This window comes from Streptomyces sp. NPDC048637, assembly GCF_040650675.1.
GTDB lineage: Bacteria > Actinomycetota > Actinomycetes > Streptomycetales > Streptomycetaceae > Streptomyces.
The window spans coordinates 171,480-227,998 of record NZ_JBEZHQ010000002.1 but is presented as its reverse complement, the minus strand read 5'-3'; the positions used below and the strand labels follow the sequence as shown (position 1 = coordinate 227,998).

Below are 56,519 nucleotides of genomic sequence, written 5' to 3'. Positions count from 1 at the left end.
CGACCCCGACCCCGACCCCGACCAACGAGCCCACCACCGCCCATCCCCGGCCGCCCCCGTCCCCAGCCGCCCGCAGCCACCACCACCCCCACCGGCCCCACCCGCCGCGCCCCTAAGTCCACCGCTAAGTCCACCGCCCCCAGGCCACCGCTCCCCCGGCAACCAACTCCCCGGCAATCAACTCCCCCGCCCACCAACTCCCCTCAAGCCACCAGCCCGCCCCCACCCCCCGGCCCCCGGAACGTGCTCCGATACGCCCGCGGCGACACCCCCAACGCCGACTGCAGATGCTGCCGCAGCGAGGCCGCCGTCCCGAAGCCCGCCTCCGCCGCGATCCGGTCCACCGTCAGCTCCGTCTCCTCCAGCAACTGCCGGGCCCGCTCGATCCGTTGCTGCGTCAGCCACTGGAGCGGCGAAATGCCGACCTCCTCCCGGAACCGCCGGGTGAAGGTCCGTACGCTCATCGACTCCCGCGCCGCCAGCTCCCGCAGGCTCAGCGGCCGGTCCAGATGCTCCAGCGCCCAGGCCCGCGCCACCCCCGTGGACGAGATCTGCGGCTCCGGCATCGGCCGCCGGATGTACTGCGCCTGCCCGCCCTCCCGGTGTGGCGGCACGACCGTCCGCCGCGCCACATCGTTGGCCACCGCCGCCCCGTGGTCGCACCGGACCATGTGCAGACACAGATCGATCCCGGAGGCCACCCCGGCCGCCGTCAGCACATCGCCCTCGTCCGTGTACAGCACATCCGCATCCAGCTCGACGGCCGGGAACAGCCGGCGGAAGTCGTCCACCGACCGCCAGTGTGTGGTCGCCCGCCGCCCGTCCAGCAGCCCCGCCGCGGCCAGCACGAACGCCCCCGTGCAGATCGAGGCGATCCGGACCCCGGGCCGGATCCGCCCCAGCGCCTCGGCCATCGCCGGCCCCAGCCGCCCCGCGCTCCGCTCCTCCGCCCGCCCGTAGTCCGTCCCGGAGGCAGGTACGACCACGGTGTCAGCCTCCGCCAGCGCCTCCGGCCCGTGCGCGACGTTCACCGTGAAGTCCGTGTCCGTCCGCACCTCACCGGGCTCCAACGCACAGGTCACCAGCTCGTACAGCCCTTCCCCGTCCGCCGACCTGGCCTCCCCGAAGATCCGGTGCACGATGCCCACCTCGATCGGCAGCATCCCGTCCCGCACCAGCACCGCCACCCGATGCCGCCGCCCGCTCCCCGGTACGGCCCGCACCCACCCGGACCCACCACTGCCGCCGCCCCCGCTACCGTTGCCGCTCTCCACACCACTGCCCATGGCCCGATCCTTGCACACTATGACCATCGGGCCACTCGTCCTGCGCCCCGCTCCCGCGGAGAGTGGACCGTATGAAGGTCCTCTGGCTGTTCGCCCACCCCGACCAGCGCTCCCTGAGCGGCGCCCTCAAGACCGAGGGCCTGCGCGCCCTCGACGCCCAGGGCCACCAGCACCGCGTCTCCGACCTGTACGCCATGAAGTGGAACCCGGTGGTCGACGCCGCCGACTACGCCCACGATCCGGCCGACCGCCTCCTGGTGGGCGAGGCCTCGGAACGCGCCTACACGGACGGCCACTTGGCCCCCGACATCCGCGCCGAACAGCACAAGCTCGCCTGGGCCGACACCTTGATCGTCCAGTTCCCCCTCTGGTGGTACGGAATGCCGGCCATCCTCAAGGGCTGGTTCGACCGTGTCTTCGTCAAGGGCTTCGCCTTCGGCATCACCGACCCCGCCACCGGCCGCCCCCAGCGCTACGGCGACGGCAAACTCGCCGGCAAACGCGCCATGGTCATCACCACCGCCGGCGCCCGCGCCGCCACCCTCGGCCCGCGCGGCGTCAACGGAGACCTCAACGACCTCCTCTTCCCCCTCCAGCACGGCACCCTCTGGTACACCGGGATCTCCGTCGTCCCGCCCCTCCTGATCCCCGGCGCGGACCGCACCACCCCCACCGCCTACGCGACCACCGCGACCCGCCTGCGCGAGCGCCTGCGCACCCTCCCCACCACCGAGCCACTCCCGTTCCGCCACCAGAACAGCAGCGACTACGACGACGAGCTCCTCCTCCACCCCGACCTGGCCCAGCTGCCCCCGCCCCGCACCGGCCCCGCCGTCCACTACACGGCCCCGCCACCACCGGTCCACGGATGACCACACCCACAAAGACGGATGACCACACCCACAAAGACGGATGACCACACCCACAAAGACGGATGACCACACCCACAAAGACGGATGACCACACGCACAAAAAAGCCGCAGGCCCAGTGGAAGTGATTCCACTGGGCCTGCGGCGTCAGTAGCGGGGACAGGATTTGAACCTGCGACCTCTGGGTTATGAGCCCAGCGAGCTACCGAGCTGCTCCACCCCGCGTCGGTGAAATGAACACTACGCGACTCCCCCGCCAATGCCTAATCGTTTCTCTGACCACCACCCGGCCCCCAGCCAACTTTCCTTCTACGCCCCCCTGTTGGCCCGCCGCTTGCAAAACTGGCCCCATGACGCCGACACACCCCACAGACCCCACCCGCCCGGCACGCCCCACGGGCGGCGGCGCCTCCCATCTGATTGCGGTCGCCGGCAACAGCCCGGGAGTCGGCAAATCGACCCTCTGTCACTCCCTGGCCGACTGGATCAGGAACACCGGAGCCACCGTCGACCACTTCCAGGAGGCCGACATCCTCACCCGTCCCGCCTTCCGCCCTGTGGCCGAGGAGTTCGCCGCCGGCGCCCAGAGCGTGCGCCCCGAGACCCTGATCACCACCACCCGCGCCTACGTCACCGAGTCCCGCGCCGCCGGTATCGACGTCCTGGTCACCGATGCCCTGATCCCCTTCGTCCCGTCCCTGGTGGCCTGGGGCCATGACGAGCCCGCCATCGCCCGGGTCCTGGACGAGGTGTCCACCGCCGTCGAACCGACCCGGGTGACCGTGGTCTACCTGGAGGACGACCCCGCGACCGCACTCCGGCGCGCCATCGACCGCGAGGGCCCCGACTGGGAGAACTGGTATCTCACCAAGCTCGCCGCCTCCCCCGGCACCCGCTCCGTCCACGACCTCCCCTCGGCCGCCGCCCACGTGCGCCACGAAACCGCCCTGACCCACCGCCTGCTCGCCGCCACCCCCTGGAACGTCCTCACGGTGGACGTCGCCGGCCTCGACGCCCTCCGAACGGCCCAGCACGTCCGCCACCAGCTGGCCCCCCTCCTGAACGTCACCCCCTGACGACGCACGGACACCCCGGCCCTGCCGCGGCACACCACACCCCTCAGCCACCAGCCACCAGCCACCACCCACCAGCCAGACGTCGCGATCACAGCCGCAGCCGCAGTCGTGGTCGCGGCCGCGCAGCCACAACCACAACCAAGCGTCCCGCCGCGCTCAGGGGGTCGGGCCCGGCCGGCCGGGCGGTACCGGCGCTCAGCCCCGCTGGATTCCTTCGGTGTCGAGCAACAACCCGCGGCGGCCGTCCGCGGACTGTGCGAGGATCGCCGGTCCCCGCTGCTCGACGGCGAGGTACCAGGTCCCCGGCACCAGCTCCGCCACCGGCTCCAGGGAACCGTCCTCACGCACCATCTCGCGGGCCGCCGGCACGGCGAACCAGAACGGCTGGAAGCCCGGCTCCCCGGCTGCCCCGTAGTCCACGCAATACCCACGCTCGATCCCATCCGCGTCGAGCAGCAGTCCTCTGCGACCGTCCTCGGTCTGCACGACGAGGGCCTTGCCCCGCTGCTCGACGGCGAGGTACCAGATCCCCGGCACCAGTTCCCCCATCGGCTCCAGGGAACCGTCCTGCCCCATGAGCGGACGGGATACCCGCACGGCGAACCAGAACGGCTGGACATCCCGTTCCGGGGAGGCGGCCAGGGCGTTCGCCACTCTCCGCGCGGTCTCCACCGTCTGCAGGGCCCGGCGCTCCGCCTCCGCGCGCAGCACCTCGGTCTCCACGCGTAACTGCTCCGCGCGCCGTTCCATCTCCGCGAGCCGCTTCTCGGCTTCGCTCTGCCGGGAAGCCAGGCTCGCCGGGTAGGGCCCAGACGGCGGCACGGTCCCGTACGGTGCGGCACCGTCCGGAACGGCGCGGTTGCGGGCGATCGCGATACGGCCTCCGGTGTTGCGATTGCGCTGCTGGGGCACCGGCCGGGATCTGCTCACCAGCGTCCCGAGAAGATGCCGGTAAAGGGTGTCCATGTCGAGCGGATCGGGCCGGTCCGGAACACCCTCGGTCAGGGTCGTGATCAGCTCACCGGTGAACGCCGTGTAGGTCTCCCCGGGCGGGGACAGCGCGAGCCGGTTCTCGGCGCAGGCCGTCAGCAGGAAGGTCCCCTTGACGATGGCCTGGTCCGCGATGTGCTCGCTGGCGCTCATCTGCCCGAGCAGGGCACGTCCGCTGTAACAGCAGTCGAGGATCACCACGGTCCGCCGGGCACCCGCCTGCGGACCCAGCACCGCCCGGCGCAGATACTCGTACCGCAGCGAGGTGTACTCGCGTTTGCGGTCCGAATCGGGCAGGGCGAGATAGAGCTCGTCGGTGTGCGGGTCCGTGAGACCGTGCCCGGCGTAGTAGACGAGCAGAGTGTCCCGGGCCCTGCGTGCTCGCTCCCGCACCGTGTCGAGCACCTGCCCGGCACTGCCGGGTTGCAGGAGCACCGTGCACGCGTCGGGGTCCAGCCCCCACACCGCGGAGTCGGTCAGCGCCTCCTGCAGCCCCACCAGATTCCGGGCGACCGCGGGCAGATCCTCCAGGTGGGCGTAGTCATGCACGCCCACCAATACGGCCTCCGAGCGGGCCGGGTCCGACAAAACGGCCACGGCTACTCGCTGTCTCCGTCCGCCGGCGCCGGAGCGGGCGCACCGCTCTCGTTCCAGACCCGCAGAATCCGCTCGACCGTCTCGGGAGAGCCGTCCTGCACGGTCACCACCACACCGTCCCGCTCCAGCCGGATCTGCGGCGGGCGGGGGCGCGAGCCCCGCCAGGTGGCCACTGCGGTGATCAGACTGCCCAGAGCAATGCTGTTGGCGAGCACGACATTGACGAGGTCCAGCGCCCCGCCCATATGCCCCGGCTCCGGCTGCCCCGCCCCCAGGGAAACCTCCGCCTGACCACGCAGTTCGGGCTCGGCCACCAGCCAGCGATATAAGGACGCCGCCGACTCCGCGAGCCCGGCCCCCTCGGCATCCGCCACGCCCCCTCCGAACGACAGGTTGACCTCCACCCGCCGGCCCCTTCCGTCGCCACCACTCCCGGCCCACATCATAGAAGCGCACCCCCACGCCCACCGGGTTTTCCCCAGGCCCGGCCACCACCACCCCGAGCCTGGCAACGCCCCATCGCAGCTCCCCTCACCACACAAGAACTCGCCCCACGACACAACACTTGAGCACCAGTCACCTGAAAGCGGACCCTCAATTTTCACTCAGATCGCTCCGCACTCCCCCTGCGTTCCGTACGGTCGCAGTACCGAACGCTACGAACGGAGGACCGATGAAAACCCCCCTCAGCCGTCTGGCCTCCCGCACCGCATCATTCCTGCTGCACGGACGGCGGCCCCGGTTCGACCACGCTGAATCCCACCGAACCGCCCGCCCCAACCAACACGCAGGCCTGATCAACCACTACCAGCCCACTCCCCCCAAAGCGGGCTCAGGGCTGTAAGGGCCCCTGCCGACCACACACCCCGCAGTAGCTCCGGGCGCCACCCGCCTCCATGAGCCCCTCACCGCAGCCACGCTGCCGCCATGCCACCGGCATGACCTGGCATTCCCCGCTACCCCTGGACCGGGCACACAACGGGCACGCGAAGCCGAGGTGCTGGGTGGCCCCGGCTGCCCCGGTAACTGCACTCCGCTGCCACACGGCACGACAAAACCCCCGCCCGGATGACCCGGCGGGGGCTTTGATCTGCTGTGCGCTCGGCAGGATTCGAACCTGCAACCTTCTGATCCGTAGCTTTGGGCGGGGCTGCGCCGTGACGATGCCTGGTTGTCCGCCGTGTGTACCGCGCACCGTTGCTGTTAGCCCACGTGTGGCGTCGTTGCCATCAGAGTTGCCGTCACCACGCCCCGCTAGAAATGGCGACGATGATGCTGCCGTACTCGGACCATCAGCCACCGCAGCTGAAGATTGACGCACGCACCGGTTGACTTCGCACAGGTGCCCGAGAGGCAGAGACTCGTTGGCGAGGTCCCGGAACGTCACCACCCGCAGCCGGTCAACTGCAGGATGCTCGGGTTGCATGGCTGGGGCGAGCCGACACCTACTGACCTGGCCTGCACTTACCCTTGATCGCTGCTGCTTCGGCTTCCCCGAAGCATGGAGTCAGCGGCGGGAGTTGGACGCGAGCCTTGCCAAGCCCGACGCGCGGTGTGCCAAGAGTCGAAAATAGCTGGCAGTTGGTCAAGCAAGCCCTTGACGGCAAGCAGCGCCACGCTCACAACACCTGAGACGGCTAGGACCAAGAGTGTGATGGTCGAGTCCACCTGTTTCGTTTCCTCCTCAAGTCGGGTGATTTGCCCGTCGGTTGCTGACAACTCAAGCAAAGCCCTCGCATTGAGCTGTCCACCACCACCTCGGACATTGCCACTGGATCCCGGACACCCAGCCCGTACGAGTCCTATCCTGAACCTTCTGGCTCCGGACAGTCACGGACGCTGCCGGACAGTCCTGGACACATGATCAACCGGCTTATCAGGACAGGGGTGGGGCGGGTCAATGGGTGAAGCGTCTCTTGTGGAGCAGCTTGAACGTCTGCGCATGCTTTCCGGCAACCCGTCAGTACGGGAGCTGGAAAAGTTGACCAAGCGCCAGGGTCCCGATAGGCAAATGAGCAAGTCGACGATCCGCGACAAGTTCGCCGGAAACTCCGGCCTGAAGATTGTACAGGTATTGGCGCTGGTTCGAGCCTGCGGCGAGTATGCCGCTGCAATCGGAGTCACACTTCCGCCAGAAGAATACAGTGAACGCACTTGGCTAAAAAGGATTACCGCTCTAGACGCATCCATACCGCCCCATGCCGCGAACATGTCGACGGAAACAAAGGGCGCACCTCCCCTTGCCGCCGCCCCAAAAAGGAACCTAGCAGAGGAGAAGCACCTGGAACAGATGATCACCCCACTGCTGAATGCAGGGATGACGGATATTGCAAAATTAATTCGAGAGAGCAAAGACGAACCGCTAAACGAGTGGATGCCAGCCACACTCACAGCCATAAATAGAGCTGGCATGAATGACCTAGAATTTCAAAAGAAAGCTGCTCTCGCGCCACCAAGTCAGGCGGTGAAGATCCTCGTAGAAATTGAAGCACATGATGCCGAAGAGGTTGCTACCAGGTATTTCCGCTTTTGCCTGCTAACTCAGCCCCCCGAAGACATACCCAAACTTCTCGTAGCCCTCCGAAGGGACAATTCTGAAGCAGCGTACTACCACGCAGAACAAACGATCGATCTTCTTTCTGGAAAAGATAAATCCATGGGAAGTCGCCTGGACCTTGCCAAAGTAATCTATTCAATGCGCGCTGCGGGCCTAGAGAGGGATGCTGACAGATTATCGGAAGGTGTCGGCAGATACGCATTGCCCACCATGGCTCTTTCAACCGCCGGAAGCTTCCCTGAAGACTTCTACGGCGATCGAGAGAGGATCCTGCGTTCCGTAGTCGAGGAAGGCTCCCAGCGCCTCGTCAAGTTCATTCAGGCCATGAATGAAACTGCTGTGGGGCAAATAAATCCTGCTCGCGTACTCAATTCCCTACTCACAGCAATCAACAAGAAGATGGTCGATAGCATCTCCAATGACCTAAGGGAGGCTGGATTGCATGATGAGGCGACGAGGCTTTTGGAATTGAAAGGCAAGGCTTGACACCCTGACGACTTTTCGCGACTAGCCAAAGTCGAGTCTGTCCTTTGAGATGCGACAAAGAAGAGGTCAATACTGCGAATTCGCGAACCTACTGCAGCGATGATCCCACTCCGGATGACTACGCTCTAGAGCGTAGTAAATTGCGCACCGCATCGTTAAGTCGTTCACAGAAATGAGAGTAGTGGTGGAGATGGCGCGCCCCTTGAACGTGATCGGCCACTTGCCGTTCACCAACCGCATGCGGGATAAGTACGGTTCGACTGTCGAGCCCTGAACGGAACCAGGAGTCCAGCATGGCGCACGAGTTGGAAGAGCAAGAGGCCATTGGTCGTCGCATCAAGCGCCGTAGGCTCAGTCTCGGAATGCCACAGGCTGATCTAGGAGCGGCAGTAGGAAAGTCTCAAGGCTGGATGTCCAAGGTCGAGAAGGGGCACATCGAGCTTGACCGAGCTGTGCTGATCAACGGCATCGCTGCCGCTTTGCACTGCCACCCGAACGACTTGATCGACCGCCCCTACGTCGGGACCGCCCCAGACAACCAGTGGCAGCCCGCTGCGGCTTCCATCCTGCGTGAGCTGCGCCGCTACGACCTGACGCCGGTCTTTGACGGGACTCCCCGCCCCTCGGGCGCACTCTGGCAGGAGATGAAGCGTCTGCACCGGCTCCGGGATGCAGCGGCGAACATCGCGATTCTGCGGAGCCTCCCTGACCTGCTGCGCGAAGCTCACGCTCTGGCCGAAGTCTCGGCCGGCCACGAGCAGGAAGAAGCCTTCGGCGTCTACGCCGTGTGCTGCAAGTTCGCGCACACGGCTGCCCATGCGCTGGGCCATCCCGAGCTGATTGCCACCTCGTGCGAGCGCGCATCCTGGGCGGCCAGGTTGTCCGGCGACCCGGTGATGCCCGCCGTCGCGGACTGGATGCGGGTATGGGACATGTGGGCTACCGCCGACTGGGCCGACGCGTCCGCCCTCGCCGACAAGGCGCTGCTCGGCATCGAATCGCAGTACGAGGAGGGTGCGCCGCTCGCCGTACGGGCTTGGGGAAGTCTCCAGCTCCGTGCGGCTGTTTCCGCGGCACGGGCGAACAATCCCGCCGAAGCGGATCACCGCATCGGCCTTGCTCGGCAGGCCGCAGAACGCGGCGACGCCAGGAGCGGACCGCCGGTGGACGACCGCCATTCGCTCACGTTCTCCGCTGGCAATGTGGCCATCCATGGGATCAACGTCGCCCTGGAGATGAGCAACCAGACCGAGGCCCTGCGGCTGAACAACGAGGCTGACCCGGAGCAGTTGGCAGTACTACCCAACTCCCGACGAGGGCATCACCGCATGGATCTCGCCCGAGCGTGGCTCTGGGACGGGGACCGGCACAAGGCTCTCGGGGAGCTGCGAGAAGCCGAGAGGCTAGCGCCTCAGCTGATCCGCAATCACCCCATCGCACGGGCCACCCTCCGCAAGATCGTCTATGCCGAACGCGCCTCCACTCGCGAGCAGTTGCGGGGAATGTCGAGCCGTTTTCACCTGGATGACCAGGAGCTATTCCCCTGATTCATATTCGTGGGTAGTTGCGTCCTTACTGTCTGTTGCATGACGGAAGGACGACGCACCCCACAGAGCGTCCAGCGCCGCCGCGCGTTGGCCGATGCAGCTGCTGGATGGGCACCCGATCGCGGCGATCTCGCATACGACACCGAACGGCGGCGCCCCGGTGTCGTGGTCGCCTTACCTGAGGACACCGGGACCACCGTCTATCACCTGCGACCGGAAGGCGGCGGTGACGGCTGGACAGCTCCCCTCATTCGCCTGAAGGAGCACCCCGGGCCGACGGACAACGACCTCACTCTGGATGAGGCTGCCATGCCCCCGGGCGGCTTCCCTGCTGACCGAGGGGGCGCTTCGTGAGCAGGCAGACCCTCGGGCTCGGCCACTTGGACCACCCGTTGCTGGGTCGCCTGGTCATCGACCACGCCCACGGCGATCGACGCGGCATCCTCCGGGCACTCGCCCCGGACGTGAAGGAAAACAATCTCGCCCCTGTGCTCAGGGTTCCGGACACTCCGCCTGTGGCATGGCTCGCGCCAGAGGCCGGCGGCCTGGAGTGGACAACAGACCCCTCTGCAATCGAGGCGGTCAAATGAGCGGCTCGCATGCTAGGCCGCGCCCAGAGTCGTCGATTCGGTTGGCCGTTTTGGCGGCCCATCGCTGCCCTCGCTCGTCTCGGGGCAGGTGGCCCTGCTGTGGTCCTCGTCGGGGCCAGTGAGGCCCGTAGCGCGCCGGTACCGGCCAGCGCCCCGGACGTAGACCCCGACGCCTTCACGACGGCACATCATGCCCCCCAGCACCCCTGCCGTTGCGTTCCCCGCAGCAGCCCTTAGGCCCCCAGAGCTGCCTGCCGCAAGGAAAGACTCTCGCGCCGGATGCAGCGTCGACTTCTCGTCTACCGCGGGAGCGGTAGCCCCTTATGACTTCCGCCATCGGCGGGGACTTCCCGAGAGCGCCGGTACCCATCACGGCCGGTAGTCCACCGATGGCGGATGCCCGCCCCGCTGTGACGGACGGACATCTCCGGGTCCAACTGGGCCGGGACCAACAAGAGAGAGGAGACGGGCACGCCTGTCAGTACGGAGCCTGAGACGGAACAGTCCGATACGGAACAGCCTGAGACCGTCACGACCGACACCGAGATGCCCAACCCCGCCAGCACGGACGACGAAAGCGCCGATCAGGGCGAAGCGTTCGATCTGGTGGGCGCATTGGCTGCTGCGTAAGCCAACCGCCAGCATGCCCCACGGGGCGCCCTGCCACTAGGTACCCGTCCTGGTCGCTCCCAGCTCCCCGCTGCGACCAGGACGGACCCCGTACCGACCAGCCTGTACCTGCCTTCGACGGACCGTTCTGAGGCTGGCGCGCCTTTCGGTACCCGCTCGGGTCACTAGGCCCGATTGCCGCGAATCCCAAGGAGTGAGTGTCACGATGAGTGCGGCCCAAAAGCCGTTGAAGTTCGCGTGGTTGGAAGTGACGGGCTTCTGCAACGAGCACTGCGATCACTGCTACGCCGATTCGTCCCCGCAGGGAACCCACGGGACCATGACTGTTGATGACTGGAAGAGCGCCATCGACCAGTTAGCGGACATCGGCGCGCGCGATGTGCAGTTCATCGGTGGTGAGCCGACCCTGTACCCGTACCTGCACGAGCTGATCTCGTACGCCCACGGGGCGGGGTTGGCAATCGAAGTGTTCTCTAACCTCACGTACGTGCGTGAACATCTGTGGGACGTGTTCACCCGTTGCGGGGTCAAGCTCGCCACGTCCTACTACTCCGACAGCGCGCAGGATCACGACAAGGTGACCAACCTGCGGGGCTCCCACCGACGCACCAGGGCGAACATCAAGAAAGCGCTCAGCCTGGGCATCCCGCTTCGCGGCGGCGTCGTCGCGGTTCATACGCAACAGCGCGTGCACGAAGCGGCGGAGGACCTCACGACCCTTGGAGTGCAGCACGTCGGCGGGGACCGGACACGGGCGTTCGGACGAGCCAGCCGAGGGGCCAATTCAACGGTTGACGACCTGTGCGGGTATTGCGCCCTTGGGCAATGCGCCATCGGCCCGGACGGCAGCGTCTGGCCGTGCGTCCTGGGGCGCTTCATCACCCTTGGCAACATCCACGAGACCCCGCTCGCCGAGATCTGGAACAGCCCGCGCACGACGGAAGCACGCGCAGAGATCGCAGCTGCACAGGGCTTGAGGCCGGCGCAGGCTTGCACGCCCCCGCAGTTCCTTCCGAGTTGCCAGCCGTGCGGCCCCTGCGTCCCCTCGGTGGGGCACTGCGATCCGCAGGAAGCCTCGTCCGCCGAAGCTACGATCGGCGCACCCGCGTAAGCGCTGAGTGAATTCGTAGGAGTGTCCACATGGTTGATCACGGCGACGACTTCGGCAGGTGGCTGGAAGAGGGGCACCCCGAAGCTGTGCAGCGGACCGAGGAACAGTGGGCGCAGATCGCCCGGTACGTACGCCAGGTGGCGAATAAGATCGGTCCCGCGCTTCCGCACTGCCTTCCGGGCGAACCACAGGAATGCGGGCGCAGCGCTCAACAGCATGTGCTGGTCTGGTCGGCGGCTGTGAAGGCTGCCGCCCACCACCTCATCGAACAAGCTGCTCCCACTCCGGCGCGCGCGGCGCACGTCGCGGGTCCGCTCTACCAAAGGCGACTGGCCGAGTTGCGCACCCTCGACGCACCGGCCGCTGGCGCTTCCACCACACAGCATGAAGGCCCGCATCTGACCAGGTGAACATGGGCCGCGCAGGTCAGTCTGCGCGGTGAGAACAGAGCTCCGACCGGTATGACGCTGTAGCTGGTCGGAGCTCTACTGGTTCTCGGCGGTGCCTCCGTCGGCCTGGTGGTGCTGCTTCGGGCTGGTCGGGTTGCTTCCTGGGGTCCGACGGCACGCTTGCTGTCCTTGCGCGCTGAGCTGCCGTCTACCCCTTCGTAGGGCTCGACTCCCAGCGCTCCGCCTTCGACCGCGTGGGGACGTGCTGAGGGGTGACGGCAACTCGCCGGACGATGACAACGGCCCAGTCGGCGCCCCGGTAGCCATCTGATCGACCTCACACCGACTGTCTGAGACGGTTGCCGTCAACCACTGCCGTCAAGAGAAACACCAGAGGCCCCGTTCAATATCGAACGGGGCCTCTAGCCTGCTGTGCGCTCGGCAGGATTCGAACCTGCAACCTTCTGATCCGTAGTCAGATGCTCTATCCGTTAAGCTACGAGCGCTTGGCTTTCCGGCGGTTTTTCTTGCCGGTCGGCGTTGCGGGAACAACATTACATGACCTGCGCCGTGAGGCGAAATCCATTGCCCGCAGCGCCTCTGACCTGCAGAAACGATCTTATGGCGGGGGTTTCGGGGCCACTCGGGCCAGGGGGAGTCCTCGATGATCCGGACGAAGTTGGGGCGGGTGTAGTCCTCTTCGAAGCGGTCCAGGACATCGGCCTTCACATTGCCGAAGGTGGTCTGGGGGCGGTGGGCCAGGCCGGCGTGGAAGGCGCGAAGGATCCGGCGCTTGAAGTCGGGGCGCGGGTGGGCGGCGACGATGGCCTCGCGGGTTTCCGTGGGGAGGGTGTCGTAGCCGATGCCGAGGACGTCGAGCTCGACGCCGGCTGTGACGAGCGCCACTTCCGGGGCCATGTGGTGGGGGATTTCCGGGGTGGTGTGCAGGGCGATGCCTTCCCAGACGAGGCGGGCGCGGTCCTCGGGGATGCCGCGGGCGGTCAGGAAGGCGCGGGCCTCGTCGGCGCCGTCCAGCTCGAAGCGCTGCTGGGAGGTGCGGAACTTCTCGGTGAGGCCGAGGTCGTGGAAGAGGGCTCCCACGTAGAGCAGCTCCGGATCGAAGTCCAGGCCGTGGTGGCGGCCGTGGCAGGCGCCGAAGAGGTGGACGCGGCGGGAGTGGTGGTAGATCAGGTCGTCAGTGACGTCGCGGATCAGTTCGGTGGCTTCCCGGGCCAGTCTGCTGTCGGGGAGCGGGATGCCACCGATGGCGGCGGCGCCGGGGTCCGACGCGGGCGAGCGGTCTCGGGTGTCATGGGTTCAGCGTCGCGCGGTCCGGCGGACGGCGCCGTCCGGGCGACCGCCAGGCGTGGGTACGTCTTCGGCGTGCCCGGCGGATTCGGCGTGCCCGGCGGATTCCACGTGCCCAGAGGGTTCGACGCACCCAGAGGGTTCGACGCGCCCGGCAGATTCCATGTGCTCGGCGGAGGTGTCGTCGGTGTGATCGCGGAGGCGCCGTTCGGGCGGCCGGGGCTGAGGCCGGGGCGGGTGGGCGGCGTGAGGTGGCGTGAGGTGGGGTGGGGTGAGGTAGGTGGCGTGGGGTGAGATGCGGCAGGGCGTGGGGCCGGGTGGCACCGAGGACTGGGCCGGCCGTCGGGTCACCGGGCAGGCTGGACCGCCGCCCCCTTGCCGCCAGGTCACCGGTCAGCCCGGCCGACCGCCCCGCCGCCGGGCCACCTCGCCACCGGGCCACCGGGCCACCGGGCCACCGGGCCACCGGGCCCCGCACCACCGGCACACCGGCACACCGGCCCGCCGGACCACCGGCCCACCCAGTCCCCCGGCCACCGCCCACCAGCCGCCACCGCTGCCACCGCCGCCGCCCCAGAGAACGCCCAGCCAGCAGCCACCCTCCCGGTCGGGCCCAGCCTCAGCCCCTCACCCGCCCGGCACCCACACCCGCACCCGCGCCCCCCTCCCAGGGGCCACCACGCTCCCGATGCCGGACCGAGACGCCGTCGGCCGCCCCCGGAGAACCCCCGGAAAAGCGTTCAGGCCCCGGTCTGGGAGGACCGGGGCCTGAACGAAGAAGAGCGGAGGCGGAGGGATTTGAACCCTCGATGGGGGGTAAGCCCCAAACCGCATTAGCAGTGCGGCGCCATAGACCGGACTAGGCGACGCCTCCACACACCCCACGCGCGCATGCACGCTGTGGCGTGTCCAGATAATGGCACAGCCTCAAGGGCTGTCACCAATCGCCCCCTACGGTACTAGGCGCGCGGGCCACCCGGCAAAGACGTTCCTGCAGCGCAACGTCGGGGGCGGCGGCGCGTTAGAGGTGTCGGGGCCGTAGCGACACGCGTTGTCGTGCGCCCCCGGCGTGTACGTACCGCGTACCGCCCCGCACTCGCCTCTGGAGCCTGTGATGCCGTACCGCCGGACGTCGTCCCTCTTCGCCGCGGCCGCCACCGCCGCCACCGCCGCCACCACGGCCGTGGCCCGTCTCACCGCCGCCGCTGCCACCTCCGCCGCCGTGTCCGCCGTCTCCGCCGCCACCGCGCTGGCCCTGGCCGCGCCCGCCGCGTCGGCCGCACCGATCCCGCTGCCGCACGTCCGGTCCGGGGACGGCATCACCGGCGCCGGCCACCACACCCCCGCCGCTCAGCCCAACCCGGCAGGCCACCACGCCCCAGCCGCACAGCCCAACCCGGCAGGCCACCGCACCCCGGCCGCACACCACGCCCCGGCAGGTCACCACGCCCCCTCCGGTCACCACGCCCTCTCCGGTCACCACGCCCCCTCCGGTCACCACGCCCTCTCCGGTCACCACGCCCTCTCCGGTCACCACGCCCTCTCCGGTCACCACGCCCCGGCCGGTCAGCGCGGCCCCGTCGACCACCAACCGCTCGGCGGCCGGGACACGCCGGCTCCGTACCTCGCGTCCGTCGACCACCTCACCGTCACCGTCCACGGCTCCGGCTCGGCGGCCACCAATGGCACCTTCGAGCTGTACTGCCACCCCGCGCGCGGCAACCACCCCCACGCCAACCACCCCCACGCCAAGCAGGCCTGCAAGAAGCTGGACGGGATGACGAGGTGGGGCAGGGACCCGTTCGCGCCCGTGCCGCAGGGCGCGAACTGCACGATGATTTACGGCGGCCCGGCCACCGCCCATGTCACCGGAACCTGGGCGGGGCGCCCCGTCAACGCAGATTTCCGGCGCACCAATGGGTGTGAGATCAGCCGCTGGAGCAGCTTCGAACCCCTGCTCCCGTCGACCAGTTCATGACCCGGTTCATGCCGTAGTAGCGCGCCAGGTCAGGACGATGGGGCACATGTCGGGCGTGCGGCGAGTCGCACAGGGCCGTGGCATTACCTCCTCGTCATCCGCCTCCGCGTCCCGGGCAAGTGCCCGTAGACTCCATCCCAGCGATCCGCCACGGTGGATCGGCAAGGTGCGGTAACAGGGAGGAAGCGTCGTCGTGAGCAGCAGGCCATCCCGAGGCGCTGCTCGCCTCGCAGCCATACTCGACGCCCTCCCCGACGCGCTGTTGCTCGTCAACTGCAACGGCACGGTCGTCAACGCCAACACCATCGCGCTGGAGACCTTCGAGGCGCCGGGCACGGCCCTGGTGGGGCGCGGGCTGCTCGATCTGCTGCCGTCCTTCGACTCCAAGCGCATCCCAGGGTCCATGCGGCGCCGGGACGAGGAGATGGCAGAGGGCCGGACGAAGCCGACGCGCATGGTCGCGCGGCGTACGGACGGCACCGAGCTGCTGGTCGAGGTGACCAGTGCCAATCTCGAGGACGGCCGTACCCCGTACGAGTCCGCCTTCGAGGCCGCGTACGCCGATCACCGCAATGGCTATACGGGCAATGAGCTGCTGATGCTCGTCGTCCGTGATCTGACCGGGACGCTGGACACCGAGACCGAGCTGGCCCGCCAGCAGCGGCAGACCGAGATGATTCTGCGGGCCGCGGCCGAGGGTGTGGTCGGGGTCGATGCCGAGGGCAAGGTCGTGCTCGTCAATCCGTCCGCGGCGCAGATCCTGGGGTTCCGGGCGAGCGAGCTGGGCGGCAAGGAGCTGCATCCGCTGATCCACCACTCGCGGGCGGACGGCTCGCCGCTGCCGTGGGAGGACACCCCGCTGGCCGACACGCTCAAGTCGGGGCGCAAGCACCGGGTGCGCGGGCAGGCGCTGTGGGCGAAGGACGGACGGGCGGTGCCCGTCGATCTGACGACGGCGCCGGTGCGGGACGGCGATCAGCTCGTCGGCGCGGTGATGACCTTCACCGACCGCCGGCCCTTCGACGCGCTGGCGGCCCGGCACACCCAGCTGCTGGCGGTGCTCGACCAGGCGCTGCGCGGGCCGCTGGAGGAGCTGAAGGGCGAGCTGGGCACGCTCGCCTCCGACCCGGCGGGCCAGCTCTGGCCCGAGGCGAACCAGATCCTGCACCACCTCGCGGCCGGGCACGCCCGGATGACGACGCTGGTGGACAACGTGCTGAGCTATCAGCGGCTGGACTCCGGCAAGGAGAAGCTCAACCGCACGAAGGTTTCGCTGGACGGGGTCGTCGCGGCCGGTGTGGAGGGCGCGATCGAGCTGATCGGGCCGGGCCGGGCGCAGTTCGCGGTGCATGCGCCGCCGATAGAGGCGACGGTCGACGCGGAGCGGATCGCGCAGGCGCTGTCGCATCTGATCGCGGATGTCGCGGGGGTGGACTCGACGGGCCGGATGCCGTCCGGTGAGGCTGCCGCGGGCGGGCGTTCGGGGTCGATCCCCGGCGATTCGACGATCGTGGTGGCGGCGGCCAAGCGCGGTGATGTCGTACGGATCGAGGTGCGCGGCCCGTTCGATGGCGGCGACCCGGTTCATGAACCGATCGTCCGCGGCATCGTGCGGCAGCACGGCGGGCTGATGCAGACGCATGAGGTACCCGGCGGCGGGCCCGGCGCGGGCGGCAGTGCGTATGTGCTGGAGCTGCCGGTGGCGGCGGACGGTACGTCCCCGGACGGGGCGACGGCCGGGGCGGACGTGCCGACCGGCAATGAGACGACGGTGATGCCGGTACCGGCGGCCCGTGCGCGCGGCACCCAGGGCAACGCGGCGGACGCGGGCGCGGCCGGCGACGGCCAGGGGCCGGACGACGAGGGGCACGAGGGCGGCGAGGGGCCGTCCGGCGGTGACGGCGGGCCGGGCGGTACCGGTGGGTCCGGTGAGCCGCTCGGTGGCGGTGGTGGCGAGCACGGCGCGGCGGTGCCGGACCAGTCGGGCGGGGCCCAGCCGACCGGTCGTCGGCGGGCGCGGCACTCGGGTACGGAGCAGGGCGCGCATCCCGGCGGCCCGGAAGCCGGTGTGCCGCACGGTGCGGCCGGCGAGGGCGCGCCGGGTGCGGCGGGCCCGGGAGCGGGGGACGGCGGCCCGGGGGCGCACCCCCAGCACGGTGAGACCGCGCGCGGTGCCCAGGGCGGCCCGGCCACGGACGGCAGGGGGCTGCCGCCCGGTATGGCGGGGGCCGAGGCCGTACCGCCGACGGGACGGCGCCGGGCCCGGCAGGGGACCTCGGAGGGCGGCGGACTGCCCGCGCTCCCCTCCGGGACGAGCCGGGCGCCGGAGCAGCAGCCCGGCCCCGCCGCGGGGGCGCCGGGCCAAGGACCGGCGGCCGGTCCACAGGGGCCTGCGACGCCGCCGCCCAACGGGCCGGCACCCGTGCCGGCCTCCGCGTCGGCCCCCGCGCAGGCGAGCCCCCAGATTCCAGGTCAGAGCCCGGCTCCGGAGCAGACTCCGGCTCCGGGCCGGCCGCATGTTCCGGGACAGGCCGCCGGCCCCGGCCAGCCGGCCCCGGGGCCGCCGGGTCTCGGCCCCGTCCAGACGGGCGGCCGGCGGGCGCGCCGGGCGCTGGCCGAGGCGCCCGAGCGGACCGCCCCGGGTGAGCGGGACCGGGCGTCGGCGGCCTCCGGGGCGCAGCCGTCGGCCGGTGCGCGTACCGCTTTCGCGCTGCCGCCCGCCGCCGCGGACCGGACCCCGGAGTCGTCGGTGCCGGCGCTGTCCGCGACCGCCGACCAGGCGCCCGCGCAGTCGGCCGGTCCGCAGGAGGCCGCCGGGACGGGACGCCGCAGGGCGCGTCGGCCGGTGGCCGGTGGCCCGGAGGCGGCGATGCCCGCCGGGCAGCCGGGTCACGAGCTCGAAGCGGCCGTCAACTCCGGTGCGCCGCAAGGAGAGTGGGACGGCGAGCCGACCGGCAGACGGCGGGCCAGACGGGCCGCGGCCGAGGAGCGCGCGGCGGCCGCGATGGCCGATTCCGAGTCGTCCGGCACCTTTGTCGCGGGCCCGGAGGGGCTCGTGGCGCAGCCCACCGAACCGGCCGAGGCGACGGGCACGGCCGGTGGCACAGCGCCCGGGACCGCCCCCGCGCCGGACGCCGGTGCGCCTCAGGCGCCCGACGCGCCGCAGCCGTCGCCCGCTCCCGCCACACCTCAAGAGCCCCAGAGCCCCCAGGCCCCCACCGGCCGTCGGCGTGGCCGCCCCAGCCCCGCCGAAGAGGCCGCGGGCCCGCCGCCCGTGCCCCCGCAGGACCGGCCCGCCGCCGCTGCGCACCGTCAGCCGCTGCCGCCGGCCGCCGAGGACGACGGGTATGCCGCGGGGCACTCCCAGGGGCGGGCGTTCAGCGTGCGCACGCTCGGGCAGGGCGTGCCGTTCGCCCAGCAGATCGCCGATCAGCAGCGCCCGCCGACGCCTCCCGGCGGCACCCCGCCCGGCGGTACGTCCGCCGGTTCGGGCCGCCGCCGCAAGCTCGCCGCGCCTCCGCAGGAGGGGCAGCGCGCGACGGCCGCCGAGTCCGCGCCGGCCGAGGCGCGTCCGCACCCCGGTGCACCGCAGCCGCAACCGCAACCGCAGCCCAAACCGCAGGCCCCGGCCCCGCCACAGTCCCAGCCCCAGCCGCATCTGATGGATGCCAGCGAGGGCCGGGCCTTTGCGATCTCCGCGCCCGACGAGGGCAGCGAGGGCCCCGAGCCGCTGGACGGTCCGAACGGCGCCATAGAGGTGATGGACCGTCAGCCGATGCCGATGGACGACGAGCTGCCGCCGGAGCCGCTGGACAATCCGCGCCGGCTGCTGGTCTGGCCGGCGCCGGATGTCGCCACCCAGCAGGCGCTGAGCGACCGCGGGTACCGCCCGGTGATCGTCAACTCCCGCGAGGAGGTGGACGCCCAGATCGCCGCGTACCCGGCGGCGCTCTTCGTCGACCCGCTGACGGGGCCGATCACCCGCACCGCGCTGCAGTCGCTGCGCCAGGCGGCGGGCGCGGCCGAGGTCCCGGTGCTGGTGACCGCCGGCCTGGGGCAGGCCACCCGGGAGGCCGCGTACGGCGCCGACCCGGCCGTGCTGCTCAAGGCGCTGGCGCCGCGCGACAGTGACGTGCACCCGCCGCGGGTGCTGCTGATCGAGCAGAACGACGACATCGCGGGCGCCCTGACCGTGTCGCTGGAGCGGCGTGGGATGCAGGTCGCACGGGCCGGGGCGGACACCGAAGCGGTCACCCTCGCGACGCAGATGCGGCCGAATCTGGTCGTGATGGATCTGATGCAGGTGCGGCGCCGACGGGCCGGCATCGTCGACTGGCTGCGCGCCAACGGGCTGCTCGACCACACGCCGCTGGTCGTCTACACTTCCGCCGACCTGGACCCGGCGCAGCTGCCCCGGCTGGCGGCCGGCGAGACGGTGCTCTTCCTGGCGGAGCGCTCGACGAGCGCCGAGGTACAGGCCCGGATCGTCGACCTGCTCGCCAAGATCGGCACGAACTGACCCGTGGTGGGGTCCGGACCACTGGGCCCCACCACGGGATGTCCTACGCCAGCAGCGTCACGTCCAGCTCGCCCTCCGCGTACTGCTTGCGGAGCACCTTCTTGTCGAACTTGCCCACGCTCGTCTTGGGCACCGCCGGGATCACCGCCCACCGCTCCGGCAGCTGCCAGCGCGCGATCCGCTCGCCGAGGAACGCCTTCAGCTCCTCGTAGCCGATGGTCGCGCCGTCGTTGAGCACCACCGTCGCCAGCGGCCGCTCGCCCCACTTGTCGTCCGGTACGGCGACCACCGCGGCCTCCGCGACATGCGGGTGCGCCATCAGATGGTTCTCCAGCTCGACCGAGGAGATCCATTCGCCGCCGGACTTGATGACGTCCTTGGCGCGGTCGGTCAGCGTGAGATAGCCGTTCGGGGTGATGGTGCCGACATCGCCGGTGCGCAGCCAGCCGTCGGGGCTGAACTTGTCCTCGGGGCACAGCGGTTCGCCCTGCGCGCCGCCGTAGTAGGAGCCCGCGATCCACGGTCCGCGGACCTCCAGCTCGCCCGCGGCCCGGCCGTCCCAGGGAAGCTGCTCGCCGTCGGGGCCGATCAGCCGTGCCTCGACGGAGGCGGGGAAGCGGCCCTGGGTGGCGCGGTAGGTCCACTCCTCGTCGCCGCTGACGCCGGCCGGCGGGTGCGAGACGCTGCCGAGCGGGGAGGTCTCGGTCATGCCCCAGGCGTGCACGACGCGGATGCCATGCCGCTCCTCGAAGCCGCGCATCAGGGCGGGCGGGCAGGCGGAGCCGCCGATGACGACCGTGTGCAGACAGGCCACATCCCGCTGCCTGGCATCCAGTTCGGCGAGCAGGCCCTGCCAGATGGTGGGGACGGCGGCGCCGATGGTGGGCCGTAGCGTCTCGATCATTTCGGCGAGCGGCGCGGGCTGCAGAAAGCGGTCCGGCATCAGCAGCGAGGCACCGGCCATGAAGGCGGCGTGCGGCAGGCCCCAGGCGTTGACGTGGAACATCGGCACGACCGGCAGGGTGAGGTCGCGTGAGCTGAGCGCGAACGCCTCGGCGGTGTTGACCTGCATCGAGTGCAGGTAGAGCGAACGGTGGCTGTAGAGCACGCCCTTGGGTTCGCCGGTGGTTCCGGAGGTGTAGCAGAGCGCCGCGGCCTCCCGCTCGTCGATCTCCGGCCAGGCGTAGCTCTCCGGGCGTTCGGCGATCAGCGCTTCGTAGTCGTGCACCCGGGCCTGCGCGCCGCCGAGGACCGACAGGTCGCCGGGGCCCACGACGACGATGTGGCGGAGCTTGGGCAGCTGCGGGAGCAGCGGGGCGAGCAGCGGCAGCAGGGTGCCGTTGACGAGCACGACGCGGTCCTCGGCGTGGTTGATGATCCACACCAGTTGCTCGGCGGGCAGCCGCAGATTGAGTGTGTGCAGCACCGCCCCCATGGAGGGGATCGCGAGATAGGCCTCCATGTGCTCCGCGTTGTTCCACATGAGCGTGCCGACCCGTTCCTCGTCGGCCACGGACAGCTCGTCGCGCAGCGCATGGGCCAGCTGTGCGGCCCGGCGGCCGATCTCGGCGAAGGTGCGCCGGTGCGGGTTCCCCTCGGTCCAGGTGATGACCTGCGACTCACCGTGAACCGTCGACCCGTGGGTCAGGATTCGCGAGACGGTGAGCGGTACGTCCTGCATCGTGCTGAGCACCGGGTGCCTCCGCTTTATACGGGCGGGTAATGGTGCTGCGATTGTCAGCGCATACCAATCGGTATGTCACGCCCCCAGAGGTGTGTTCTTGCCCGCTCACGGCCGCATACGGCCATGAGCGGGACCGGGCCGAGGTCAGGGCGGGCCCGGGCTGCCGCCGGGCTATCCGCCCGTACGGTTGATCCGGAGCGCCAGCCCGTCGAGCACCCGCTGAAGGCCGTAGTCGAATTTGGCGTCGCGCGTCTCGCGGGGGTCCTTTTCCCGTAGTGCGGCGTACTGCTCCTGCAGCTGGGGGTGGCTCCGGGCGGCCTCCTCGGCGGCCGGCAGCAGGCGCTGCACCCAGTCCTGTTCGCTCTCGCCGCTGCGGGCGAGCAGCGTCAGCCAGGCGGCCTCGCTGACGGCCATGCCGATGACGTACGAGGTCAGGGTGCTCACGGCGGCATCGGCCTCGTCCGCGGGGAAGCCCGCCGCGCGGAACATGCCGATCATGCCCTCGGAGATCCGCATCATGTTCGGCCCGAGGTACGCCGCGCCCACGCCGCCGAGCACGGATGCCATCCACGGGTGGCGCAGCATCGCCGCCCGCAGGCTGTCGGCGCACCGGCCGACGGCGCTGCGCCAGTCGTCCCGGTCCTGGGCCTCCGGCACCGCGATCTCGCCGTAGACCTCGTCCACGACCAGTTCGATCAGCTCGTCCTTGTTGGCCACGTGCGAGTAGAACGACGTGGCTCCGGCGTTCAGACGGGTTCCGAGGCGGCGCAGGCTCAGGGCGTCGATGCCCTCCTCGTCGAGCAGCCGGACGGCCTCCGCCACGATCTGGCTCCGGCTCAGCGCGGGCTGCTCCCGCTTGCGGCGCTGCGGGCGCGTCCACACCGACGGAATCGGCTGCTTCTTGTCGACCGGCATCCGGCCTCCTCTCCTCGGCGGACACCCTAACTCCAGGTCGTACATCGTGCGTGCTTGCGAACAGTGCACGGAGGTCCGTACAGTGTTCGGTATAGCGCACAGCGTTCGAGCGTGCCTCGTCCGACACCATGGAGACACCCATGCCGAAGTACCTGAAGCAGGAAGCGGCGCAGGCCGGAAGTCCGCTGCACGGTGCGGGAGTTGATGCCCCGGCCTTCGACTCCGCCCGCTGGCAGGCGAGGCTCGGCGAGCTCCTGGCGGCGCATCATGTGCCGGGCGCCGCGCTGGCCGTGGTCACCGGCGGCGAGCTCCACGAACTCGCGAGCGGTGTGCTGCACACCGGGACCCGGGTGGCGGTGACCACGGACTCGGTGTTCCAGATCGGCTCGGTCAGCAAGGGCTACACCGCCACCCTCGTGGTGCTGCTCGCCCACGCCGGAAAGCTGGATCTGGACGCACCGGTCGCGGACGTCCTGCCGGACTTCGCCGTCGCCGACGCGGAGGCCACGAGGACGATCACGCCCCGGCAGTTGCTCAACCACACCAGCGGTATCGAGGGCGACTTCGTGAGCGACACCGGTCGCGGCGACGACTGCCTGGCCCGCTATGTGGAGGGCGTCAGGAACGTGGGCCTGACCAACCCGCCCGGCGCGACGATGTCGTACTCCAGCACCGCGTACAACATCCTCGGCCGGATCGTCGAGGTGGTGACGGGGCAGACCTGGGACGAGGCACTCAAGGAGATGCTCTGTGTCCCGCTCGGACTCCAGCACACGATGACGCTGCCCGAGGAAGTGCTGCGGTTCCGTGCGGCGATGGGACACATGGGCGAGCCGGGCGAGGACCCGGTCCCCACTCCGCTGTGGAACATGCTGCCCCGCTCGGCGGGTCCGTACGGCGGGATCTGTGCCACGGCGGCCGATGTGGCGCGGTTCGCCCGGCTCTTCGTCGACGGCGGCAGGGCACCGGACGGCACCCGGGTGCTCGCGGCCGAGGCCGTCGAGGCGATGCTCAGGCGCGAGGTGGAAATGCCCGACCGGTGGTCCCTCGGCGCCCACTGGGGCCTGGGCTGGGGCCTGTTCGAGTGGGACGGGGTGCGCGGATTCGGCCATGACGGCAGCACCTTCGGGCAGCTCGCCTATCTGCGTGCCCTCCCGGAGGCAGGGCTCGCCGTCGCGCTGCTGACCAACGGCGGGGCCGCCGCGCCGAAGGTCTTCGAGACGCTCTGCCGTGAACTGACCGCCGAGCTCGGCGGGGTGCGCATGCCGGAGTTCGGGCCGGCCGCGGAGGAGCCGGCCGTGGACCCGGCGCCGTTCACCGGCAGCTACCGCCGCGAGGGGTTCCTGATGACCGTCACCGACCGGCCCGCCGGCGAAGGGGTGCTGCGGGTGAAGTACGAGGGCGCCGACGGCCTGAAGGACTCCTTCGAGCCGCTCCACTGGAACCTCGTCCCGGTCTCGGACACCCCGTCGAAGACGGTGTTCGCCGGGCGCCGCAACGAGAAGGACGGCTGGATACCGGTGGTGTTCTACGCCCTGGCGAACGGCTCCCGGTATGTGCACTTCGGGGTGCGGGCCACGGCCAAGTCCGGGTGAGCACGAGCCGTTCCTTGTTCTCCCAGGTCAAAGCGCGAGCAGCTGCCGTTCACCCGGAGGGATGGCCCTTACGGCACGTTGCTTGTGCCGTATCCGGACGGAGCAGCACGCTGACGATCATCCGGTTTCTCGGTTTCCTCTCCTGACAGGAGCGTCATATGCGCCCCCACCTCGGTCGTTGCCTCGTCATTGCCGCCCTGGGCGGTATCAGCGTCCTTGCCTGCGGCACCGCTCAGGCGGCGACCACGGCCGCACCGGCCCCGCGGACCTCCGGCGACGGCCCCGCCCTCGGCCGCCCGCTGTTCGGCGGGCAGTTCGACCCCGTCGGCGGGCTGGGCGGCGGCGTGATCTCCGGTGGCGGGCGGCCGGTGGCCACCCAGTCCGGCGGCGGGATCTGATGCCGCGGCGCTGACCGCCGGACACCGGCGGCCCGGCCGGCTGCTCACGGGCGCCGATCGGCCACCGGGGTCACCGCCTGGAGGACCAGCACCGACAGATCGTCCTCGACCGGCCCGGTGCCGAAGTCGTGCGCGGCACGCCGTACGTGCTCCGCAAGGGCCTTGGCCCCCAGCCCCATACCGTCCCGCAGCACCTCGATCAGACCGTCGTTGTCGTCCAACTGCCAGTTCCCGCAGCGGCGTTCGGTGACCCCGTCGGTCACGCACAGCAGCGTCTCACCCGGCGCGAGGGTGAAGGAGCTGGCCTGGAATTCGGTGCCCTCGTCGATGCCGAGCAGCATCTGGGGTTCGGAGGCCGCCTCGACGGTGCCGTCGACGAACATGTGCAGCGGTGGCGGATGGCCGGCGGTGGCGACCGTGCAGCGGGCCCCGGGTGCGCCCGGATCGACCTCCAGCTCGCCGTACAGCAGGCTCAGGAAGCGGGAGCTGGCCTGTTCACCGCCCAGCTCCACCGCCTCCGCGCTCTCCTCGGCCATGGCGAGGTTCAGCCTGCCCAGCACCGACTCGACGCCATGGCCCTCGCGGGCCAGCAACCGCACCAGGTGGCGGGCCAGGCCGGTGACGGACATCGCCTCCGGGTCCTTGCCCTGGACGTCCCCGAGCAGGAAGCACCAGCGGCGGTCACCCATCGGGAAGACGTCGTAGAAGTCGCCGCCGACGGTCTGGCCCTCGCCGTGCGGCTCGTAGACGATCGCCGTGTCGACGCTGGGGATGCTGGCCAGCGTCGCGGGCAGCTGCCGCCGCTGGAGCGCCAGGCTGATCGTGGTCTGCCGGGTGTACTGCCGGGCGGTGAACACGGCCTGCGCGACCCGGCGCGCCACATCCTCGACCATCCGCACCACGGTGTCGGTCATCTGGAGGTGTCCCGCCCGGCCGAGCAGCAGCATCCCCTGGTCGGTGTCCCGGGCGACCAGGGGGAAGGCCAGCGCTGACCCGCCCGAGGAGGTCGCGCCGGCGCATTCCGGCCAGGGCCAGGGGGTACCGGCGGTGCGAATGAGGTCGGACGGCGGGTCCAGCTCCAGGTCGGCGCGGAGCGGAGCGATCCGCCGCTCATCGACATGCCAGACCCGGGACAGCTGCATCCCGCCGCCTTCGGTGGTCAGCCAGATCGCGCACCAGTCGGCGAGCCGGGGCACCAGCAGCTGGGCGGCGAGCGCGGTGACCATGTCCTGGTCGAGCTGCCCGGCCAGCAGTTCGCTGGTCTCGGCGAGGAAGGACGGGCCGCCGCGGTCGGCCCACTCGGCGGCGTAGCCGTGCGGGCGGCGGCGCTGGGCAACGGGGTGGTCCGGACGCAGCGGAGGCTCGGCGGCCCGTGCCTCGGGCCGGGGCGCGGAGGCGATCGTTCCGGGCTCGCCCTCGGCGGACTCCAGCCGGAACCACACGGTCTTCACCGACTTGCGGTAGGTCACGCCCCAGGACTCCGCCAGCGCGCTCACCAGCTGCAGGCCGTATCCCGGCTCTCCGGTGCGGGCGTCCACCCCACCGCGTACGCGCCGGGCGGGATGGCGGTCGGAGACCTCCATCACCAGGCCCAGTCTGGCCGGGCGGCGCTCCCCGTCGCCGTCGGCGGACGCCTGGTCGTGCTCCAGCCGGCAGGTCACATCGATCTCGGTACCCGCGTACATCACGGCATTGGTGACCAGCTCGCTGGTCAGCAGGACGGCGTCGTGGATGAGCTCCGCGTTGATCGCCGCCGCGCCGGGCCCTGCCGTGGCGGGTGGTGCGGCCGCCCGTTCGGTGAGCAGCGCGCGCACGAATTTCCGCGCGCCTGCGGCCGCGAGCTGGTTCGCGGGCAGACCTTTCCGGGACACGGATTCCGTCGTGTGCGGGGAGGACAGCGGTACCACTGCGCCCCCTGGATATGCCGGGAAAAAGTAATTACGAGCGCTTTATACTATGTCATATCTGCCCAAATGGATCACTCTGCCCGACTGGATTTCCCCACATCGATCACTGGGGGATGGTGTGCCATGGCGCTCGACCCGGCCCGGCCCGATTCTGCTTCTTCACCTCCGGAGCCTCCCGAGCCCGCTCAGCCCTCCAAGCCCTCCGCTCCGCCTGAGCCGTCCGGGCCGTCGCCCGAGCCGTCGTCCGAGCCGTCCGGGCCGTCGTCCGAGCCGTCCGGGCCCACCGCGTCCGTCCAGCCCGTTCGGCCCGCCGCACCCCCGCCCGACGGACAGTGGGTACGAACGAGTGAGCTGCGGCCGCTGCTCGCGGCGATGAACGCGGTGCGCGACGGAGATTTCACCGCGCGCGTGGAGAGCCTGCCGGACGGCGGCTCCACGGACGGGGTGCTGGCCGACATGGCCGGCGTCTTCAACCAGATCACCGCCCGCAACGCCCATCTCGCCTCCGAGCTGCAGCGCGTCCGCAGCGAGATCATCCGGCAGGGCCGGCTGGACGAGCGGATCTCCGCGAGCCCCGGTCAGGGCACCTGGACGTCGAACATCGAGGCGGCCAACACCGTGCTCGAAGCACTGGTGGTCCCGCTCGCCAAGGCCACCCGGGTGCTGGACGCGGTGGCCGACGGCGATCTGACCCAGCGGGTCGATCTGCACGACGGCAACCGCCAGCTCCGCGGCGATCTGCGCCGCCTGGGCAACGGCGTGAACCGCATGGTCGACCAGCTGTCGCTGTTCACCGGCGAGGTCACCCGGGTCGCCCGGGAGGTCGGCACCGAGGGCCGGCTGGGCGGCCGGGCCAAGGTCCAGGGGCTCTCCGGGGACTGGCTCCATGTGACCGAGGCGGTCAACACCATGGCGTCCCGGCTGACCGCGCAGGTGCGGGACATCGCCGTGGTCACCACCGCGGTGGCCACCGGCGATCTGACCCAGCAGGTGACGGTCGAGGCGACCGGCGAGCTGCTGGAGCTCAAGCTCACCGTCAACAAGATGGTGGATCAGCTGCGGGCGTTCGCCGACGAGGTCACCCGGGTCGCCCGCGAGGTCGGCACCGAAGGCCAGCTGGGCGGCCGGGCGCAGGTCAGAGGCGTCTCCGGGGTCTGGAAAGACCTCACCGACAACGTCAACTTCATGGCGTCCAACCTGACCTGGCAGGTCCGCAACATCGCCCAGGTGACCACGGCCGTGGCCAACGGCGACCTGAGCCAGAAGATCACCGTGGACGCCCGGGGCGAGATCCTCGAACTGAAGTCGACGATCAACACGATGGTCGACCAGCTCTCCGCCTTCGCCGACGAGGTCACCCGAGTGGCCCGGGAGGTCGGCACCGAGGGGCGGCTGGGCGGCCGGGCGCAGGTCAGGGGCGTCTCCGGGGTCTGGAAAGACCTCACCGAGAGCGTCAACTTCATGGCCGACAACCTGACGTCCCAGGTCCGCAACATCGCCCTGGTCGCCACCGCCGTCGCGGAGGGCGACCTCGGCAGGACGATCACCGTGGAAGCCAAGGGCGAGATCCTGGAGCTGAAGTCGACGATCAACACGATGGTCTACCAGCTCTCCGCCTTCGCCGACGAGGTCACCCGGGTCGCCCGCGAGGTCGGCACCGAAGGGAACCTGGGCGGCCAGGCGCAGGTCAGGGACGTCTCCGGGGTCTGGAAAGACCTCACCGACAACGTCAACTTCATGGCGCTGAACCTGACCTCCCAGGTCCGCAACATCGCCCAGGTGACCACGGCCGTGGCCAACGGTGACCTGTCCAAGAAGATCGACGTGGATGCCCGCGGCGAGATCCTGGAGCTGAAGGACACCGTCAACACGATGGTCCAGCAGCTGCGGGCGTTCGCCGACGAGGTCACCCGCGTCGCCCGCGAGGTCGGCACCGAGGGCCGGCTGGGCGGCCGGGCGCAGGTCCATGGCGTCTCCGGCGTCTGGAAGAACCTCACCGACAACGTCAACTCCATGGCGGACAACCTGACCTCCCAGGTCCGCAACATCGCCCAGGTCGCCACCGCCGTCGCCAAGGGCGATCTGTCCAAGAAGATCGACGTCGACGCCCGCGGCGAGATCCTGGAGCTGAAGACGACGATCAACACGATGGTCGACACCCTCTCCTCGTTCTCGTCCGAGGTGACCCGGGTGGCCCGTGAGGTCGGCAGCGAGGGGCAGCTCGGCGGCCAGGCCCGCGTCGAGGGCGTCTACGGCACCTGGAAGCGGCTGACCACCAGCGTCAACGAGCTGGCGCTGAACCTGACGACGCAGGTCCGGGCGATCGCCGAGGTGGCCAGCGCGGTCACCCAGGGCGATATGTCCGGCTCGATCACCGTGGACGCCCAGGGCGAGGTCGCCGCCCTGAAGAACAACATCAACCTGATGGTCGCCAACCTCCGCGAGACCACCCGCGCCAAGGACTGGCTGGAGTCCAACCTGGCCCGTATCGCCAGCCTGATGCAGGGCCACCGCGACCTGGTCGAGGTCGCGGATCTGATCCTGCGCGAGCTGACCCCGCTGGTGAACGCGCAGTTCGGCGCGTTCTTCCTGGCCGAGGCGGGCGCCCAGCCGGGTGAGGGCCTGGAGCTGATCGCCGGTTACGGCACCGGCCAGCCCGAGGGCCGCCGTTCCCTGCCGCGGCTGCGGCTGGGCACCCCCGGCTGGGGCCTGATCACCCAGGCCGCCATGGAGAAGAAGCGCATCGTCGTCGAGGCCGTCCCGCCGGACTACATCACCATCAGCTCCGGACTCGGCGCCGCGGCCCCGGCCAGCATCGTCATCCTGCCCATCCTCTTCGAGGACCAGGTGCTGGGCGTCATCGAGCTGGCCTCGTTCAGCCGCTTCAGCGACGTCCACCTCGCCTTCATCGACCAGTTCGTGAACACCATCGGCGTCTCGATCAACACCATCATCGCCAACTCCCGTACGGAATCCCTCCTTTCGGAATCCCAGCGGCTGACCGCCGAGCTCCGGCAGCGCTCCGACGAACTCCAGCTGACGAACGCCGAGTTGGAGGAGAAGGCGGCCCTGCTCGCGACCTCCTCCCAGTACAAGTCGGAATTCCTGGCGAACATGTCGCACGAACTGCGCACCCCGCTGAATTCCCTGCTGGTGCTCTCCCGGCTGCTCGCCGACAACCCCGACGGCCGGCTCTCCTCGCAGGAGGTGGAGTTCGCCGTCACCATCCACCGCGCGGGCTCCGACCTGCTCCAGCTCATCAACGACATCCTCGATCTGTCGAAGATCGAGGCCGGCCGGATGGACGTCCACCCCAAGACCCTGCCGCTGATCAAACTTCTCGACTACGTCCGCGCCACCTTCCGGCCCCTCACCGTCGACCGCGGTCTCACCTTCGACGTCACGGTCGGCGAGAACGTCCCCAAGGAACTCTTCTCCGACGAACAACGCCTCCAGCAGATCCTCCGCAACCTCCTGTCCAACGCGGTGAAGTTCACCTCCTCCGGCGGTGTGGAACTCATCGTCCAGCGCGTACCGGGCACGGATTTCGAGGAGGAGTCCCTCCGCACCGCCGACGACGTCATCGCCCTCTCCGTCAAGGACACCGGAATCGGCATCTCGCCGGAGAAACTCGACGGCATCTTCGAGGCGTTCCAGCAGTCCGACGGCACGACCAACCGCAAATACGGCGGCACCGGCCTCGGCCTCTCCATCAGCCGCGACATGGCCGCGCTGCTCGGCGGGCGGATCATCGCCGAGAGCGAGCCGGGCGTCGGCTCGACCTTCACCCTGTACGTGCCCGCGCGCTACACCGGCCCCTTCCCCGCGCCGAGCCCCACCGCCGCCACCCGCCCCGCGGACAGCACCGCACAGTCCGGCCCCGTCCTGGCCGAACAGCTCACGGCCAAGCCCGAACCACAGCCGGACGGGCCCGCCGGTGCCCACTTCCCCGTCGCCGGGGACCAGGAGCTGGCTTCCCCCACGGGAGGGCATCCCACCGACGGCGGCGCCGTCACCTGGCCCGAAACCACCCGCCTCAAGGACTGGCTCAGCGGACGCGCCGGCGAGGTGCTCGCCAAGCGCCGCATCCTCATCGTCGACGACGACATCCGCAATGTCTTCGCGCTCACGCACGTATTGGGCCGGGTCGGCATCAGCGTGAAGTACGCCGAAAACGGCCGCGAGGGCCTGGAAGTCCTCGACCGGACGCCGGATGTCTCGCTGGTGCTGATGGACATCATGATGCCCGAAATGGATGGTTACGAGATGATCAAGGCGATCCGACAAGCGCCTCGATTCGCGGACCTGCCGGTCATCGCGCTCACCGCGAAGGCCATGCCGGGCGACCGCGAAAAGGCGATCGAGAGCGGGGCCAATGACTACATCCCCAAACCGATGGATGTGGACCGGCTGCTGTCCGTGATCTGCCGCCTCCTCGACCCGGAGCACGGTGATCCCTCGCCGCACCCCGACCCCAAAACCCGCGACACCTCCCCCACCGCCGAAAGCAGCGGCGACCAGGACGACCAGGGAACGGCGGGGCAGGAATCATGACGACCGCACCGGACACCTCACCCAGCATCCTCATCGTCGACGACATGGAGGAGAACCTCGTCGCACTGGAAGCCGTTCTGGGCTCCCTCACCCAGAAAGTGGTCCGTGCGCGATCTGGTGAAGAGGCCCTCAAGGCCATGCTTCGCGAGGAATTCGCGGTGGTGCTCATCGATGTGCTGATGCCGGGCATGAACGGCTTCGAGACCGCCGCCAACATCAAGGGCCTCGACCAGACCAAGGACGTCCCGATCATTCTCCTCACCGGCGCCTCGGTCGACCCGAACTACGCCTATCGCGGCTACACGGTCGGCGCCGCCGATTTCCTCATCAAGCCCTTCGACCCCTGGCTGCTGCGCACCAAGGTGAACGTCTTCCTGGAACTGCACCGCAAGAACCGCCAACTGGCCGCCCAGGCCGAACAGTTGAAACGTCTGCTGACGTCGGACGAGCATCCCCGCGGCGAGGGCGCACCACCCGTCGCCCCGACGCCGGCTGCCGCGTCCGCGCCGGCCCCCTCCACGACGATTTCGGCCTCGTCGCCGACTGCGGCTCCTCCCCCGGCACCGGAGGAATCCCGGGAACCCGGGGAGTCGGCCGGTCCCCCCGCCACACCCCCCGAAAGCCAGGAACCCCGGGCGCATGCCGAACCCCCACCGCCCGTTTCCCCCGCGGCCGGCGACGCCTCCCGGCTGGCGGAGATCGCCGGCCAACTCGCCGAGGTGGAACTCCTCCTGCGTGATGCCCAGGGCAGCGACAAGGAACGTCTCGCCGACCGCATCGCGGAATTGGAACAGGCGGTGGGCAGACTTCTGGTGAGCCGCGGGACCTGAGGATTGGTCAGGCCATGGCGGCGTCGCCGTGGTCGTTTCGGATGGCTGTGGGAGCGGATCGAAGTGCTGCTGGCCGAGCTGAACGCGCGGGAACCGGCGGTCGAGAACGCCGTCCCGCCCATGGATGAGACGCGCTGACCAATGCGGAACTCCAAGTTGCCGCTCTCCTCGCCGAAGGCTGCACCAATCCGGAGATCGCCGCCCGTACGGTCTGGTCTCGCAGCACTATCCAGACCCATGTATCCAACATTCTGCGAAATCTCTGCTTGACCTCACAGGCAGAACTCGCAAGGGAGTTCACCCACCGAAGTCAAGAATCCCTACCGATGAGTATCGGTCAGGTGGGGGATGTCGGAAGCATGCACTTCGGCGCAGAGTAGAAGCAACCGGACCAACGGAGAACAGCGATCGGTCAGTCAGGATGTTTGCCGCTGAGTGGCCGCACGGGAAGGGAACCACTCTGTGGGGCATCCTGCCTCGGTCGGGTGGTGAACCATCAGTCCGGGAACTGGCACGAATGCCGGGGGAGACACTGCACCGCTTCAGCAGAGCCGTGATTGAACCCTTGACCGAGAGGAGATAAGCGTGCGAACACTGAAGCCGGACGCCGCCCATCCGACGACGAGGAGAGTGCGGACCGCAACTGTCCTCGCGACCGCCACCCTCATACTGACGCCGCTCATCTGCACCCAGACGCCGGCCTTCGCTGACGGCGAGGAATGGTTCGACGAAGATGGGTCCAATAAAAAGATGACGGAAGTGGCACCTCTCAACCCGACAGAAAGCGTCCTGGGCTATCCGGTCGTAGGATTGGACCTCAAAGAGATCCAACGCGCCGACGTCGAGAAGAAGTACCCGCATGAGAAGGCGCTCGAGGACGCGCAAGGGAAACTCGGCATCAAATTTCAGCCCGATGTCCCTATCAAAGAGAATCCTGACATTCGCAACACGACCAGTGACGATACCGAGCCTTGGCTGTCGCAACTGGATGGCACGGCGAAGGTCACCGCCCAGACGGACTGTGGCAAAAGTGAGGCAACCGCTCCACCGTCTTGTGGTTTCGTGGGAGCACTCGACGAGGCGCACCCAAGCGCCACGGTAAGTGCACAGGTCACCGGCGACGCGGATTTCGAATTCAAGACCCAGACAACCGTCGCCCGAGAAGAGGGTAAGACCTCAGGCTGGTCTATAGGCGGGAAGGTCAGCGGAAAGGGCAGCGCGGAAGGAACGCCAGGCGGCGAGGGCGCACCAGAGTTCAATTTCTCCTACACTGAGTCGACGACAACGGTCAACAAGTGGCAACAATTGACCGAAGGAACGGTCAAGATGAAAATCCCTAAGGGGAAGACGGGCTGGGTTGATGGGCGCATGAACGGTGGGTGGTACATCGGTTACATCGTCCACCTGGTCAATGTCGTCGATCAGGGCGGCAAGAATCCCAGGCAGAAGATGACCCTGATTCCTGCACGAGTCATGATCCAATCCCCCAGCACGAAAAGCCCTATGACGTGGATCAAGCGGGCTCTGTGAGAAATACGGCTAATGGCTGTCCGTAATCCCTGGTGGATCAGCGCACGGCGTCAGATGCACTGCGTTCGCTGCACTCACTCCGTCTCGGCTGATCATTTGCTCTACGGTTGCCGAGCTGCGTCGAAAGGCGGAGGGACGTCCGGATACTGGGCGGGCGTATCCGGACGTTCCGACAACACGGAGTGGGGGCGCCTCCCAGCGTTAGCCGGGGGAGTGCCGTAGCTGCCACCGTGCGCCCGCCAGGGATTACGGAACAGCCCTTAGCGTGCTGGACACGCTAAGCAGAAGGAGCCACCTAAGCTCGGAGTCGGCGTGCCCCTCGCCCGCAGACTGCCAGCTGCGAGAGAAGGAAGCAGGGCGCCAATACACCCTGTGTAGCGGCGCCATGACGGGGTGTACGGACTTCCTCTTTATGTGGTGCGGACCCAGCAAAAGCCCCGGGGACGGAATTTCCCGCGTTCGCGACATTCCCCACGATCAAGATCAACCTTGTGGAACACCCTTGCTGAACAGGGACGTTGGGACCTACGTTTATTCATGTCGCTGACCACGACACGAGTGAAAAACGAGGGGAGCAATGCCGAAAACTCTTCACACGGGCGCCGGAGCGGGTACCGAGGTTCTCATGAAGGTTCTGCTCTATGCCATTTGGGGTGTGAGCCTCATTTTGACCGGCAAGTATCTGATCGAACCCCTGTGGGGCCAACTGCTCTTCACCTTCGTCACCGGCGGTATCGTGACCGCCATTGCGTCGAAGATGGACAGCGCCAAAAAGCAGAAAGAGAAAAGGTGATCCGCTCCCCGCATCCGTGGGAAGGGAACCAGCGCGCGCCGGGGCTGATGCCCCGGCGCGCGTCGGCGTCCGCGGAACTCAGTGTGAGTTCATCTGGCGGCGGTAGCGGACCCACGTCACGACCGTCAGGGACGCCGTGGTCCACATCAGGACGCTGGAAGTGGCCACGGACTCGACGTACTGCTCGTAGCCGTCTGCGCGCAACTCGACCGCGAGAAAGCCCAGCGCCGTCCCGAGCGCCGCAAGCGCGGCGGACAGGGTTGCGAAGGGAGGCTGTGTCATTCCATCTCCTTGAACTGTGGGCGGGCATGGTGATCATCAAAGCCTAAAGGCGAACTCGTCCCGCTGTGCTCAGACTTGGCCAGGGGCGAGGTGGTGCATGGGGGCGACGCCGCTGGTGGCCTCCTTACTGGACCCGGGTGAGCGGCTCATGCCGGATGGGAAAGTTCACCGAGCGGGCGATGAAACACACCGCATGCACTTCGCCATGCAGTGCGCGAGCCTTGTCCACCATCGACGCCTCGGCAACGGTCACCTCGGGGCGCAGCACGACCTCGGTGATCTGGCCTCCCCCACCGCTCGCGTCCATGGTCATGACCCCGTGAGCGCGGTCTTCGTAGTCGACCACGGTCACTCCGCCCACAGCGCACAGGTGGAGGTACCAGAGCATGTGGCACTGCGCGACCGAAGCCACCAGCAGTTCCTCGGGGTTCCAGCGGGACGGGTCGCCGCGAAAGGCCGGATCGGAGGAGGCGGCGATAGGCGCCTTCCCCGTCGCCAGGACTTCATGGGCACGACTGAAGGAACGGTAAGTATCCGTACCTGAGCCGAGGTTGCCGGTCCATTCAATCGCTACGTCGTATACGTGCGTCTCAGCCATGCAGTCAGGATAAGGACGGTCATGGCCTGAGCTTGGGCCGTACTCCAGATGATCCGGTCCCTGGTGCCAGTGGCTCACTCCATCCGTTGTCATCCTGACTCAAGATGTAGTACTTCTTATACATGAGCGAGCAGGTGCACAACAGGCTGGCGATGGTGCGAGCGGAACGCAAGGTGTCGCGACAGGCGCTGGCCGAAGCGGTCGGCGCCCACTACCAGACGATCGGCTATATCGAGCGCGGGCAGTACAACCCGAGCCTCGATCTCGCCCTGCGCATCGCCGAGTTCTTCGAACTGCCGGTGGAGGCACTCTTCTCCCTCCGGCCGTTCCGCCGGCTCACGGACGAGGTTTACGGGAGGAAGCAATGACCGCCACAGGCACGGCCCAGCGAGGCCGGCGCACGCGCTACGACGAGCGCATGTTCGCCGTCATGAACAACCGCGAGGGGCACGCGCTGTACGCGACGGCCGCCCGCCGTCGCACCGTCGTCACGGCCCACGTGGTGCTTACGGTGGCATCCGTGGCCACGGGCATCGGCATGTGCGTGACCGACCGGCGCGGGCTCGCCTTCGCCCTTCTTGCCCTGCTTCTTGTCCTGATCCTCCTGTGGTGTGTGGCCACCGGCGTGATCAACGGCGCCACCCGCGGCCTCCTCGAACTGCGGACGCACGTCCTGGACGAACGCCAACTGGCCGAGCGGGACCGGGTAGGGGCACGGGCGCACCGCCTGACCACCTACCTGCTGGCGGGCGCCGTCGTCGGCGTCGTCGCATACTGCTGGATTGGTCACGTATCGGCCGGAACTCTGCTCGTTCCGGTCCTGCTCACGGTATTCGTGGCGCACTGGCTGATGCCGATGTGGGTGGCCGGTCTGGCGGCCCGGGACGAACCGACGGAGAGCTCGGAGCAGGTGCCCGAGGCGCTCTAGCGGTGCTGTCCGGGGAGGTGGTGGATGGTGAGGCAGGTCCCGGCTGCGGGATCTTGAACGGGTGAGGGCCTTCCGGGTGCGGTGTGGATGACGACGTCCACACCGGCCGAAAGGCCCTCGTGCCCAAGGCCCTGGGCACGAGGGCCCTGGGCGAGGCGGGCATGACGGACCGGTCCTCCCGCCCCCAGCACAGCCCGCACCGCACCCCGACATGGACCGAACGCCGAATCATCAAGGTCCGCGTGCTGCGCCGGTGAGGCCCCGCCCGCAGGGCATCGCCCGCCTGCACAACCTCACCCTCGCGGCCAACTCACGTCTGGGCAGACCCCTCGGTCGTTACGCGGATGCGTGCCAGCCGATTGAGTAGATGTTCTTGTACATATTGTTGGAGGCGGTAGGAACCTTTGCCCCGAAGGTCTTCCCGAGACCTGAGAAGAGAGATTCCGGGGAGGATCCGATCGACTTGTCCCCGGGGAAGACGATCGGGAGCATGCCGACCGTGTAGTTGTAGGCGTCCTCCCAAGTGAAGGTGTTCTTGACTCCGTTCGTAGTGTTGGTCCAGCAGTTTGTTCCGGGGAATGCATCCATTGCGACGGCGGCGTTGGACGAGCGGGCAGTGCTCCAGGCAAAGCTCTTGCACAGGTTGCCGTCGGTGTGGACGGTCAGATCGGCCTTCCAGCCGGCGATTGTGGTGGCGCCCATTGCGGCCCAGGAGCCAGTGCCCTCCATTTGGAGAACCGGGGTGACTGCGCCGACTATGTACCCGCTCGGTGGGTCCGCCTCGACGCACTGCCCGGCGGTGACGGTGCCGGACTGATAGTGCCCGTCAGTGTCGACTCCTTCCGCATCGGTGGTGGTGTAGTCGAACACGAAGTAGGCGGTGAATGCGCCCCAGTTGCACATGCGAACGGAGTTGGCCCATCGCTCCGTGACAGAGAGCGGGATCGAATCAACGTGAGCGTTCTCTACGGCTTTTCCTTCCTGTACCGGGAAGAAGTTCCAGGTCAGGTCCGCAGCCGCCTCATTGGCCTTGTCTTTGGTGGTGAGTGCGTCCTTTCCATCTTGGCCATCGGAACAGTTCCCGTACTGGGGCGCCCAGGAACCCACCTCGGGCTCCTGCGATCGGTCAGATGTGAGGCATCCGTCCAGGTCCAGCGGCCTGACGAAGTAGCCTCCGGGGCGCAGGCCCGGGGTCACGTAGAACACTTGTGAGGACTCGTTGCACGTGGTCCACGTTGTCGGACCGCCGGCGGCGTTGTCCGCGGGAGGAGCGAGGCAGGTGTTGGTAGCTGTGCTTCTGATGCGAAAGTATCCGGAGCCCATGTCCATGGCGTCGTCCAGCGCCACCTCATTCCCGGGAACTGATCCACGGTCGAGTGCGGCTTGCGCCTTCTCCAGCGGCTTGTCTTCTGGCAGGCCGGCCTGCATGATCGTCGGCGCCCGCTCGTCGAATTTGCCAACGGTGAATGAGGTCCTGGCGATCTCAGAGTCGGCGACGCTCAGCGTTGCGTAGTAGCGTCCGCTTCTCCACGTCACGTTGGGATAAAACGAGCCGCTGGACTTACCTAGCATTGATTGAGCGATCCATTGATCTTTTCCGGGAGTCGACCCGACCTTGTAGATCGTGATCGAACTTTGATCGCTGGGAGATGCGTAGTCCAAGGTCACGTGTGCTCCCAATGCATAGGCGCTCGCATCCGCTCGCAAGCTGGGCGAGGCCTCATCGGCATGAGCCGGCAACGGGCCGAGCACCAGGGTGACGATCGCCGCACAGAGCACGGCCATGAACGCCGCCAGAGACCGTCTTCGCGAGCGATAGTTGAAACCAGGTCTACGTGACATTAGTTATTCCCTCCATGCCGAAGGCGCTGGGAAGCGTCTCAGAGAAAGGGAACATGACGAGACCGACGTGCTGGCCAACAATACGTGAACTACGTCCGAGTAGTCCGCTTAGGGCGCATATTGTGCGTGATCAAGCGCTCCGAGTGGAGTCTTTAATTCAGAGTCATCGAGACGCGCAGGTGGAGGCCGGCGAGGTAGCTGTCGGGGGTCTCGTCGTATCGGGTGGCGATGCCCCGCCAGGCCTTGAGCTTGTTGATCAGGCGCTCGACAGTGTTCCGTTCCTTGCTGAGGTCGGCGTCGTGGCTGACGGGCCGACGGTCTCCCTAGATGAATGAGTCGATGTTCTCAGTGGTCGTAGGCGGTCAGGGATCGTTTGGCTGGGGCTCCGGTGGTCCAGTTGTGCCAGATGGCGGTTGCCAGGGCCAGAAGGCGTTGGCCGGTGCGGGCGAAGACTCCGGGCGGGGTTCTGGCTCCGTGCTGTTCCCGCCAGGCACCAGGTGACGGGCATGCCCTCGGCGGTGGTGACCAGGTAGAGCCGCAGTCCCCAGAAAAAGCGGGAGTGGCTGCGGCAGAAGCCGTACCCGGCATGCTGGGGCAGGTAGCGGAAGAGGTGTCCCCGTCGGGCGTGGGCGAAGCGGATCCAGTGCCGGGCGGAGGGGAAACCGAGCAGGACCTGGGCGACGGCCAGGCACAGCAGTTCGGCGTGCGTCGGTTTCGGGGGTCGCCCGATCCGGCGACAAGGGGCCATGTGGTCGTCGATGAACACGTACAGTGCCGCCAGAAGGGCGTCCAGGTTTGTCGTCACACACGAGCCAACGGGCGCCCTTCGCCATGGTCGCGGCCAGCACAAACACCGGACTCATTCATCTAGCCGTCATCAGCGGCGCCCTGCTTCGCTGCCGCCGGGTGGCGGCAGTCGCGGCAGCGGCCCGGAGCCGGGGCGCGGAAGGCGCGGTCACAGCCGTCGCAGGTCTGGAGCGGGGCCGCGCGGGCGCGGGTGGCGGCCGCCGGGGATGCGGCCGGGAGGGGTGGCGGAAGCAGCTCCGTGAGGCGGTGGGCGAGCAGGGCCGCCGGGTACCGCAGGGTGGGTGGCAGACCGGCGGTCAGGGCGCTGCGCACGGCGTCCGGGGAGGCCCCGCGTTCCAGCCAGGCGGCAACGGACGGGGTGAGGCGCTGGATGTCCCGTACGGAGAGCAGCAGGCGGGGATCGTCCCGCCGGAGGTTCGCGAGGAGGGCGGCGGCCGGGGGGTGGTGGGCGCGGGTGCGGGGCTCGGGCAGGTGGGGTGCGGGGGAGGGTGCCGGGGCCCGCGGTGCCTGTGGCGTCTGCCGCGTCTGCGTGGGCTGTGGGTGGACCGACGGTCCGGGCGGTGGTGGCGTGGGCCCGGTGCGTAGGTGGGCAGGCTCAGGGGGCGATGCGGGCGCGGCGGGTTTCGGTGGGGGCGGTTCGGTGGCGGTGCGGCGTTTGGCCTGCTCGGCGGTCTCGCGGGCGCGGCGGGCGCGGGTGGCTGCCGGGTTGTTGTACGAGATCGTGAGCGTGACCAGCCGCCCGTCGTCGGTGCGCCGCCGGACCCGTTCGAGGTAGCCGTGCGCCTCCAACTCCCGTAAGGCGGCGGCGATCCGCCCCCGCCCCTCGGGGAACCTCCTGGCGAGCGTACGGATGTCGACCGGCGCGCCCTCGGGCAGCGACTGGATGTAGGCGGCGAGCCCGATCGCCAGGCCCGACAGCGAACGATGCTGGGTGAGGTGGTTGCCGACGATCGTGTAGCCGGGGTCTTGGAATTCGGTGACTTTGTGCACGCCGACCGGGGATCGGTGAACGTCGTACCGGGCGCGCGCAGGCGCATTAAACTGCTGCTCAGCCATCAGGAAGCTGTTCTCTTCCTCGTTGGTCAGGCCCTCGATCGGGATGCCAGTCCCGGCCGGGGGCCGTCGCATGTGTGCGGGTTTTCGGGGTCGTTGTTGCCGAGAGTGCATGGACGACGGCTGCGGAAGCCAGTCTTCCGGTCGGGGATCACCCGAGCGAGTGACGACGCGGCGCACCAGGGCCGGTTGGGCTGGGTTAGGTCGGTTTCTGTACCTGCGGTTATGGGTCTTTTGCGAGCCGAAACCCCGGCGCGCGGCGCACCGGCGCCCGGTTTTCCGGCCTCCGGTTGACGGGCCGTCGGCCGCCCCATCAGCCCCACATCGGCAGATCGAATTCCGCCCACACCGTCTTGCAGGGGAACGGTCCCCGACAGGTACCCCAGCGGTCGGCGAGCGCGTCGACCACCACCAGGCCGTGGCCCGAGTCCCGTACGCCCGGGACGTGCCGGTCCGGAAGCCGGTCGCCGCGTGCATCCGTCACCTCGATACGGAGCGTGTCCGCGTCAGACAGCACAGCGAGACGGAAGTCCCGGCCCGGTACGCGCCCGTGCGTGGCGGCGTTCGCGGCCAGCTCGGCGATGACATGGGCCGGGGCCTCGAACGACAGGCCCCAGGACCGCAGTTCCTCCGTGGCAAGGAGCCGCGCCAGACGAGCGCCCCGGCGGGTGGCGGACAGCTGGACCTTGAACTGGAGCTTGGACTCGGCGATTTCCTGATTCATGTCACTCAGCGTGGCCGCGCGTGCTTACGCTGAATAGTGATGACGCCAGTACTCATGGTGATGTCCACGGGTTGTCCAGAGGTGTCCCAGCTGTCCAGGAGGTGGAAGCGGATGCATGTTGACGGTGCGGAAGACGGGGGTTGGGAACTTGACCCAGAAGACGACGCGCAGGCGGCCGTTGAGACGGTCGGGCGCCAGCTCAAAATGTGGCGGGAGGCGGCGGGGCTGCGTCCGGCTGAGTTCGGGGCGGCCGTCGGGTACGGGGAGAACCTGATCTACAAAATCGAGCGTGGCGTGCGTATTCCCCGTCCGGAGTTCCTCGACAAGGCCGATGAAGTCTTGGGCGCGGGCGGGAAGATCGCCGCAATGAAGAAGGACGTGGAGCAGGCCCGGTACCCGAAGAAGGTGCGGGACCTGACGCGGTGGGAGGCCGAGGCGGTCGAACTAGGCGCGTATGGCAGCCACAATCTGCATGGGTTGTTGCAGACCAAGGAGTACGCGCGGGCGCTGTTCGAGATGCGACGGCCCGCCTGGTCGCAGGACAAAGTGGACCGCGAGGTGGCCGCACGAGTAACCCGGCGGTCGATCTTCGACCGCACGCCCGCTCCTGCCCTCACATTCGTCCAGGAAGAGGTGACGCTGCGCCGCCCTCTCGGAGGCACAATGGTCCTGCGCCGGCAGCTCGAACGTCTGTTGGAGGTGGGGCAGTTGCGGAACGTCGAGATCCAGGTAATGCCGACGAACCGCGAAGACCATGCAGGAATGGGCGGCAGGATCCAGTTGCTGAAGTTCGGGGACGGCTCGGTGGTAGGCCACTCCGAGGGGCAGTTCGGCAGTCGTCCGGTCTCCCACCCGAAGGAGATCCAGGTCCTTGAGCTGCGTTATGGCACCATCCGAGCCCAGGCTCTCACGCCCCGGGAGTCACTGGCCTTCATCGAGAAATTGCTGGGAGAGACATGACCCTGAAGCCCTCCGCCGGGACCGGCACCGAGCTGTCATGGTTCAAGAGCAGCTACAGCGGCGACAGCGACAGCAACGAGTGCCTCGAAGTCGCCCCCACCCCCTCCACCATCCACATCCGCGACTCCAAGAACCCCGACGGGCCGCAGCTGCGCCTCCGGCCGGCCGCCTGGGCCGACTTCGTGGCGTACGCCGCTGCCGAGGGCTGAGTCAGGCGAGGGGCTCGGGGGCTTTGGTCCTCGCCCCTCCCGCGTCGCCCGTATTGGGCGTACCGACCGGTTCGAAGAGCAGAATGGCGGTCTCTTCCTCCGCCAGCGGGCAGTGTTCGACGCCCTGCGGGACCACGAACAGCTCACCGGGCCCGAGCGTCACGTCGCCGTCCCTGAGCTGGATGGTGAGCCGGCCGCTGATGACCAGGAACAGCTCGTCGGTGTCGTCGTGCTTGTGCCAGACGAATTCGCCCTTCAGCTTGGCGAGTTTGACCTCGTAGTCGTTGAGTTGGGCGATCTTCTTCTGCGACCACAGGTCGCTGAACTGCGAGAGCTTGTCGGCGATATTGACGGGAACGGGAGAGTTGTTCATGCCTTGAGACTGCCGTGCCCGGCCCCCGGCGATCTTGTACGTTCCTGACATGACAGACGGCCCGCCCCCTGCAACGGTCAGCGCCTGGCGCCCGTCCGTGCCGGGAATCGCCGAGGTCTTCCACGCGCACTTCACCGAGCACGCGTATCCGTCCCACACCCATGCCACCTGGGCCTTGATGATCCTCAATGACGGGGCGGTCGACTTCGCCTGTGACCGCCACCGTCATGGCGCAACCGGCCGCGGCACCGTGGTGCTGCTGCCGCCCGGTGTCGCCCATGACGGCAGGACGGTCACCTCGGCCGGCTTCCGCAAGCGCGTGCTCTACCTCGACCCGGCCGTGCTCCCCGAGGAACTGACCGGCCGGGCGGTGGACGGCCCGGTCTTCGGCGATGAGCTGCTGCGCCATCGCATCCACCAGCTGCACATGTCCCTGGGCCACGCGGACGATGGGCACACGGATGGTGGGCACACGGGCGATGGGCGCCCGGGCGATGGGCACACGGGCGATGCGTTCGAAGCCGAATCCCGGTTGTCCTTCATCCGGGAACGGCTGCTCTTCCGCCTGGACGCGCTCCGGCTGCCGCGTACACCGGGCCGTGAGGCAAACCGGCTGGCCGCCGCGCTGCGGGATCTTCTGGACTCCCGCCTGCCGACCGGAATGTCCCTGCAGGAGGCGGCGGCCGTCCTGCACGCCCACCCCACACACCTGATCCGCTGTTTCAAGCAGACCTACGGTCTGCCGCCGCACGCCTACCTCACCGGCAAGCGCATCGAGCGGGCCCGTGGACTCCTCCTCGACGGCAGACGTCCGGCGGAGGTCGCGGCAACTGTGGGCTTCCACGATCAAGCCCATCTGAACCGGCACTTCACCCGGCACGTGGGCACGACCCCGGCGCGCTACGCGATCACGCGACCGCGCTCCTCCCGCTGACGGTGCCCCTGACCTGACGGTCGTGGAACGAGTAGACCTCGGCGCTGTGGTTGCCGACCGACCGCGCGATGTTCGGGGTCGCACCACATATCGGCATGTTCGCCGGGTCGACGTTCACCGGGGTCCCGCGACGGCAGATCATCTGGCCTGTGGCACACCTCGGAGCGGAGCAGTCCCTCGAACACGGCATCCGCCACCCGCACTTCGGGTGATCCGCGCCCTCCGAACGGAGACCGGTTGATGCTTATCGAACTACCAAGAAAAGCTCAAGAAAAGTCCATGGCGGATTTTACGGTCAGGCAAGGGGAACCCTGGCGGCGGCGCCTTTCCGGAAGTGAGGAAGATTGCGAGGAACGAAACGGAGGATTTGCACCCGCACGTACGGCGTCAAGATTCCCGGATTTCCGTTGCTTGCCACGCACGGCGGCGTCAGACTGAGTGTCAGTTGCTACGCCTGAGACGGGTGGCTCACAGGGCCGGCCGACAGGGGACCACGTAGCTTCGACGTGTCAACGGGGGAGAAGATTCGGTGCCTGAACTGCGCTTAAGAGCAATGTTGTGCACGGGCCACGTGAGTGGCTCATGACCGGCTCATTCATGGCGGGCATCGTTCTGAGTGGAATTTTCGTCGCCGCCGGCGTCATCGTTGCGGTCATCGCCGGAAAGAGCCGGGATGGCACTCTGCGCAAGAACTCTTTTGCGGGAGTACGCAGTAATAAGACCCAGAGCAGCGACACCGCGTGGCGGGCCGGGCAGCGCGCGGCCCAACGCAAATACGCGCGCCTGATCCCGGTGCTTCTGGTCGCCGCCATCGCGTCATTGGTCAACGCCTTCGCAGGTGGCCCGTCCTGGGCCTACGTGGTGATCGTCGTGATCAGTGGCAGCGCAGACACCGTGATCGCGGTGTCCTCCACCGCGGCCGCCCGCGCCGCGGCATGCGAGGAGCCCCCACACCAGGGCTAGGACGAAGCTCCTCCGCTCCCTCCGATGACCGATGGCGCCCTCGCCGGTACGGCGAACCGCCGCGCACGGGCGGCCGGTCATGGGCCGCAGTCGGCGAGTTCTCTTTGCCTGCCCGCGGGCAGGCCGCCCGCCGTCGCACGCTCCGGCATGGCCCACCACCCCAACCACCGACTGATGTGAAGGTAACCGATGCATCTCAAGAGAAATGTCGTACTCGCCTCGTCCGCCGCGGCGCTGGCCGGGATCGTCGCCTGCGGTGCAACAGCCGTGGCTGCCCCTCCGGCCCACGGGCCGGCGGCACAGGCAAAGGCAGCTGCTCCCGCCGCCGGCAGTGCCCCCGCGCACCACATCAAGTACTCCGACGAGGACATCGTCGGCCTGCTCATCTTCGCCAAGGGCAGGGCCGCCCACGACCAGCCTGCCCTGGCCAAGCAGATCAGGGCCCGGCGCACTTCCGGGGCCGACAAGGTGACGCCGGCGCAGATAGCCGCATTCACCAAGATACTCAAGAAGATCGACCCCGCCTTCCACGAGAAGGTGACGGTGCCCATCCAGATCAACGACCCGTTCCAGGCCAAGAAGGGCATGATCCGGCTCAGCGACGACGTCAAGAAGTACATCGCGCACCAGAAGGCGGCCACCACTACGGACACGGCCCGTGCCAACGGCTGGTGGTGGCATGACGTCAACGGCCTGATCGAGATCAACGTGGTGGGGGCCATCAACGTCATCGGATACGCGAATGTGGCCGGTGCGACGGAGGTGGCCGTCGCCCTGGTCGTCGTCCCGTCGGCGGTGAGCTACGGATTCGACATGAGTAAGCCCAACAGCCTGGATGCCGACAGCCTGGTGTCGGCGGTGGCCCGGAACCTGTAAGCGTTCGCCTGCCGAGCAGCCAGAACGACGGGTGTGCCGACCGTGGTGACCATCACGGCCGGCACACCCCGCTGATCCGCCGGACGACACGCACCCGAGGTCCCGCCCGCATGGCCAATACGCCCACCGGAAACACCCTCAAATCCACGGAGGAATCACATGCCTCCCTACGCCAACTCGCCTTGTTCGCCGTTGTATTGCTCTGCCTTTTCGGCTATCTCGCGGCGTCCCTCTTCTACACCCTGCCGAGCAATGCGCTGAGCAGCCGGCAGTCCAAGGGCGCTGCCAGGCAGGCCCTGAACATCCTGACGCCGGAGAACTGGGCCTTCTTCACCCGTGACCCCCAGACCGCGCAGATCGGTATCTATGCCCTGGGGGCAGACGGTTCGGTACGGAATCTGCTACGTACGCCGCAGGGCGCCCCGTCGAACCTGTTCGGGCTGTCCCGCACGCAACGCGCCCAGGGGCCGGAGCTGGGGTTTCTCAATGCAGCTGCGGCAGCGCACTGGACGGCCTGCGATGACCCCCTCGCCGATTGTCTGCGGGAGTTGTCCGGCGGAAGAGCGTGGCGGGTGAAGAACGAAAGCCCGGTGCCGACGGTGTGTGGTGACGCCTATCTCACTCAGGAGAAGACGGTGCCGTGGAGCTACCGGGAACAGGTTCCTTATCTCAGGCGAGTCGCCAAAGCCGCACACCTGGATATCCGATGCAGATAACGACCTCTGTCCAATCTCTCGCCGGTCGGCTTGCTGAGTTCACCGCACATCATGATCTGCGTTCCCGATGGTTCGGTGTCGGACGCAGCGTCATTGCCGTGGCTCAGCTGAGCGTTCTACTGCTGACCCCCGCCAAGGCCCTGCTCGTCCCGGTCGTCGGCATGGGCGAGTTTCCGCGGTGTGACACCGTTCGCGCCGCTTCCGCATGGTGTATCGGCGGCGATGCGGTGGGCATGGAGCCCCGGCGGTGGCTGCTGATCGTTGTGCTGCTCGTGGCCGCGAGTGGTTATCGGCCTCGGTGGACCGTGATCCCGCATGCCTGGGCCGCGTATTCCGTCGCGGTCAGCATTTCAGTGCCCGACGGTGGTGAGTCCGTCGGCATGATCATGTGCTTCCTGATGATTCCGGCCGGACTGGCCGACAGTCGCACCTGGCAATGGCATCGACCGGAAACCGCTCTTTCACCGTCGTGGCGCACCGTTTCGCTGGCCTTTTTTCTGGCCATCCGGGTGCAGATCGCCTATCTCTACCTCGACAGCGCCATCAGCAAGTTCGGTGTGGCCGACTGGGCCAATGGAACTGCCGAGTATTACTTCCTGCGCGACGGCATGTTCGGTGCGAGCTGGCCTTGGGACGGCATTCTGCTATGGATGTCCAAGAGTCCGCTGGTCGTGGTCTCCCTGACCTGGGGGGCACTGCTGATCGAAATCGCGATCGGGGTGTGTCTGCTGTCCTCCGGTCGCCGGCGCAAGGCCGGCATGGTCATGGACATCGTGCTGCACGGCTCGATCATCCTCACGATGGGCCTGTGGAGCTTCGCGCTGGTGATGATCGGTTCGGCGATTGTGTGCGCGACGCCGGACCGCCGCACGGCGGAACCGGTGGCCGCCGGCTTTGACAGCGGCGCTGCGGAGGCCAAGGCGCAGAACCCGGGCCGGAGCGCCGTACCGTGCCCGGAGTGCGGTGCGGCTGCCGCGTCCACTGCGGCCGTCTCTCCCGTGTGATGCAGGGCGAACAAGGGCAGCCCGTCAGCGCTCAAGAGCGCTGACGGGCTGCCTTCCATGACGCCCGTCCGTCACTGCCGGCGTGCCACAGGTTCTTCGAACCGGAACGTGCTTCCATTGCGTGGACCGAGACGCGCGGTGACATGCATGCACGCTTCGGCTATCGAGAATTCCTTACTCGCCTCGGCCAGCCGCGCGCTCTTTTGTCCGCGGTAGCGAAAATACACGCTGATGCAGTGTGTACCGGGAGTCACCGGAACCCTTGAAGTACCCCATTTCACGGCATATTTTTGACCATCGACCTCAATGACCGGATGCGTCATCAGGTAATGAAACCATGCTGCAATGGGTGACGGTTTGACGAGAACTTCCACAACTGCCGTTTGATCCGCCATGTGTTGAGAATAAAAGGCTCAGTGGTAGTGATCAATGGATTCACGAGAAAATGGCTGTTGCATGGCGGATTTTTGACCCCTCACACCACACGGGCCGGAGCCCGGCCCTCAGCCAGAGGTCACCTGGTGACGAGTCCCCGAGCCATCGGGGGAAATCCGCAGCCTTTGCCGCCGCACTCCCGGGCGGCCGGCGGCCACGTACCCCTCGTACGCCTGGACCACCTCGTCCCACAGCCTCCTGGCGCCGTACTGAGCGACCGCGAACGTCGACAGCTGCCGGCCGTCATAGTCCACACTGGCCCAGCTCGTCGCCTCGTCGTCGGCCAGCCACAGCCGCGTATGCGCCGCCGCCACCTCGGTGTCCCACGCATGCCACGTCCCGGGCACCCGGAGGCCGATGTGCAGCTGGGCATCGAGGTCCGTCCCGGCGACTGACCAGGGAGACAGCTCCGTGACGGACCGATCGGGTTTCTGGCCGTCGCGCAGCACGTCGCGGTGCAGCTCGACATCGACCCGCTGGGCTCTCATCAGCATGAACGCACCGTAGGGAGCGAGCACACCCTCGGCGGTCCCGTCCCTCCGCTTGGTGGCGATGAGCGTCCCGAAGTTGCACCAAGGGGTGTCCCAGGGCGTGACGATGAGCCCGCCGGGCGAGGTCTGCTCCAGCCAGGAAAGCGGCACCGTTCGCACGGCGCAGGTGGAGATGATCCGGTCGTAGGGAGCGTTCGGCTGCCAGCCGCCCGCGCCATCCGCACACACCACGTCCGGCTGCTGCCCACTGGCCTCCAGCGCCCGCTGTGCGCGGCGCGTCAGCTCGGGGTCGACGTCGAGCGACGTCACGTTCCCCGCGCCGCAGAGGAAGGCGAGCAAGGCCGCGTTGAATCCGGTGCCGGTGCCGATCTCCAGCACCGAGTGCTCCGCCCGCGCATCGAGCGCCATCAGCATCCGTACCACCACGCTGGGCATCGACGCGGAGGAGGACGGGACACGATCGCCGTCGGGACCCTCGGTGAACTGGGTGACGAGAGGGGCGTCGCGGTATGCCGCGCGCCACCAGCGGTCGGGTGCGCTCTCCCGCTCACACGGCTCGTAGCCGCCGTTCCCGTCGCGCAACCACAGGGTGGGCGGCAGAAAGAGGTGGCGGGGCACGGCGTGCAGGGCAGCGCGCAGGGGAGCCGGGACGGGGCCACCGAGCTGATCGGCGATCTGGTCCAGCAGATCGCCGATGGCTTCGTCAGGCGCCGGAGACGAGGTCAACGAGCCTGCTCAGGCTTCGGCGGCGGGGTCGGTTCGGGGGCGGGTGGGATCGGCCGGCCCGGCTGCTGTCCGTCATCTCCGATCGGGCTGCGATGCTTGCTCACTTTGTCCTCCTTCGCCTGCTCAGTCAGCTACGGAGAGCGTATGGCCGGCCGGAGAAGTGAGGGAAGGGCGCATTTGCCGGGTGCACTCGATCGGGCCGCACTACGGTCCGGATCAGGCCGACAGCATCGCCAGTTCCGGGTCTTCCCGGAGTTTGGCCAGGGCGCGGGAGACGGCGCTCTTGACCGTGCCGATCGAGACCTCCATGACCTCGGCGGTCTGGGCCTCGCTCAGGTCCTCGTAATACCTCAGGACGACCATGGCCCGCTGGCGGGCGGGCAGTCGCATCACCGCGCGCCACATCGCATCGCGCAGGCCCTGGAGTTCGGCCGGATCGGGCGCCGGCAGCGGGTCCGGCTCCGGCATCTCGTCGACGACGAATTCCTCGACCTTGCGCTTGCGCCACTGGGAGGTGCGGGTGTTGATCAGCGCGCGGCGGACGTAGCCGTCCAGGGCGCGGTGGTCCTCGATACGGTCCCAGGCCACATAGGTCTTGGTCAGTGCCGTCTGGAGGAGGTCCTCGGCGTCGTTCGGGTTGGGTGACATCGACCGCGCAGTGCGCAGCAGGACCGGCCCCCGGGCCCGTACATAGGACGAGAACGTCGGGAACACAGCGGCGGTCGAAGCGCTGGTGCACACTGGCGTGGTCATGGGCACCACGCTAGGAGCGAGGGTGGGGTGTACGGATCGCCCCCAGGTGCCGAAGCGGCATCCGTCTCAAGTTGTAGGGGTGGGGTCTGCCTTACCTCCTCAGGGGGGACAGGGCGAGACGAAGGGCCTAGAGGGGGCCGACCCGAAAGTTCTGCGATCACGGTTTCGGGTGCAGGCGGCCCTGTCAGCCGTCCGCGCCGAGGACCAGCCCCGAGGTCGGCACCCCCGTGCCCGCGGTGACCAGCACATGCGCGGGGGTGCCCGCCTGGTTGACGGAGGTGCCGCGGAGCTGGCGGACGGCCTCGGCGATGCCGTTCATGCCGTGCAGGTAGGCCTCGCCGAGCTGGCCGCCGTGGGTGTTCAGGGCGAGGGTGTCCGCGGCGACGAAGTCCGCGGCCTCGCCGGGCGCGCAGAAGCCGAACTCCTCCAGCTGCATCAGCACGAAGGGGGTGAAGTGGTCGTAGAGGATCGCCACGTCGATGTCGGCGGGGGTGAGGGCGGCGGTCCGCCAGAGCTGGCGGGCGACCACGTTCATCTCGGGGAGGCCGGCCAGACCGTCGCGGTAGAAGCTGGTCATCTGCTCCTGGGCGCGGCCCGCGCCCTGTGCCGCGGCCCTGATCACCGCAGGTGGGTGGGGCAGCGCGCGGGCCCGCTCGGGCGTGGTCACCACGATCGCCTGGGCGCCGTCCGTCTCCTGGCAGCAGTCCAGCAGCCGCAGCGGCTCCACGATCCAGCGGGAGGCGGCGTGGTCGGCGAGGGTGATGGGCTTGTTGTGGAAGTACGCGGCCGGGTTGCGGGCGGCGTGGCGCCGGTCGGTGACCGCGACCGGCCCGAAGGCGTCCGGGGTCAGACCGTACGTGTGGAGGTAGCGCTGGGCGGCCATGGCGACCCAGGAGGCGGGGGTGAGCAGGCCGAAGGGGAGGTTCCAGCCGAGCGCCGCGCCCTCGGCGGAGGGCTCCCGCTGCTGTACGCCGGAGCCGAAGCGGCGGCCGGAGCGCTCGTTGAACGCGCGGTAGCAGACGACGACTTCGGCGATGCCGGTGGCGACGGCCAGGGCCGCCTGCTGGATGGTGGCGCAGGCCGCGCCGCCCCCGTAGTGGACCCGGGAGAAGAACGAGAGCTCACCGATGCCGGCCGCCTGGGCGACGGTGATCTCGGGGTTGGTGTCCATGGTGAAGGTGACCAGCCCGTCGACGTCCGCGGGGGTCAGCCCGGCGTCGTCGAGGGCAGCGCGTACGGCCTCGACGGCCAGTTGCAGTTCGCTGCGGCCGGAGTCCTTGGAGAACTCGGTCGCGCCAATGCCGGCGATGGCGGCCCGGCCGCCGAGGGAGTCGGGGCGGTGGACGCTCATACCGTGCCCTCCGGGAGGCCCACGGTCACCGTGCCGGTGACGTGGTGGCCGATGCCGTTCGCGCCGACGACCCGCACCACCGCCGCACCGTCCGTCACCTCGGTGATGGTTCCGCTCAACACCATGGTGTCTCCCGGGTAGTTGGGGGCGCCCAGGCGGATGGCGACCTTGCGCAGGGTGCAGCGCGGGCCGAAGTGGTCGGTGATGTAGCGGCCGACGAGCCCGTTGGTGGTGAGGATGTTCATGAAGATCTCCGGGGAACCCTTCTCACGGGCCGCTTCGGCGTCGTGGTGCACGTCCTGGTAGTCGCGGGAGGCCAGCGCTCCGGCGACGATCAGGGTGCGGGTGAGGGGGATGGTGAGGGTGGGGAGCTCGTCACCGGGTTTCATGGGGCCTCCGTCCGGGGCGGCTGGTCCGGGCGGGCGGCCGGTGCCGAGCGCTCCCCGGTGAGCAACTCGCCGAGTTCCTCCAGGGCTTCGGCTCCCGAGCCCAGATATCCGGCGAGCTGTCTGCCCCAGAGGAAGTGCCGGTGGACGGGGTGGTCGACGTCGGCGCCGATACCGCCGTGCAGATGCTGGCCGGTGTGCACCACGCGGGTGCCCGCCTCGGACGCCCACCAGGCAGCGGTCAGCGCTTCCGGTCCGGCGTCCAGGCCCGCGTCCCGGCGCCAGGCCGCCTCGTAGGCGGTGAGCCGGATGGCCTCGGTGTCCATGTGGGCGTCGGCGGCGCGCAGCAGCACGCCCTGGTTCGTGGAGAGCGGGCGGCCGAACTGTTCGCGGGTGGTGGTGTGGGCCACCGCACGGGCCAGGGAGCCGGCACAGACGCCGGCCTGGAGACCGGCGAAGGCGGTCCGGGCCAGGTCCAGGATTTCGGCGTAGGCCGCGCGGCCGGGGGTCTTCCGGCCGGGGGACTCCCGGCCGGGGGACTCCCGACCGACGGGCTCGGCGGTGCGGGTGGGGGCCTGGGGGGCGTGGCCCAGACGTTCGGCCGGGGCACCGTCCAGGGTGAGGCCGCCCGCCGACCACGGTGCGGTGGTCTCGACCGGGTCCCGCCGCGCCCCGGCGCCGTCGGGGCGTACGAGCCACAGCGTCTGCGTGGTCCCGTCCGGCACCAGGACATGGGTGGCGTCGCGCAGCCACGGCACCACGGGGACGAGGCCGGTCAGCCGCCCCGTCCCGTCCGCCGCCTCCTCGGCCCGTACGCCACCACGGCGCGCCGGAAAGGCCCCAGTGGCGACCGCTTCGCCGGACCGCAGCTCCGGCAGCAGGCGCGCCCGCTGCTCCGCACTGCCGTGCGCGCCGATCGCCAGCAGGCCGTACACACAGGTCGCGGCGAACGGCACCTGCGCCGTCGTACGGCCCTGCTCCTCCAGCATCAGGACGAGTCCGAGCAGGCCGGTCTCCTCCGCGGCGCCCGGCAGACCGGCCGCGCACAGCGCCTTCCACAGGTCGGCGTCGGTACCGCTGCCGCCTGCGGCGAGGCGCTCCGGTGTGGACAGGTCGCCGAAGATCTCCGCGGCCAGCTCACGGGCCGCCGTCTGTTCCGGCGTGGGCGTGAAGTCCATCTCACCCCTCACCGCCCTCGGCCACCCGGAAGACCGGCAGCTCCAACTCCTCGTCCGCACGCAGGAATTCGAGCCGCACGGGCATCCCGATCCGCACCTTGTCGCAGGGAACGCCGACGACATTGCTGACCATCCGCACGCCCTCCGCCAGCTCGATCAACCCGACCGCGTAGGGGGTCGCTGCGTAGGGGGTCGCTGCGTGGGGGGTCGCCGTGTCGGGTCCTGGTGCGTCGGACCGTGGCGCCTCGGACCCTGGTGCGTCGGGTCCTGCTGCGTCGGGGGCCGCCGGGTCCGGACCCGCCCCGTCGGCCGGTTGGTCGGTGAACGTGAAGGCGGGGAAGGGCGGATGGTGCATCACGACGTAGGAGAAGACCGTTCCCGCGCCGCTCGCCTCGACGGTGTCCCACTCCGGTGACCCGCAGGTGTTGCACCCCGGCAGCCAGGGGAAGCGCAGCGTCCGGCAGCCCGTGCAGCGCTGGATCAGCAGCCGGTGCCCGCGGACGCCCTCCCAGAAGCCGGCGTTGTCGCGGTTGATGACGGGGCGGGGGCGCCGCGGTGTGCGCCGCTCGGGCGCCGTGCGCGGCGCGGGTTCATTGCGCTGCTCGGGCTCATTGCGCTGCTCGGCCGTTTTGGGGGGCCGGGCGGCCGGGGCGTACTTGAGGACCCGGAAGCGGTGCGTCCCGGCCGGCTCGCCGTCCGCGCGGATATCCATCCGCGTCGTGATGAAGTGCCCGGCACCCAGCTTCGTGGTCTTGCGCTCCGACACCGATTCGATCACCGAGTCGAAGGTGATCCGGTCACCGGGCCGCAGCGGCCGCAGATACTCCTGCTCGCAGTCGGTGGCCACGATGGAGGTGTACCCGGCGCTGTCCAGCAGCCCGGACAGTTCGTCGTACGCCCCCGAGCGGTCCGCGTGGCCGGAGAGGCCGCCCATGGTCCAGGCCTGCAGCATGGTCGGCGGAGCGACGGCGTCCGGCCCCCGGTAGGCGGGGTTGGTGTCGCCCACGGCTTCGCACCAGTGCCGGATCATCGGCTCGTTGACCAGGTCCTTCCCCACACCGGCGGCCGCGGTCGGCCGGCCCTCATAGGCCTTGAGCTGGTCGTGTGTGAGCTCGGTGGGAGGCCTGTCGCCGGGCCCGGCCGCCGTCGGCCCCTCAGGGGACGCCCCGCTCATCGCCGCCCCCTCCGCATCCCCAGCCGCATCGTCGCGACGATCTCCCGCTGGACCTCGCTCACTCCGCCCCCGAAGGTGTTGATCTGTGCCGCACGGTTCATCCGCTCCAGCTCCCCGTCCCCGAAGACGCCCGGCGAACCGGCCCGTACCAGGGCGGCGTCACCGGCCACCTCCTGACACATCCGGTAGACCTCGACGGTGCTCTCCGTCCCCGCGAACTTGACGCCGCTGGCGTCGCCGGGGCTGAGCGTCCCGGCGCCCACATCACCGACCAGCCGCCAGTTCAGCAGCCGGGTGGCGGCCAGCCGGGCGTGTGCCTCGGCGAGCCGGGACCGTACCCATGGGCGCTCGGCGGGCCGCTCGCCGGTCTCCCGGTCCGGCGTACGGGCGTACCCCAGCGCCGCGCCGAACGCGTCCTCGGCCTGCATACCGATGGCGGCCAACGCCACGCGTTCATGGTTGAGCTGATTGGTGATCAGCTGCCAGCCGGCGTTCTCGTCGCCGACGAGGTTCCCGGCCGGGACGCGTATGCCGTCGTAGTACGTGGCGGTGGTCGTGAGCCCGCCGACGGTCTCGATCGGCGTCCACGAGAAGCCGGCGGCGTCGGTGGGCACCAGGATGATCGAGATGCCCCGGTGCTTGGGCGCGTCGGGGTCGGTGCGGCAGGCGAGCCAGATCCAGTCGGCCCGGTGGGCGTTGCTGGTGAAGCTCTTGCTGCCGTTGATCAGCCAGTGGGACTCCTCGGGGGCGCCGTCGCCGAGGGGATTCACCGTGCGGGTACGGCCGGCGCCCGGCTGCTTCACCGCGCGGGTACGGGCGTCACCCGGCTGCTTCACCGCGCGAGTGCGGCCGTCACCCGGCTGCTTCACCGCGCGAGTGCGGAGGGCGGCGAGGTCGGTACCGGCCTCGGGCTCCGTATAGCCGATCGCGAAGACGAGCTCGCCACTGAGGATGCGCGGCAGGAAGTAGTCCTTCTGCTGCTGGGTGCCGTACTTCATCAGGGTCGGGCCGACGGTGTTGAGAGTGACCATCGAGACCGGGGCGCCCGCGCGGTACGCCTCGTCGAAGAAGACGAACTGCTCGTCGGGGCCGCGGCCCTGCCCTCCGTACGCGGTCGGCCAGCCCAGGCCCAGCATGCCGTCGGCGCCGATCCGGCGCAGTACCGCACGCTGCGCCGCGGAGTCCTCGACCGGCCCGTCCGGCAGCACCTCCCGGAAGTACGAACGGAGTGTGGTGCGCAGTCGCTCCTGGCGCGCGGTGGGGGCGAGGTGCACGTCGGCGGCCTCCCCTTCTGGTGGCCGTACGCCCGGTGCGCTGGGTCCGGGCGTACGAACGAGCGAGCGGGTTTCTGACTGTCCGTCAGAAACCCGCTCGCTGTCAAGGTCGGCGCAGTGAACCCCGGAGAAGCCCCATTCTCTCCGTGCCGGCCCTGACGTATCACCTGCCGGTCAGCCGCCGCACCCCCCGCACGGCGGGCCGGATCACCCGAAGTTGTTGAAGGTGACGGTGGCGTTGGTCTGGTCGATCTCCGTGGGGCCGGAGCCGTTCACGCTCGCGGTGTTGTTCTGGTTGGAGGCGCCGGCACCGTTGGCGACCTGCTGACCGGTGGTCGAGTTGCCGAGGTTGTCGCCGCCGACGCCGGTCCCCGTCTGGCTTGTCGCCGCCGAACTCGACCCACTGGTCGCGAAGCCGCCGTTGTCGGCCTGCGCCACGCCGGTGAACAGCGCGGCCGCAAAGGGCAGTGCGGCGGCAACGGCGATGACGCGGGCGGTACGGGTGCTTGCCATGTCTATTCCTCCTACGGAACACGACTTCTGGATCCGACCTGCGGGACTGCTGGGCGGTCCGGCCTTGGCGGGCGCCGGTCTTGCCGGGTGCCTGTCTTGGCGGGCGCCGGCCTTGGCGGGCCTGCATTGGCGAGCCTGCGGTGCTGGGTCTGCGTTCTGGGTCTGCGGTGCTGGGCCTGCGGTGCTGGGACTGCGCTCTGGGTCTGCGGTGACGGGTCCGCCTGCTGGGCCCGCCTGCCGGTCTTCCTTGCTCGATCCAGTTGCTCGATCCGAATCCGGATTACCGAACTCCAATTGCTCATCGGGTAGTTGGCCGACCCCACAATGCTTGTCTCGACGTCGCGAACTCAGCTTTGCCCGCGAATCCCCGGTGAACCCGTCGCGAAGCAGCGATTCCCCCGCAAGCATGAGGAATCCCGGGTAAACCCCTGTCGCACCCGTCACCCCGGTCACAGCCCCGCGGCGACGCCCGGTCCCGCCGTGAGCCCGCCTGCGGCACGGCCGCCGCACGGCCGACGAGCCCACCCGGCGCACTGACGAACCCGGCGCGCGGGCTCACTGCGCACACGCCCCCTTCCCTTCGTCGAACATTCGTACGAAAATAGAGCCATGGCCATGCACCGCCGCCATGCCGGAACACCGACCGACCACCCGCCCGATCCCTGGGCCGGCGGCCGACCCGACCCAGGGGACGGCCGACAGCCCGATCCGTGGGCCGACCTGCACCCCGCCCGGCCCACGGACGCACCCGCCGCCGCGCTCGCCCAGGCACTCCTCGCCGCCGAGGCCGGCTACCCCGTCATCCCGCTGACCCGCAGCAAACTCCCCGCCCTCCGGTCCCCGCACCGCGGGCACCCCGAGGTCCCGCCCTGCCGCGGCGCATGCGGCCGGCTCGGGCACGGCATACACGATGCGCGTACCGACCCGCTCGCCGTCCGCCGGATGTTCGCCGCCGCCCCGTGGGCCACCGGCTACGGAATCGCCTGCGGACGGCCCCCACACCACCTCATCGGCATCGACCTCGACACCAAGAACGGCGCCGACGGCCTCACCGCCCTCCGATTCCTCGCCGAACAGCACGACTTCCCGATCCCGCCGACCGTCACGGTCCTGACCCCAAGCGGCGGCCGCCACCTCTGGTTCACCGGTCCGGCCTCACTGCCCGTATCGAATTCGGTCGGCCGGCTCGCCCCGGGCATCGACGTCCGCGGCGCGGGCGGCTATCTCGTCGGCCCCGGCTCGCTCACCACCCACGGCCGGTATGTCCGCGCACCGGACGCACCGCACCGCCCCGCCCCCGTACCGGGCACTCTGCTCACCCTCCTCACGGCCCCGCCCCCGCCCGCCCACCGCGAGTCGCTGTACGGCGTCCCGCCCCAGCCCGCCGCGGCGCTCATACGGTTCGTCCGGGCGTCCCCGCCCGGCCAGCGCAATGCCCGGCTCTTCTGGGCCGCCTGCCGCGCCGAGGAGTCCGGCCTCGGCCAGGAACTCGCCGCCAGGCTGACGGAGGCCGCCCGCCACACCGGCCTGTCCACAGAGGAGGCCCGCGCGACAATCGCCTCGGCGGCCCGCCGCCGGTAGAGGGGACGGCCACTGGCAGGAGGACGGCCGACAGACGGCGCGGGCAGAGGGGACGGCCGACAGACGGCGCAGGCAGAGGGACGGCCGGCAGACGGCGCGGCCAACAGGATCGGCCCGACGAGGCCTACGCCTTCCCCGCCTCGATTTCGCCTTCAGCGCCTCGGTTACGCCATCCGTGCCTCGATTACATCTTCCGCGCCCGATTACGCCTTCCGCGCCTCGATCAGGAACCGGGTCGTCTGCGCCAC

At 69.1% G+C, this 56,519-nt stretch carries 48 protein-coding genes, 3 tRNA genes and 6 pseudogenes (1 of these 57 only partly in view); 27 read left to right on the top strand and 30 right to left on the bottom strand.

The annotated features are described in order from the left end of the window. Positions 1-203: 203 nt before the first annotated feature. On the bottom strand, positions 204-1,286 hold the full coding sequence (locus AB0C46_RS03850) for a helix-turn-helix domain-containing protein (protein ID WP_362825457.1): 1,083 nt from the start codon (positions 1,284-1,286) through the stop codon (positions 204-206). Positions 1,287-1,357: 71 nt separating this feature from the next. On the opposite strand from AB0C46_RS03850, the gene AB0C46_RS03845 reads away from it, so the two are divergent. After that, positions 1,358-2,158 (top strand): NAD(P)H-dependent oxidoreductase, encoded by an 801-nt coding sequence (locus AB0C46_RS03845; protein ID WP_362825456.1) that lies wholly within the window; start codon positions 1,358-1,360, stop codon positions 2,156-2,158. Positions 2,159-2,307: 149 nt separating this feature from the next. Here the strand turns inward: AB0C46_RS03845 and AB0C46_RS03840 are convergent. Further along, positions 2,308-2,381 (bottom strand) — tRNA-Met (locus tag AB0C46_RS03840). A 125-nt stretch (positions 2,382-2,506) separates the two neighbouring features. Here AB0C46_RS03840 and AB0C46_RS03835 point away from each other — a divergent pair. Next, positions 2,507-3,232: a hypothetical protein gene (locus tag AB0C46_RS03835; protein WP_362825455.1), complete on the top strand. Its 726-nt coding sequence runs from the start codon at positions 2,507-2,509 to the stop codon at positions 3,230-3,232. Between the two features lie 195 nt (positions 3,233-3,427). Here AB0C46_RS03835 and AB0C46_RS03830 read toward each other — a convergent pair. The 3 genes and pseudogenes from AB0C46_RS03830 to AB0C46_RS03820 form a co-directional block, all read right to left on the bottom strand. Continuing rightward, positions 3,428-3,637, bottom strand: a pseudogene (locus AB0C46_RS03830) (hypothetical protein); the annotation flags it as partial. Between the two features lie 570 nt (positions 3,638-4,207). Beyond that, a pseudogene (locus AB0C46_RS03825) lies at positions 4,208-4,777 on the bottom strand (caspase family protein); the annotation flags it as partial. A gap of 44 nt (positions 4,778-4,821) precedes the next feature. Next, positions 4,822-5,223 carry a hypothetical protein gene (locus AB0C46_RS03820; RefSeq protein ID WP_362825453.1) on the bottom strand — a complete coding sequence of 134 codons (402 nt, stop codon included), beginning with the start codon at positions 5,221-5,223 and terminating at the stop codon, positions 4,822-4,824. Positions 5,224-6,761: 1,538 nt separating this feature from the next. Between AB0C46_RS03820 and AB0C46_RS03815 the strand changes: the two genes are divergently transcribed. The 5 genes from AB0C46_RS03815 to AB0C46_RS03795 all read left to right on the top strand — a co-directional run bounded on the left by AB0C46_RS03815 (position 6,762) and on the right by AB0C46_RS03795 (position 12,150). After that, complete coding sequence (locus AB0C46_RS03815) at positions 6,762-7,862, top strand: hypothetical protein (RefSeq protein ID WP_362825452.1); 1,101 nt, start codon at positions 6,762-6,764, stop codon at positions 7,860-7,862. Positions 7,863-8,155: 293 nt separating this feature from the next. Continuing rightward, positions 8,156-9,409, top strand: coding sequence for a transcriptional regulator (locus AB0C46_RS03810; protein WP_362825450.1), 1,254 nt, complete (start codon positions 8,156-8,158; stop codon positions 9,407-9,409). A 350-nt stretch (positions 9,410-9,759) separates the two neighbouring features. Beyond that, complete coding sequence (locus tag AB0C46_RS03805; RefSeq protein ID WP_362825449.1) at positions 9,760-9,999, top strand: hypothetical protein; 240 nt, start codon at positions 9,760-9,762, stop codon at positions 9,997-9,999. Between the two features lie 835 nt (positions 10,000-10,834). Next, positions 10,835-11,740: a radical SAM protein gene (locus AB0C46_RS03800; protein WP_362825447.1), complete on the top strand. Its 906-nt coding sequence runs from the start codon at positions 10,835-10,837 to the stop codon at positions 11,738-11,740. A gap of 29 nt (positions 11,741-11,769) precedes the next feature. After that, positions 11,770-12,150 carry a hypothetical protein gene (locus AB0C46_RS03795; protein ID WP_362825446.1) on the top strand — a complete coding sequence of 127 codons (381 nt, stop codon included), beginning with the start codon at positions 11,770-11,772 and terminating at the stop codon, positions 12,148-12,150. A 412-nt stretch (positions 12,151-12,562) separates the two neighbouring features. Here the strand turns inward: AB0C46_RS03795 and AB0C46_RS03790 are convergent. From AB0C46_RS03790 to AB0C46_RS03780, 3 genes and pseudogenes are all read right to left on the bottom strand, one after another. Next, positions 12,563-12,635 (bottom strand) — tRNA-Arg (locus tag AB0C46_RS03790). A 481-nt stretch (positions 12,636-13,116) separates the two neighbouring features. Beyond that, positions 13,117-13,257 (bottom strand): annotated as a pseudogene (locus AB0C46_RS03785) (phosphohydrolase); the annotation flags it as partial. A gap of 963 nt (positions 13,258-14,220) precedes the next feature. After that, positions 14,221-14,311: transfer RNA gene (locus tag AB0C46_RS03780), tRNA-Ser, on the bottom strand. Between the two features lie 240 nt (positions 14,312-14,551). Here AB0C46_RS03780 and AB0C46_RS03775 point away from each other — a divergent pair. Continuing rightward, a complete protein-coding gene (locus tag AB0C46_RS03775) occupies positions 14,552-15,415 on the top strand; it encodes an SSI family serine proteinase inhibitor (protein ID WP_362825444.1) in 864 nt (287 codons plus the stop codon). 193 nt (positions 15,416-15,608) lie between these two features. Then, positions 15,609-19,934: a PAS domain-containing protein gene (locus AB0C46_RS03770; protein WP_362825443.1), complete on the top strand. Its 4,326-nt coding sequence runs from the start codon at positions 15,609-15,611 to the stop codon at positions 19,932-19,934. A gap of 43 nt (positions 19,935-19,977) precedes the next feature. Here AB0C46_RS03770 and AB0C46_RS03765 read toward each other — a convergent pair whose 3' ends face one another. Both AB0C46_RS03765 and AB0C46_RS03760 read right to left on the bottom strand, forming a co-directional pair. Next, positions 19,978-21,627, bottom strand: a complete 1,650-nt coding sequence (locus tag AB0C46_RS03765) for a long-chain fatty acid--CoA ligase (RefSeq protein WP_362825442.1) — start codon at positions 21,625-21,627, stop codon at positions 19,978-19,980. Positions 21,628-21,789: 162 nt separating this feature from the next. Further along, positions 21,790-22,533 carry a TetR/AcrR family transcriptional regulator gene (locus AB0C46_RS03760; protein ID WP_362825441.1) on the bottom strand — a complete coding sequence of 248 codons (744 nt, stop codon included), beginning with the start codon at positions 22,531-22,533 and terminating at the stop codon, positions 21,790-21,792. Between the two features lie 140 nt (positions 22,534-22,673). Here AB0C46_RS03760 and AB0C46_RS03755 point away from each other — a divergent pair, with 140 nt between their 5' ends. Together AB0C46_RS03755 and AB0C46_RS03750 are read left to right on the top strand one after the other, a co-directional pair. Beyond that, on the top strand, positions 22,674-24,128 hold the full coding sequence (locus tag AB0C46_RS03755) for a serine hydrolase domain-containing protein (protein WP_362825439.1): 1,455 nt from the start codon (positions 22,674-22,676) through the stop codon (positions 24,126-24,128). A gap of 158 nt (positions 24,129-24,286) precedes the next feature. Further along, the gene (locus AB0C46_RS03750; RefSeq protein ID WP_362825437.1) at positions 24,287-24,526 is read left to right on the top strand and encodes a hypothetical protein; all 240 of its coding nucleotides are present in this window, start codon (positions 24,287-24,289) and stop codon (positions 24,524-24,526) included. A 44-nt stretch (positions 24,527-24,570) separates the two neighbouring features. Here the strand turns inward: AB0C46_RS03750 and AB0C46_RS03745 are convergent, their stop codons facing one another. Further along, a complete protein-coding gene (locus tag AB0C46_RS03745; RefSeq protein WP_362825436.1) occupies positions 24,571-26,397 on the bottom strand; it encodes a SpoIIE family protein phosphatase in 1,827 nt (608 codons plus the stop codon). Positions 26,398-26,805: 408 nt separating this feature from the next. On the opposite strand from AB0C46_RS03745, the gene AB0C46_RS03740 reads away from it, so the two are divergent. From AB0C46_RS03740 to AB0C46_RS03720, 5 genes are all read left to right on the top strand, one after another. Continuing rightward, positions 26,806-30,987, top strand: a complete 4,182-nt coding sequence (locus AB0C46_RS03740) for a HAMP domain-containing protein (RefSeq protein ID WP_362825435.1) — start codon at positions 26,806-26,808, stop codon at positions 30,985-30,987. Further along, positions 30,984-31,817, top strand: a complete 834-nt coding sequence (locus tag AB0C46_RS03735) for a response regulator (RefSeq protein WP_362825433.1) — start codon at positions 30,984-30,986, stop codon at positions 31,815-31,817. Before AB0C46_RS03740 ends, AB0C46_RS03735 begins: the two co-directional genes overlap by 4 nt. A gap of 134 nt (positions 31,818-31,951) precedes the next feature. Beyond that, positions 31,952-32,197 carry a helix-turn-helix transcriptional regulator gene (locus AB0C46_RS03730; protein WP_362825793.1) on the top strand — a complete coding sequence of 82 codons (246 nt, stop codon included), beginning with the start codon at positions 31,952-31,954 and terminating at the stop codon, positions 32,195-32,197. 205 nt (positions 32,198-32,402) lie between these two features. Further along, on the top strand, positions 32,403-33,347 hold the full coding sequence (locus AB0C46_RS03725; protein ID WP_362825431.1) for a hypothetical protein: 945 nt from the start codon (positions 32,403-32,405) through the stop codon (positions 33,345-33,347). Positions 33,348-33,972: 625 nt separating this feature from the next. Then, positions 33,973-34,140: a hypothetical protein gene (locus AB0C46_RS03720; RefSeq protein WP_362825429.1), complete on the top strand. Its 168-nt coding sequence runs from the start codon at positions 33,973-33,975 to the stop codon at positions 34,138-34,140. A 78-nt stretch (positions 34,141-34,218) separates the two neighbouring features. Here AB0C46_RS03720 and AB0C46_RS03715 read toward each other — a convergent pair whose 3' ends face one another. Beyond that, positions 34,219-34,422 carry an SCO3870 family protein gene (locus AB0C46_RS03715; RefSeq protein WP_362825428.1) on the bottom strand — a complete coding sequence of 68 codons (204 nt, stop codon included), beginning with the start codon at positions 34,420-34,422 and terminating at the stop codon, positions 34,219-34,221. A gap of 124 nt (positions 34,423-34,546) precedes the next feature. Further along, the gene (locus AB0C46_RS03710) at positions 34,547-35,020 is read right to left on the bottom strand and encodes an OsmC family protein (protein WP_362825426.1); all 474 of its coding nucleotides are present in this window, start codon (positions 35,018-35,020) and stop codon (positions 34,547-34,549) included. A 122-nt stretch (positions 35,021-35,142) separates the two neighbouring features. Between AB0C46_RS03710 and AB0C46_RS03705 the strand changes: the two genes are divergently transcribed. From AB0C46_RS03705 to AB0C46_RS03695, 3 genes and pseudogenes are all read left to right on the top strand, one after another. Then, positions 35,143-35,388 carry a helix-turn-helix transcriptional regulator gene (locus AB0C46_RS03705; protein WP_362825424.1) on the top strand — a complete coding sequence of 82 codons (246 nt, stop codon included), beginning with the start codon at positions 35,143-35,145 and terminating at the stop codon, positions 35,386-35,388. After that, positions 35,385-35,948: a hypothetical protein gene (locus tag AB0C46_RS03700; RefSeq protein ID WP_362825423.1), complete on the top strand. Its 564-nt coding sequence runs from the start codon at positions 35,385-35,387 to the stop codon at positions 35,946-35,948. The genes AB0C46_RS03705 and AB0C46_RS03700 overlap by 4 nt, the downstream gene beginning before the upstream one ends. Positions 35,949-36,094: 146 nt before the next feature. After that, positions 36,095-36,202, top strand: a pseudogene (locus tag AB0C46_RS03695) (leucine zipper domain-containing protein); the annotation flags it as partial. 82 nt (positions 36,203-36,284) lie between these two features. Here the strand turns inward: AB0C46_RS03695 and AB0C46_RS03690 are convergent. From AB0C46_RS03690 to AB0C46_RS03670, 5 genes and pseudogenes are all read right to left on the bottom strand, one after another. Next, the gene (locus tag AB0C46_RS03690; RefSeq protein WP_362825421.1) at positions 36,285-37,616 is read right to left on the bottom strand and encodes a hypothetical protein; all 1,332 of its coding nucleotides are present in this window, start codon (positions 37,614-37,616) and stop codon (positions 36,285-36,287) included. 326 nt (positions 37,617-37,942) lie between these two features. Beyond that, positions 37,943-38,104: pseudogene (locus AB0C46_RS03685) on the bottom strand (IS5/IS1182 family transposase); the annotation flags it as partial. 31 nt (positions 38,105-38,135) lie between these two features. Continuing rightward, a pseudogene (locus AB0C46_RS03680) lies at positions 38,136-38,595 on the bottom strand (hypothetical protein). Between the two features lie 62 nt (positions 38,596-38,657). Next, positions 38,658-39,653: a helix-turn-helix domain-containing protein gene (locus AB0C46_RS03675; RefSeq protein ID WP_362825792.1), complete on the bottom strand. Its 996-nt coding sequence runs from the start codon at positions 39,651-39,653 to the stop codon at positions 38,658-38,660. Between the two features lie 310 nt (positions 39,654-39,963). Beyond that, positions 39,964-40,374 carry an ATP-binding protein gene (locus AB0C46_RS03670; protein ID WP_362825420.1) on the bottom strand — a complete coding sequence of 137 codons (411 nt, stop codon included), beginning with the start codon at positions 40,372-40,374 and terminating at the stop codon, positions 39,964-39,966. Positions 40,375-40,485: 111 nt separating this feature from the next. On the opposite strand from AB0C46_RS03670, the gene AB0C46_RS03665 reads away from it, so the two are divergent. Beyond that, entirely contained in the window at positions 40,486-41,334 is an 849-nt protein-coding gene (locus AB0C46_RS03665) for a helix-turn-helix transcriptional regulator (RefSeq protein WP_362825418.1), read from the top strand. After that, positions 41,331-41,543 carry a DUF397 domain-containing protein gene (locus AB0C46_RS03660; RefSeq protein ID WP_362825416.1) on the top strand — a complete coding sequence of 71 codons (213 nt, stop codon included), beginning with the start codon at positions 41,331-41,333 and terminating at the stop codon, positions 41,541-41,543. Before AB0C46_RS03665 ends, AB0C46_RS03660 begins: the two co-directional genes overlap by 4 nt. Position 41,544: 1 nt before the next feature. Here AB0C46_RS03660 and AB0C46_RS03655 read toward each other — a convergent pair whose 3' ends face one another. Next, positions 41,545-41,916, bottom strand: a complete 372-nt coding sequence (locus AB0C46_RS03655; protein ID WP_362825415.1) for a cupin domain-containing protein — start codon at positions 41,914-41,916, stop codon at positions 41,545-41,547. Positions 41,917-41,965: 49 nt separating this feature from the next. Between AB0C46_RS03655 and AB0C46_RS03650 the strand changes: the two genes are divergently transcribed. After that, a complete protein-coding gene (locus AB0C46_RS03650; protein WP_362825413.1) occupies positions 41,966-42,850 on the top strand; it encodes an AraC family transcriptional regulator in 885 nt (294 codons plus the stop codon). Here the strand turns inward: AB0C46_RS03650 and AB0C46_RS03645 are convergent. Continuing rightward, positions 42,825-42,992, bottom strand: a complete 168-nt coding sequence (locus AB0C46_RS03645; RefSeq protein ID WP_362825411.1) for a hypothetical protein — start codon at positions 42,990-42,992, stop codon at positions 42,825-42,827. The genes AB0C46_RS03650 and AB0C46_RS03645 overlap by 26 nt on opposite strands. Before the next feature lie 440 nt (positions 42,993-43,432). On the opposite strand from AB0C46_RS03645, the gene AB0C46_RS03640 reads away from it, so the two are divergent. The 4 genes from AB0C46_RS03640 (at position 43,433) to AB0C46_RS03625 (ending at position 46,409) form a co-directional block, all read left to right on the top strand. Beyond that, positions 43,433-43,813 carry an SdpI family protein gene (locus AB0C46_RS03640; RefSeq protein WP_362825409.1) on the top strand — a complete coding sequence of 127 codons (381 nt, stop codon included), beginning with the start codon at positions 43,433-43,435 and terminating at the stop codon, positions 43,811-43,813. A gap of 189 nt (positions 43,814-44,002) precedes the next feature. Further along, positions 44,003-44,689: a hypothetical protein gene (locus AB0C46_RS03635; RefSeq protein WP_362825407.1), complete on the top strand. Its 687-nt coding sequence runs from the start codon at positions 44,003-44,005 to the stop codon at positions 44,687-44,689. Positions 44,690-44,799: 110 nt separating this feature from the next. Continuing rightward, entirely contained in the window at positions 44,800-45,405 is a 606-nt protein-coding gene (locus AB0C46_RS03630) for an SdpA family antimicrobial peptide system protein (RefSeq protein WP_362825405.1), read from the top strand. Next, positions 45,396-46,409 carry a sporulation-delaying protein SdpB family protein gene (locus tag AB0C46_RS03625; RefSeq protein ID WP_362825403.1) on the top strand — a complete coding sequence of 338 codons (1,014 nt, stop codon included), beginning with the start codon at positions 45,396-45,398 and terminating at the stop codon, positions 46,407-46,409. The genes AB0C46_RS03630 and AB0C46_RS03625 overlap by 10 nt, the downstream gene beginning before the upstream one ends. 71 nt (positions 46,410-46,480) lie before the next feature. Here the strand turns inward: AB0C46_RS03625 and AB0C46_RS03620 are convergent, their stop codons facing one another. From AB0C46_RS03620 to AB0C46_RS03580, 9 genes are all read right to left on the bottom strand, one after another. Then, entirely contained in the window at positions 46,481-46,804 is a 324-nt protein-coding gene (locus tag AB0C46_RS03620) for a hypothetical protein (RefSeq protein ID WP_362825402.1), read from the bottom strand. 108 nt (positions 46,805-46,912) lie between these two features. Continuing rightward, the gene (locus AB0C46_RS03615; protein WP_362825400.1) at positions 46,913-48,061 is read right to left on the bottom strand and encodes a methyltransferase domain-containing protein; all 1,149 of its coding nucleotides are present in this window, start codon (positions 48,059-48,061) and stop codon (positions 46,913-46,915) included. A 216-nt stretch (positions 48,062-48,277) separates the two neighbouring features. Beyond that, positions 48,278-48,814 (bottom strand): SigE family RNA polymerase sigma factor, encoded by a 537-nt coding sequence (locus tag AB0C46_RS03610; RefSeq protein WP_362825398.1) that lies wholly within the window; start codon positions 48,812-48,814, stop codon positions 48,278-48,280. Positions 48,815-48,998: 184 nt separating this feature from the next. Next, on the bottom strand, positions 48,999-50,165 hold the full coding sequence (locus AB0C46_RS03605; protein ID WP_362825396.1) for a lipid-transfer protein: 1,167 nt from the start codon (positions 50,163-50,165) through the stop codon (positions 48,999-49,001). Next, complete coding sequence (locus tag AB0C46_RS03600; RefSeq protein ID WP_362825394.1) at positions 50,162-50,554, bottom strand: MaoC family dehydratase; 393 nt, start codon at positions 50,552-50,554, stop codon at positions 50,162-50,164. The genes AB0C46_RS03605 and AB0C46_RS03600 overlap by 4 nt, the downstream gene beginning before the upstream one ends. After that, the gene (locus AB0C46_RS03595) at positions 50,551-51,729 is read right to left on the bottom strand and encodes an acyl-CoA dehydrogenase family protein (protein WP_362825392.1); all 1,179 of its coding nucleotides are present in this window, start codon (positions 51,727-51,729) and stop codon (positions 50,551-50,553) included. Before AB0C46_RS03595 ends, AB0C46_RS03600 begins: the two co-directional genes overlap by 4 nt. A 1-nt stretch (position 51,730) precedes the next feature. Continuing rightward, positions 51,731-52,903, bottom strand: coding sequence for an OB-fold domain-containing protein (locus AB0C46_RS03590; RefSeq protein WP_362825390.1), 1,173 nt, complete (start codon positions 52,901-52,903; stop codon positions 51,731-51,733). Next, on the bottom strand, positions 52,900-54,177 hold the full coding sequence (locus tag AB0C46_RS03585; protein WP_362825388.1) for an acyl-CoA dehydrogenase family protein: 1,278 nt from the start codon (positions 54,175-54,177) through the stop codon (positions 52,900-52,902). Before AB0C46_RS03585 ends, AB0C46_RS03590 begins: the two co-directional genes overlap by 4 nt. Before the next feature lie 207 nt (positions 54,178-54,384). Further along, the gene (locus AB0C46_RS03580; RefSeq protein WP_362825386.1) at positions 54,385-54,690 is read right to left on the bottom strand and encodes a hypothetical protein; all 306 of its coding nucleotides are present in this window, start codon (positions 54,688-54,690) and stop codon (positions 54,385-54,387) included. 609 nt (positions 54,691-55,299) lie between these two features. Between AB0C46_RS03580 and AB0C46_RS03575 the strand changes: the two genes are divergently transcribed. Then, complete coding sequence (locus tag AB0C46_RS03575; protein WP_362825384.1) at positions 55,300-56,271, top strand: bifunctional DNA primase/polymerase; 972 nt, start codon at positions 55,300-55,302, stop codon at positions 56,269-56,271. Positions 56,272-56,474: 203 nt separating this feature from the next. On the opposite strand, the gene AB0C46_RS03570 is transcribed toward AB0C46_RS03575, so the two are convergent. Then, a protein-coding gene (locus AB0C46_RS03570) for a class I SAM-dependent methyltransferase (RefSeq protein WP_362825382.1) crosses the window boundary here: on the bottom strand, positions 56,475-56,519 show its 3' end. 714 nt of this gene lie beyond the right edge of the window; 45 of the gene's 759 nt are visible here — the last part of the coding sequence; the start codon falls outside the window, past its right edge — the gene reads right to left on this strand; it ends in the stop codon at positions 56,475-56,477.

Bases quoted from the DNA above. Each gene is read 5' to 3' on its own strand.
- AB0C46_RS03715 (WP_362825428.1), bottom strand. From the start codon at position 34,422: ATGACACAGCCTCCCTTCGCAACCCTGTCCGCCGCGCTTGCGGCGCTC.
- AB0C46_RS03835 (WP_362825455.1), top strand. From the start codon at position 2,507: ATGACGCCGACACACCCCACAGACCCCACCCGCCCGGCACGCCCCACG.
- AB0C46_RS03630 (WP_362825405.1), top strand. From the start codon at position 44,800: ATGGCCAATACGCCCACCGGAAACACCCTCAAATCCACGGAGGAATCA.
- AB0C46_RS03735 (WP_362825433.1), top strand. From the start codon at position 30,984: ATGACGACCGCACCGGACACCTCACCCAGCATCCTCATCGTCGACGAC.
- AB0C46_RS03600 (WP_362825394.1), bottom strand. From the start codon at position 50,554: ATGAAACCCGGTGACGAGCTCCCCACCCTCACCATCCCCCTCACCCGC.
- AB0C46_RS03650 (WP_362825413.1), top strand. From the start codon at position 41,966: ATGACAGACGGCCCGCCCCCTGCAACGGTCAGCGCCTGGCGCCCGTCC.
- AB0C46_RS03580 (WP_362825386.1), bottom strand. From the start codon at position 54,690: ATGGCAAGCACCCGTACCGCCCGCGTCATCGCCGTTGCCGCCGCACTG.
- AB0C46_RS03755 (WP_362825439.1), top strand. From the start codon at position 22,674: ATGCCGAAGTACCTGAAGCAGGAAGCGGCGCAGGCCGGAAGTCCGCTG.
- AB0C46_RS03845 (WP_362825456.1), top strand. From the start codon at position 1,358: ATGAAGGTCCTCTGGCTGTTCGCCCACCCCGACCAGCGCTCCCTGAGC.
- AB0C46_RS03775 (WP_362825444.1), top strand. From the start codon at position 14,552: ATGCCGTACCGCCGGACGTCGTCCCTCTTCGCCGCGGCCGCCACCGCC.
- AB0C46_RS03625 (WP_362825403.1), top strand. From the start codon at position 45,396: ATGCAGATAACGACCTCTGTCCAATCTCTCGCCGGTCGGCTTGCTGAG.
- AB0C46_RS03810 (WP_362825450.1), top strand. From the start codon at position 8,156: ATGGCGCACGAGTTGGAAGAGCAAGAGGCCATTGGTCGTCGCATCAAG.
- AB0C46_RS03815 (WP_362825452.1), top strand. From the start codon at position 6,762: ATGCTTTCCGGCAACCCGTCAGTACGGGAGCTGGAAAAGTTGACCAAG.
- AB0C46_RS03595 (WP_362825392.1), bottom strand. From the start codon at position 51,729: ATGGACTTCACGCCCACGCCGGAACAGACGGCGGCCCGTGAGCTGGCC.
- AB0C46_RS03795 (WP_362825446.1), top strand. From the start codon at position 11,770: ATGGTTGATCACGGCGACGACTTCGGCAGGTGGCTGGAAGAGGGGCAC.
- AB0C46_RS03740 (WP_362825435.1), top strand. From the start codon at position 26,806: ATGAACGCGGTGCGCGACGGAGATTTCACCGCGCGCGTGGAGAGCCTG.
- AB0C46_RS03705 (WP_362825424.1), top strand. From the start codon at position 35,143: ATGAGCGAGCAGGTGCACAACAGGCTGGCGATGGTGCGAGCGGAACGC.
- AB0C46_RS03590 (WP_362825390.1), bottom strand. From the start codon at position 52,903: ATGAGCGGGGCGTCCCCTGAGGGGCCGACGGCGGCCGGGCCCGGCGAC.
- AB0C46_RS03750 (WP_362825437.1), top strand. From the start codon at position 24,287: ATGCGCCCCCACCTCGGTCGTTGCCTCGTCATTGCCGCCCTGGGCGGT.
- AB0C46_RS03720 (WP_362825429.1), top strand. From the start codon at position 33,973: ATGAAGGTTCTGCTCTATGCCATTTGGGGTGTGAGCCTCATTTTGACC.
- AB0C46_RS03640 (WP_362825409.1), top strand. From the start codon at position 43,433: ATGACCGGCTCATTCATGGCGGGCATCGTTCTGAGTGGAATTTTCGTC.
- AB0C46_RS03610 (WP_362825398.1), bottom strand. From the start codon at position 48,814: ATGACCACGCCAGTGTGCACCAGCGCTTCGACCGCCGCTGTGTTCCCG.
- AB0C46_RS03645 (WP_362825411.1), bottom strand. From the start codon at position 42,992: ATGATCTGCCGTCGCGGGACCCCGGTGAACGTCGACCCGGCGAACATG.
- AB0C46_RS03605 (WP_362825396.1), bottom strand. From the start codon at position 50,165: ATGAGCGTCCACCGCCCCGACTCCCTCGGCGGCCGGGCCGCCATCGCC.
- AB0C46_RS03710 (WP_362825426.1), bottom strand. From the start codon at position 35,020: ATGGCTGAGACGCACGTATACGACGTAGCGATTGAATGGACCGGCAAC.
- AB0C46_RS03635 (WP_362825407.1), top strand. From the start codon at position 44,003: ATGCATCTCAAGAGAAATGTCGTACTCGCCTCGTCCGCCGCGGCGCTG.
- AB0C46_RS03700 (WP_362825423.1), top strand. From the start codon at position 35,385: ATGACCGCCACAGGCACGGCCCAGCGAGGCCGGCGCACGCGCTACGAC.
- AB0C46_RS03660 (WP_362825416.1), top strand. From the start codon at position 41,331: ATGACCCTGAAGCCCTCCGCCGGGACCGGCACCGAGCTGTCATGGTTC.
- AB0C46_RS03655 (WP_362825415.1), bottom strand. From the start codon at position 41,916: ATGAACAACTCTCCCGTTCCCGTCAATATCGCCGACAAGCTCTCGCAG.
- AB0C46_RS03575 (WP_362825384.1), top strand. From the start codon at position 55,300: ATGGCCATGCACCGCCGCCATGCCGGAACACCGACCGACCACCCGCCC.
- AB0C46_RS03850 (WP_362825457.1), bottom strand. From the start codon at position 1,286: ATGGGCAGTGGTGTGGAGAGCGGCAACGGTAGCGGGGGCGGCGGCAGT.
- AB0C46_RS03800 (WP_362825447.1), top strand. From the start codon at position 10,835: ATGAGTGCGGCCCAAAAGCCGTTGAAGTTCGCGTGGTTGGAAGTGACG.
- AB0C46_RS03760 (WP_362825441.1), bottom strand. From the start codon at position 22,533: ATGCCGGTCGACAAGAAGCAGCCGATTCCGTCGGTGTGGACGCGCCCG.
- AB0C46_RS03670 (WP_362825420.1), bottom strand. From the start codon at position 40,374: ATGAATCAGGAAATCGCCGAGTCCAAGCTCCAGTTCAAGGTCCAGCTG.
- AB0C46_RS03620 (WP_362825402.1), bottom strand. From the start codon at position 46,804: ATGGCGGATCAAACGGCAGTTGTGGAAGTTCTCGTCAAACCGTCACCC.
- AB0C46_RS03675 (WP_362825792.1), bottom strand. From the start codon at position 39,653: ATGGCTGAGCAGCAGTTTAATGCGCCTGCGCGCGCCCGGTACGACGTT.
- AB0C46_RS03665 (WP_362825418.1), top strand. From the start codon at position 40,486: ATGCATGTTGACGGTGCGGAAGACGGGGGTTGGGAACTTGACCCAGAA.